We start from the raw sequence: 56,692 nt of genomic DNA, 5'->3' as shown, positions 1-56,692 counted from the left end.
TAGTTAAAAATTCAGAATACATGCCCGTACTTATTCTTTTAGATATTATGATGCCACGTAAAAATGGATTAGAGGTTTGCACTGAGATAAGAAAGAGTTCAACTGTACCTATAATAATGATTACCGCAAGAAGTGATGATGGGGATAAGATAATGGCTTTAGACACTGGAGCAGATGATTATATAGTAAAACCTTTTAGTCCAGGGGAAGTTGTTGCAAGAGTTAAAGCTGTCCTTAGAAGAATTGTCACAAGTGAGACTGAGAAGCAAACTGTAATTAAATATAATTCACTTAAAATTGACATAGGAAATTATTCTGTGAAAATAAACGATAATACTATTAATCTAACAAAAAAAGAGATAGAAGTATTATGGATGCTTGCAAATTCACCCAACAAAATCCTTTCAAGGGATGTGCTACTGGATAGTATCTGGGGAACTGAGTATTTTGGAGATCCAAGGACTGTTGATACTCATATTAAAAGGCTTAGGGCAAAGCTTAAACTAGAGAATCAATATAACTGGAATATTAAAACTGTATGGTCGCTTGGATATAAATTTGAGGTTAATTATGATTAAAAGAAGTATAACTACTAAACTAACAATAGGTTTTGTATTAATAATAATAATATCTACCCTATGTATAGGTATAATTGGAATAAACATATTTAGAAATAATATATTTGAGATGAAAGAAAAAAATATAACTCTACATGCTCAGAAATTGGAAAGTGTACTAGAACCTTACATTGAAAATGGTATGGATTCAAAGGAGTATAAAGATATCGTAAAGGGAGTTAGTTCATTTGATAACACAAAAGTATGGATGATTAACTTAAAAGGTGAGATTAGAACAATTTATGAAAATGAAGATAAAGTTTTAAAGAAAAACCCAGACCCTCAAGGGGTCTACTCAGAAATTATTACAAGTGCATTAGGTGGTAAATTAAAATCGATGCAAGGATACAATGCTTATTACGACGAGAATATGATGAGTGTTGCAGTACCAATTGTAAAAGGTGATAAAAGCATAATTGGAGTTATCATTGTGCATTCTTCAACGATAGATTTATCAAATTCTATGAATGAATTTTTTATTTATTTGATTGCTGCAGTTTTGGGTGAAGTTATAATTGCGGGTTTATTAGGTTTTTATTTTTCTAAAAATATAACAAAACCTATTAAAATAATTAATGAAGCAGCTATGCAAATGACTGAAGGAAACTTTAAACTTAAGACCAATATATATCAAAAAGATGAGATTGGAGAGTTATCAACTTCTTTTGATATATTATCATCAAGGCTGGAATATAACATAAGGCAACAAGAGAAACTGGAGCAGATGAGAAAAGATTTTGTAGCAAATGTATCTCATGAATTTAGAACACCTTTAACTATAATAAGAGGCAATCTTGAAGGGCTATATGATGGAGTAATACCAATGGAAGAGCATCATGATAATTATTATACATTAATTAAAGAAACCAAAAGACTTGAGGTCATGGTATCAGATTTGCTTAGTCTAAGTAAATTAGAATCTGGTAAAGTAGAGCTAAATTTACAAAAGCTTGATCTTAAAGAAATACTACGAGATATAACACGGGTATTAAAACCAATAACAAAAGCAAAAAACATAGAATTAGAATTAATTGATGATGGTAATTTGTCACCGGTTTGGAGTGATTATGATAAACTTAAGCAACTATTAATAATTTTTATAGACAATGCAATTAAGTTTTCACATGTAAATAGCAAAATAAAGTTAGCTATAATTTTAGAGAACATAAATCAAAAGGACACTCTTTCAATAACAATAACCGATTATGGTATAGGAATTAGTAAGGAAGATATTCCTTTTATAGGGGAAAGATTTTATAAAGCAGATAAGGCTAGAAAATACTCTGGTAATAGTACTGGGCTAGGTATTTCTATTGCTAAGCATCTAATAGAGATTTTAAATTGTAAACTTGAAATAAAAAGTCAAATAAATGTAGGAACACAAATTAAAATAGAATTTTTAAAGTTTGAAGATGAAATCCACTTATAAATTAGGTGGATTTATTTTTTTCGTTTTGTCACAATTAGTCCACAGTTTAATCTTTTGTAAATGCTATTATTATGGAAAGTAAACAAGGAAGGAGTGATTTTATGAGGCACGGACGTTATATGGGATATGGATTTTATGGCTCCTACATATTATCGATTTTAGTTATTTTGATAATAGCATCACTAATAGTATTTCTTTTATATAAAAGGCAGAAAAATTATTCTTTTGAAAAAAGCATGGAAATATTAAAAGAAAGGTATGTTAGGGAGGAGGTAAATGCTAATGAGTTTAGAGAAAAAAGAACCGTAATACAAGGATTAGAAGGGTTAAATTCAGCAGTAATAATTTTAGTTGATAGGTACGTAAAAGGTGAAATTAATTCAGAAGAATTTTCTGTAATGTTAGAAGAAATAAAATAATATGTTGAAAAAATAGTATGAAAAGTAATAAATATAGTGGTACATGGATAATTTCGTGTATCATTTTCTATTAAGTGGTTAAAAAAATATTTAAGTAAATTTCTATTGCTTTTTATTTTGAATGTGTTATTATATTATTATATCGTAATATTAAGATATAATAATATGAACTAAATTTTAAGGAGGCATAAATTATGTTTAATTCAGGAGTTAAAAATGTTAGTGCAGAAGAGGCATATAAGCTTATAAATGAAGATAAAGAATTTATTATAATAGATGTAAGAACTAAAGAAGAATATGATAATGGACACATTCCAGGAGCGAAACTTGTTCCAGTGCAGATTCTTCCTATGAAACTTAATGAACTGGGTGTTTATAAAGATAAGCCATTACTTGTTTATTGTGCATCTGGTGGAAGAAGCCCAAGAGCAGTGGAAATTTTGGCAAACAATGATTTTAAAAATATTTACCATCTAAGTCGTGGAATAGGTTCTTGGAGATATAGTTTATCTAGATAATGTCTAGATTGGAATTTAGGAAAGAGGATGGGTTATGGATACAGATTACATGAGATACATTGAAATTACGGATATCCTGAAAGTATTAGCGCATCCTATTAGGATGTGTTTAGTAAAAAGCATATTAGATCAAGGGCAATGTAATGTTTCCCATATGCAGACTTGTCTAAAGGTTCCTCAATCGACTGTATCACAACATCTACAGAAGCTAAGATATGCTGGTGTAATAGAGGGTCATCGAAATGGTCTTGAGGTTAACTATAAAATTAGAGATGAAAGAATAAAGAAGTTAATAAATTCGATTTTACTATTAAGCTAATAAATAAATTACGAGAATACGAGGAGGAAAATAATTATGATAAAAAAAACATTAATCGTAGGTGGCGTTGCAGGTGGAGCTTCAACGGCAGCTAGACTTAGAAGGCTTGATGAAAACGCAGAGATAATTATGTTTGAAAGAGATGAATATATTTCTTTTGCAAATTGTGGACTGCCTTATTACATCGGTGACGTAATAAAAGATAGAGATAAGCTTTTAGTGCAAACACCTGAGAGTATGAATGCAAGGTTTAATATAGATGTTAGAAACAACAGTGAAGTAGTTGCAATTGACACCAGTAAAAAGGTTGTAACAGTTAATAGTAAAACTCGCGGTACCTACGAGGAAAGTTATGATTATTTAGTGTTATCACCAGGTGCAAAAGCAATTAAACCTAATATAGAGGGTATAAATAGTAAAAGAATATTTACCTTAAGAAATATACCAGACACTGATAATATAAAAAAATATGTAGATACATTGGGGATTAACAGTGCTGTAGTTATTGGTGGAGGATATGTTGGGGTTGAAATGGCTGAAAACTTAAAAGAAAGAGGACTTAACGTTACTTTAGTAGAAGCGGCACCTCATATATTGGCTCCTTTTGATACTGATATTGTTCTAAGCGTTGAAAAAGAAATTTCAGATAACGGTGTGGAAATAATTTTAAATGATGGAGTGAAAGCCTTTAAAGATACTGAAAATGGTGTTGAAATAACATTAAGCAGTGGTTCAAAATTAAGCGCTGATATGATAATACTTGCAATAGGAGTATTTCCTGATACTAAATTCGCAAAAGAAGCTGGTATTAAATTAGGCGTCAAGGGTCATATTTTGGTAAATGATAAAATGGAAACTAGTGCAGAGGGAGTATTTGCAGTAGGTGACGCTATAGAAGTTATAGATTTTGTAAATAAGACCAATACGGCAATACCACTCGCTGGACCTGCAAATAAGCAAGGAAGAATTGCAGCCGATAATATAGCAGGTTTAAACTCTAAGTATAACGGGACTCAAGGCACTGCAATTTTAAAGGTTTTTGGACTTACAGCAGCAAGTACAGGTAATAATGAGCGAACTTTAACTAGACTTAATATACCTTACAAAGTTATATTTGTTCATCCTGTTTCACATGCGTCTTACTATCCAGCTGCTCTTCCTATGACTTTAAAACTTATTTTTAATAGTGAAGGCAAAATACTTGGAGCTCAAGGTGTTGGTTATGATGGCGTTGATAAGAGAATAGATGTGCTCGCCACAGTTATACGCCTTGGAGGAACAGTTGATGATTTAACAGAGCTTGAGCTTTCCTATGCACCACCTTTTTCATCAGCTAAGGATCCAGTAAATATGGCAGGATTTGTTGCTCAAAATGTGCTCGCAGGAAGAATGGAAGTACTCACTACAGATGAATTTATGGCTTATGATAGAGAAAAGGCTGTAGTATTAGATGTTCGTACAGAAATAGAATATAACAATGGACATGTTGAGGGTGCTATAAATATTCCAGTAGATAACCTTCGCGAAAGAATTGGTGAACTTGACAAAAACAAAGAGATTATTGAATATTGTCAGGTAGGGTTAAGAGGATACGTAGCTTCTAGGATTTTAGCTCAAAAGGAATTTAAGGTTAAAAATTTGACTGGAGGATATAAATCAGTTTTAAGTTCAAATTTTAAACCCAATAAAATGTCAGACTTAGATAAAATAAAAAGGCAGAAAATAGACCCTGATACTCAAGTTATAAAAGATGAAGTGGCTATAGAAAATGATAATTATGATAAACTCCTCGATGCATGTGGATTATGTTGCCCAGGCCCATTAATTCAAGTTAAGGCTAGTATAGATGAGCTAAATGATGGTCAAATATTAAAAGTAACAGCATCAGACCCTGGTTTTTATGAGGACATTAGAGCTTGGTGTACTAAAACAAATAATGAATTACTAGATTTAAGAAAAGAAAAAGGTATGGTTTATGCCTTTATAAAAAAAAAAGATAATAAGGTAGCCTCGAAAAATAGGTCTTTTCCATCAGAGGTAAGTGAAAAAAACAATAAAACCATGGTAGTTTTTAGTGGTGATTTAGATAAAGCCATTGCAGCCTTTATTATTGCAAATGGCGCGGTTGCAATGGGTAGTAAAGTTACTATATTATTTACATTCTGGGGTCTTAACATTATAAGAAAACCTGAAAAAGTATCTGTTAAAAAAGGAATAGTTGATTCAATGTTTGGATTTATGATGCCAAGAGGAAGCAGAAAACTTAAACTTTCTCAAATGAACATGATGGGAATCGGAGCTAAAATGATTAGATCAGTAATGAAAAACAAAAATATAGATTCTCTTGAAGATTTAATAAAGTCAGCAATTGATAGTGGAGTTGAAGTGGTTGCTTGCTCAATGTCCATGGATGTTATGGGGATTACAAAGGAAGAGCTTATTGACGGAGTGAAAATTGGCGGAGTTGGTTATTACCTAGGTCAAACTGAAGACTCAAATGTAAATCTATTTATATAATAAGAAAAGGGAGAGGTTAAAATGATAAAAGAAATAAGTGATAAAAGCTTTCATAGTGAAGTATATAGTTCTGATAGGGCTGTAGTTGTAGATTTTTGGGCACCATGGTGTGGACCTTGTAAAATGTTGGGACCTGTTATGGAACAACTTGATAAGGAATATGATGGTAAAATAAAATTTGTAAAGATTGATGTAGATGAAAATCCTGAAATATCATCAAAGTATAGTATCTCAAGCATACCTACAATAATGGTATTCAAGAATAAAGTAGTAGAAGATAAACTTGTAGGCTTCTCTCCTAAAAATGTGTTAGAGGATAAGCTTAAGAAATATGTATAGATACTAGTAATATTAAAGTATATAAAAAATTGAAATGACTCCAATTACGTGGAGATTTCGTTTAAAATACCACACTCCTATAATTGTTATAGAAGTGTGGTATTTTATTGCTTTTGTCTTAGATTATAAAAAAATCACATAATTATTCTGTGCATAGTTTTAAAAATTCTATAGATGAAGAGGTTAAAAATTTATTTTTATGATAAATAATATAAAATTTGCGTTTTAAATTAATATCCACTACATTTAGTTTGCTAATAGTGCCCTTTTTTATAAAATTCTGAACTAAGCGTAAAGGAAGTATTGCGATGCCTAGTCCATTAGATACACCATTTATAATAGCTTCTGTACTTATGCTTTCCCATATTGGAATAGCAGAAAAGCCATGAAGTAGTAAGACAGAATCAGCAAGTTCGCGTGTGCCACTATTTTTTTCTCTCATTAAAAACTTTTGAGTTTCCAAATCTTTAACCGAAATAACTTCTTTTTTTAAAAGAGGATTATTTAAACTACATATAACTACAAGTTCATCATTTAAAAAACTTTTAGAAATGAGATTCTTGGAGTGAATTACTCCTTCAATAAGAGCAAAATCTAATTTATTGTCTAATACCAAATTTTCTATTATATCAGAATTGTTTATAGTTACAAAGGTTTGAATATTGGGGTATTTAGATGAAAATTGCTTTATATAGTTTGGCATTAAATGAGTACCGATAGTAATACTAGAACCGATTCTAAGGGCCCCAATTGTATCTGAATTTCGAATAGTTGTTTCTAATTCATCAAATAGAGATGTTATGTGAAGAGCATAACTTAATACCATTTTTCCAACTTCGGTTAGATAAAGCTTTTTAGATAGACGGTCAAATAGTTTAACACCATAATAATTTTCCATTTCTTTTATTGCGGTACTGATCGCAGGTTGGGAAATATACATTTTCTTGGCAGCTAGTGTAATACTACTATTTTGACAAACAGCAACAAATATTTTCATATGTCTTAAGTTCATATTAATTATCCTCCCCATATACATAACCGTTTGGTTATGTATATTATTATATAATAGTATTTTACGTATAGTTTTGCAAGAGTTATAATTGTCATTGGAGGTGGAACTAAATGAAAAAAGATGCGAAATTCTATTTAAAGTTATTTACCTCAACCTTATATTTAAGTTCATTTACCTTTGGTGGAGGCTTTGTTATTATTCCTTTAATGAAAAAGAAATTTGTGGATGAATATAAATGGATTGAAGAAAAAGAAATGTTTGATTTAGCAGCTATTGCACAATCAGCACCAGGTGCAATAGCAGTAAATGCAGCAATAATAGTAGGTTATCGTTTGGCAGGAGTATTAGGTGCTATGATAACAATAATAGGCACAGTATTACCGCCATTAATTATATTATCAATCATATCGGTAGCATACACAGCATTTAGGGATAGTTTAATTGTTAAATATATACTGCGTGGAATGCAAGCAGGAGTTGCAGCAGTTATTATTGATGTAGTAATTAGTATGGCTAGTTCTCTTTTTAAAGAAAAAAAATTATTACCTATTATGATTATGATAGGTGCTTTTATAGCTACGTTTATTCTAAATATTAATGTTATTATAATAATTTTAACAAGCGGTATAATGGGAGCTATTTCTATTTATTATTCAAAGTACATAGAAAAGGTCGGTGATTTAAAATGATATACCTAAAAATATTTTGGAGCTTTTTTCAAATTGGATTATTTAGTGTTGGTGGTGGTTATGCTGCTATGCCATTAATACAAAATCAGGTTGTTACTATACACAGTTGGCTATCAGTGAATGAATTTGCAGATGTTATAACAATATCTCAGATGACACCTGGGCCAATAGCTATTAACTGTGCTACATTTGTAGGTACACGAATCGCAGGAATGCCAGGTGCAATCGTGGCAACGATAGGATGCGTTTTCCCATCTTGTGTTATTGTTCTTTTCCTGGCATATCTATATTACAAATATAAAAGTTTATCCATAGTTCAAGGGGTTTTGAATGGACTAAGACCGGCTGTTATAGCAATGATAGGCTCCGCAGGTTTAATTTTGTTAATATTAGCATTCTGGAATGGGAAGGGTATATCAAGTAACCCTGAAAATATAGATGCTATATCGGTAGGACTATTTACTATTGCAATTATTATTCTTAGAAGGTGGAAGGTAAATCCCATTTTTATAATGATTGGGACAGGTGTTGTTGGTTTGTGTATTTATTCAATAGGTTACTCCTCTCTATAAAAAATATGCTATCAATAAAGGTTGCATATTTTTAAATTAAATTATATTAATTTGAATTTTAGCCCATAATGGTCCATATTTATAAATACATCCTCAAGATGTGCAAAATTAGCGCTAGCACAGATTTTATCATTTCTTCTTTTGATATCCTATCATTGTTATTTGACATTGATGTTAATCAGTTGTAAAATTTTATATAGCATATGCCACTGAAAATAGTATTTGAAAAGTGAGGATAATATTTATGTCAAGACCAGTGAAAAATAGACGTGTAGAGAACTTACCCGAGTATACATACTTTGTACCAGCAGGAAGACGAAAATGTGAAATTGAAGAAATACTCATAAAGGTTGAAGAGTTTGAAGCCATGAGGCTTAAGGACGTTGAAGATTTAAATCAGGAAGAATGTGCAAAGAAAATGCTTGTTTCAAGACAAACTTTTCAGAACATAATTGATAGTGCAAGGAAGAAGATTGCCATAGCTCTAATAGAGGGGAAAGCAATAAATATAAGTGGTGGAAACTATACAAGAAATGTATGTAAATTTAAATGTTTATCTTGCGAGAATACTTACGAAATAAAATATGAAGAAGATAGAAAAATATGTCCAGCATGTGGATCTGAGCAAGTGACTTGTAATAAACGAAGTAGTTTTTGTCAGAGACAATGTAATAAAAACACTACTTCTGATAAATAGTTTTATTATTTGTTTAAACAAGGCTACAATTATTGGCATTTGACAATAATGAACAAAAGTATTACAATATAAATGGCATATGACAAATAAGAGAAAGAGGCGATTATGTATGGCTGAGTGTGAAAGTTGTCCATCAAATGGTGAATGTGATAATAAAGACACGTGTGGTATAGAAAATAATCCATTAAACAAAGTTAAAAATATTATAGGCGTTATGAGTGGAAAAGGTGGGGTAGGTAAATCAACAATATCCGTTCTTATTGCACAGGAACTTAATAAAAAAGGATATAAAGTTGGTCTTATGGACTCAGATATTACTGGCCCAAGTATACCAAGATTATTAGGTATTAAAGATGTTAAACCTTTTATGAATGAATCGGGTATTATACCGGTTAAAACTACTGAGGGTATTGATGTTATTTCAATGAATTTTTTAGTGGAAAATGAAGATGATCCAGTGATCTTCCGGGGACCTGCAGTTTCTGGTGTTGTTAAGCAGTTTTGGACTGATGTTATATGGGGAGAGCTTGATTATTTAATTATAGACATGCCTCCTGGTACAGGTGATGTTGCGTTAACAGTAATGCAATCAATACCAGTTACAGGTATAGTAATGATTTCAACACCACAGGACTTAGTATCTATGATTGTTGGGAAAGCAGTAAATATGGCACACAAGTTAGACATCGATATAATAGGATTAATAGAGAACATGAGTTATATTATTTGTCCAGGATGCACGGAGAAAATAAAAATGTTTGATTCAGATAACATAGATGAATTCTTAAATAAAAATGATTTAGATTTGCTTGGAGAAATTCCAATGTGTAGGGAAATAGTTAATATTTCTAATAAAGGCGAATACAAGCTAAATGATGAATTAACAGAAATAACTGAAAATATTATTAATAAAATTATTAAAAAGACAAAAAAATAAAAAGTGGAGGTAATATTTTATGAAAATAGCAATACCTAATAATGGTAGTATGGTGAATCAACATTTTGGAATGAGCAAAAGTTTTGTAATTGTTACTATAGAAGATAAAAAAGTTATAAGTACTGAAGAAATATCAGCAGCTGAGCTTCAACATGAGCATCAAGGATTAGCAGATTTACTCAAAAATCAAGGAGCGACAGTAGTTATTACTGGTGGAATTGGTGGAGGAGCAATCAGCGGGTTAGAACAGAATGGTCTTGAGGTAATAAAAGGAGCATCTGGTGAATATTCAAAGGTAATTGAAGAATATATTAATGGAACATTAGAAAATAAAGATGTAGTTTGCAATCATCATGGAGAACATCATCATCAATAAATAACAAAAGGAGCACAATTGTGCTCCTTTTGTTATAAAATTATAAATATTTTTTAATTTCATCGGGTGATGGAACTCTTCCCATAATTTTCACTTTTTCATCGACTACTAGAGCAGGCGTTTTCATAACTCCATAAGCCATTATTTCTTTAAAATCAGTAACCTTTTCTATAGTTGCTACAATACCTAACTCGTCTATTGCCTTTCTAGTATTTTCCTCTAGTTTTTTGCAATTAGAACATCCTGAACCTAAAATTTTAATTATCATAATATTTCTCCCCTATAATTTATTATTTCTTAAACAAATAAGAATGAAAATGCATTGAATAAATATCCTATTATAACTATACCCGTTGCAACTATAGCTACAAATATAGTCAATAATTTAGGTTTTACAACTTTACTAAGCATAATTATTGATGGAAGTGAAAGTGCGGTTACTGCCATCATAAAGGATAACACTGTACCAATCCCTACCCCTTTTTGAAATAATGCTTCTGCTATTGGTAATGTGCCAAATATATCAGCATACATTGGGATACCTACAGCGGTTGCGAGTAGCACTGCAAAAGGATTGTTATTTCCAACTACAGTTTCGATTATTGATTGAGGTATCCAATTGTGTATCGCAGCACCAATACCAACACCTATTAATACGTATAGCCAAACTTTATGAACTGTATCTTTAACCTGCTGTTTTGAATAAGATATTCGCTCAGATCTTGTCATTTCAATTACTTCAACATCAACATCTTTTATTTCTTTTACATAACCTTCTACATACTTTTCAAGGTGTAAATTATCAATAATAGTTCCACCAATAACTGCTAAAATCAAGCCTACAACAACATACGTTATAGCAATCTTAGCGCCAAAGAAGGACATTAAGATTAATAAAGATGCTAAATCTACGAGTGGTGAAGATATAAGGAAGGAAAAAGTTATTCCAAGTGGAAGTCCTGCTGAGTTAAATCCTATAAATATTGGGATACTAGAGCAACTACAAAATGGTGTGATGGTTCCAAGTAAGGCTCCTAATATATTTCCCTTTATGCCCTTAATATTTCCAAGAATTTTTTTTGTTCTTTCTGGTGGGAAATAACTTTGAATATAGGATATAAGGAAAATCAACACTGATAATAGTATAAATATTTTTATAGTATCATAGATAAAAAAGTGTACGCTTCCACCAAGTCTTTCTTTAATAGATAGGCCAAATACGTTTTGTACAAAGCTTTGAATAAGATTTGAGAGCCAAGTCATTTTTAAAATCTCATTATTTAGCCAAGTAAATATTTGCGATATTACATTCATTATTATCACCTACCTGCATAATATTTTGGATTATTGATATAAAATTAGTTATTAGTATTACATTTAGTTTTAAAAATTTCAATGTATTGATCACCCTTATCAAGTTTTTTTAGATCCTTTTGAATCGTTGCGTAATTTTCTGAATTTGAAATTATTTTTTCTAATAATTCATTTAGAAGTTCATTATCTTTGTTAATATAATAATATATAAACTGTTCTTGCCTTTCATCTTTTACAAATCCCATATCTCTAAGTTTAGCTAAGTGTTTTGAAATTTTAGGCTGAGATTCTTCTAATATTCCTTGCATTTGGCATACACAGAGTTTTTTATGATATAACATGACTAAAATTCTAAGCCTTGTTTCATCTGATAAAACTTTAAATAAGTTCATTAATTTTTCCATTGCTTTCACATCCTTTAAATTAATTACAACGACATTATGCTTATATGCCCATGTGAGTATATAAGCATATTATTCCTTATGAACTTATTTGTCAAGTAATTATTGGAGAATGTTTAGTGAGAGAAACCATAGATTTATTACCCTAGATACCTAATTAAAATATTTAATAAGAATATGTAACTTATGTCGAAAAAAAGATAAACATTAATGTTGCAATATACAACTGTTGTGTTATACAATATATTAGAGGTGAAGATTATGAATAACGTAAAGAGCAGTGATTTAAGGGAGATTGTAAGAATATTGGTTAGAAATCTTGGTTTACTTGAGAGAAACAAGTCTTGTTGTTGCGGTGTAACACTTGCTCAGTGTCATGCAATAGTAGAAATCGGAAGAGCGAAGGAAATAAATTTAAATAGTCTGGCAGAATTACTTAATTTAGAGAAAAGTACTATGAGCAGAACTATTAATAACCTTGTAAATGAAAGTTTAGTACTTAGAGAAATTCACACTGAGAATAGAAGATATATAAAAATAAAGTTAACTGAAAAAGGAGAAGAAATCTTTAGAGAAATCGAGAAAACTATGGAAGATTATTATACTGATGTAATTTCTTTAGTTCCTGCGGATAAGAGGGAGCAAGTTTTGGAGAGCCTACAAATATTAGTTGATGTAGTTAATGTAAATAAATGTTGTAATGAAAAGGAGAGTAAAAGACTATGAGTGATATAAAAGGAGAAGTTAAAAAATACTATGGAGGAATCGCCAGCAGAGTTAATCAAGAGGCAAAAGGTAATTGCAAATGTTCTTCATCTTGTTGTAGTAACAATAATTCTGATATTTATGACTTAGACTACTTGGATAATTTACCACAAGAAGCTATTAATGCTTCTTTAGGATGTGCTAATCCTTTAGTATTTGGTGAACTAAAGAATGGTGAAACTGTCTTAGATCTAGGTAGTGGAGGAGGAATTGATGTTCTTATTGCTTCAAAATATGTGGGCTCCACTGGTAAAGTATATGGACTTGATATGACGGATGAAATGCTCAGGTTAGCAAATACTAACAAACAAAAGATGGGAGTGGAAAATGTTGAATTTCTCAAAGGATATATCGAAGATATTCCAATAGACAATAACAAAATTGATGTTATATTATCTAATTGTGTAATTAATCTTTGTGAAGACAAAGAAAAGGCACTTAGTGAAGCCTATAGGGTTTTAAAGCCAGGTGGAAGATTGGCAATTGCAGATATAGTTATTTTAAAAGATATATCAGAAAAAATTAAGAATGATGCGCAGATGTGGGTTGGATGTATTGCTGGAGCGCTACCAATTGAAGAATATAGAAATGTTTTATTAAAGGTTGGATTTAAGAATGTTGAAATCAATCCTATTAATATTTATACCAAAGATACTATTGAGTCTATTATAAAAAGCAAAAATTTACAGGATAAATATAATAGCTCTGATATAGAAATGGCTGACAGTGCTTTCGCTGGAGCATTGGTAAAAGGAATAAAATAGGAAGGAGAATAGTATGGATTACGAGATTGATAAAATGTTATCATCAGATTGGAAGCAGGTGTCAAAGATTTATCTTGAAGGTATTAATACAGGTAAAGCAACATTTCAAACTGAAGTGCCTACCTTTGAAGACTGGAATAATGGACATGTTAAGACATGCAGATTAGTAGCTCGATTAGGTAATGATGTTTTAGGGTGGGGCGCACTAAGTAAAGCTTCAAGTAGATGTGTTTATAAGGGTGTAGCAGAAGTAAGTATATATATTGGACAAAATCATAGAGGTAAAGGAATAGGGAGAAATCTTTTAAAAAGTTTGATTGAATTATCAGAAGAAAATGGGTTTTGGACTTTGCAGTCCGGAATTATAAGAGAAAATATTTCAAGTATAAAATTACATGAAAAATGTGGGTTTAGGGAAATTGGAAGGAGAGAAAAAGTTGCTAAAATAGAAAATGGTGATTGGCACGATGTAGTTTTTATGGAACGTAGAAGCACTGTAATTGGAATAGATTAATCTTCATCATAATAATTGTTTATAACCTGAGGTATAAGGCAAACCATATTATCTAATATGATTTGCCTTTTATAATTATAGTATTAGATTTTTTGAATGTCTAGGTTATTTTAGAAAAATTATGGGAACACTTAATGAGGTAATGAATAAAATGTATATATAGAAGAATGTAAATATAATAGTAAGTGTATAACCAATATATACATTAGTATATTGACACAACATAGATGGAGGTGTATATTATATATAGATGAACGTGAATGTAAGGGGTGATAAAGTGAAAAATAATTATGATGCTAATGCAAAAATTATTAAAGCACTTTCAGATGCTAGTAGACTTAAGATAATTGACCTTTTGTCTTGTGGGGAAAAGTGTGCTTGTGATATATTAGAGCATTTTGAATTTACACAGCCAACACTTTCTCATCACATGAAGGTATTAGTTGATAATGGAATTGTAAAATGCAGAAAAGAGAAACTATGGAGTTACTACTCACTAAACAATAATAACTGTAATAAACTTATATTATTTTTTATGAATCTTGTTACAGATAAAGATGAATGTATATGTAATGATAAGACTAAATGTGAATGCAAATAATAATAAATATAAAGGAGTGTTTTATATGAAAAAAATGATAATATTTGAACCAGCTATGTGTTGCTCAACAGGAGTTTGTGGACCAGGAGTTGATAGACAACTATTAAGAGTTTCTTCGATAATAAATAACTTGAAAAATAATGGTATTTTAGTTGAAAGATATAACTTGTCTAGTAACCCACAGATGTTCGTTGATAATAAAACGATAAATAAAATATTAAATGAATCCGGAGTAGAGGTACTTCCAGTAACAATGGTGGATGATGTTGTTGTAAAAACAAAGATATATCCAACGGACGAAGAGTTTTCAAGTTTATTAGATGTGCCAGTAAGTTTACTAAAATCAGTTATAAAAAAACCATCTATAAAAAGGCCATCAAAAGGTTGCGGTTGTGATGGTGGATGTTGCTAATATTAAAATTTAAGGAAAATAAAATACAGAAATAGATTAATAATAAAACGGGAGGTGTTTAATAACATGGAAATTTTTAATCCTTTAAATATTAAACTTACAAAATATTTATTTTATACAGGTAAAGGCGGCGTAGGAAAAACTTCAACAGCTTGTGCTACAGCAGTTAACCTCGCTGATAGAGGAAAAAAAGTGCTTCTTATAAGTACTGACCCTGCATCAAATTTACAGGATGTGTTTAACACAGAACTTACAAATAAGGGTGTTCCAATTAAGGAAGTACCAAATCTTATTGTTGCTAACCTTGATCCAATTAAGGCCGCTGCTGAGCACAGAGAAAGTGTAATTGCACCTTATCGTGGCAAATTACCTGATGTTGTTCTTAAAAATATGGAAGAACAGCTTTCTGGTTCATGTACTGTTGAAATTGCCGCATTTAATGAATTTTCAAAATTTATAACAGATGAAAAACTCCAAAAGGATTATGACCATATTATATTTGATACTGCACCAACTGGTCATACACTTAGAATGCTTCAATTACCATCAGCATGGAGCAGCTTTATTAGCGAAAGCACACATGGTGCCTCATGTTTAGGCCAGCTTTCAGGACTTGAGAGCAAAAAAGAAATATATAAAAAGGCAGTAGAAACCTTAGCAGATGGAGATTTAACAACACTTGTGCTTATTTCTAGGCCAGAAATGACACCCCTTAAAGAAGCGGAAAGAGCATCAAAAGAATTATCTGAAATCGGCGTTAATAATCAAACAATGATAATAAATGGTGTAATGAGTTCTTTCGATGATAGTGTATCTGAAAGTCTTTATCAAAAACAACAAAAATCTTTAATCGAGATGCCAGAAGGTTTAAAAAAAATTAGGACTTATATGGTACCACTAAGAGCTTACAATATAACAGGAATGGATAATGTTAGATCACTTCTTACCAAAGACAATTATAGTTTACGTCGTGAGAAAATAAATGCAAAAACCATTCCAACTCTAAAAGATGTTATTGAAGACTTATGTAAAGGCAATAAAAAAGTGATATTTACTATGGGTAAGGGTGGTGTAGGTAAAACTACAATTGCAGCAGCTATTGCTTTAGGATTGTCAGCAAAGGGGAAAAAGGTACACCTTACTACAACTGACCCTGCAGCCCATCTTAAATATGTTATTAAAGAAAACAGTAACATTACTATGAGTCACATTGATGAGCACGCTGAGCTTAAAAAATATCAAGATGAGGTCTTATCAAAAGCTAGAGAAACCATGGCAGAGGAAGATATTGCATATGTTAAGGAGGATCTTAGATCTCCATGTACTCAGGAAATTGCAGTGTTTAGAGCTTTTGCCGAAATAGTTGATAAAGCAGAAGATCAAATTGTTGTCATTGATACTGCTCCAACAGGGCATACTTTATTGTTACTTGATTCAACACAAAGTTATAACCAAGAAATTAAACGCTCACAAGGTGATATACCAGAGTCCGTTAAAAAATTATTACCAAGACTCAAAAATGCAGATGAAACCGAAGTTATAATAGTGACACTTGCTGAAGCCACGCCGGTATATGAAGCATTGCGTTTAGAAGAAGATTTAATACGTGCAAAGATTATGGCTAAATGGTGGGTTATTAATTCATCTTTATACAAGTCGAGTTCAACCAATAAGTTACTAGCCGCAAAAGCAAGTAATGAAATTGAGTGGATTAACAAAGTTGATGCACATGCAGAGGGAAAATTTGCAGTTATTCCTTGGAGCCCTGATGAAATTAAGGGTGATAAGTTAAATGAATTATTAGAATAAAAGGGGGGATTAATATGGATCAAAAACCAAGACTAGCATTACTTGATAGGTTCTTAACCTTATGGATATTCCTTGCAATGGCAGTGGGTATTTTATTAGGTTGGGCAGTGCCGGGAGCATCAGTTATTTTATCAAAACTATCAGTGGGTAACACATCAATACCTATTGCAATTGGACTAATAGTAATGTTATATCCACCACTTGCAAAGGTTAATTACAAACAACTTGGAAAAGTATTTAAAAGTCCGAAAATTTTAACTTTGTCATTAGTTCAAAACTGGATTATTGGACCAATATTAATGTTTATTCTTGCAATAGTTTTCTTAAGGTCAGATCCGGGTTTGATGACAGGACTTATATTAATAGGTGTTGCAAGGTGTATTGCTATGGTAATAGTCTGGAACCATTTAGCAGGTGGAGATAGTGAATACGCTGCTGCATTAGTGGCTTTTAATTCAATATTTCAAATAATATTCTATTCAGTATTTGCATATGTTTTTGTAACAGTATTACCACCACTATTTGGACTTACTGGGTATAAAGTTAATATATCAATGGGATCGGTAGCCTCATCAGTTGCAATTTATTTAGGAATCCCATTTGCACTCGGATTTCTCACAAGAGCAGTTCTAGAACCTAAAATGGGAACTGAGTGGTACACAAAGAAGTTTGTTCCAAAGATTAGTCCATTCGCTTTAATTGCATTGCTATTTACAATAGTAGTTATGTTTACTTATAAAGGACAATATATTGTACAACTTCCTTTAGACGTAATTAAAGTAGCTATTCCACTCCTAATTTATTTTGTTATTATGTTTTCAGTGTCATTCTATATTAGTTATAAACAAGGAATTGATTATAAAAGAACAGTAACACTTGCTTTTACAGCTGCAAGTAATAATTTTGAACTTGCTATCGCAGTTGCAGTAGCCGTATTTGGAATACAATCCCAGGAAGCTTTTGCAGCAGTTATTGGACCACTTGTTGAGGTTCCGGTAATGATAGGTCTAGTTAATGTAGCATTACATTGGAAAAAGAAGTATTTTCCAAAAGAGAAAGCTTAATTTTAGTATATTAATCAAATGAATTTATCTTCCCTCAGGCTAATTAAAATAGCTCTGGGGGAAATTATAAATTACTACATATTTATATAAAGGAGAATTATATTATGAAACCAAAGGTAGCATTTATATGTGTTCACAATTCTTGTAGATCTCAAATGGCAGAGGCTCTTGGAAAAAAGTTTGGGTCATCTGTGTTTGAATCATATTCTGCAGGAACGGAGACTAAACCTCAAATTAATCAAGATGCAGTTAGAATAATAAATGATTTATATAAAGTAGACATGAATGCGACTCATTCTTCAAAATTAATTGATGATATACCAGAGGCCGATATTGTAATAAAAATGGGTTGTAATGTAGTTTGTCCAATTGTTGCACATAGGTATGAGGAAGATTGGGGATTAGACGACCCTACTGGGAAATCTGACGAGGAATTCATAAAAATAGCTAAGAAAATTGAAGAGAAAGTTAAGGATTTAAAGAAAAGAATAGAGAACAATGAAATTAATTTAGATGCTGAAATGTCGTTATAGTAATTTCTAAATTAAGTGGTAATTAACTTTTATTCAGCTTATTATAAATATTTATAAATAACATCGATTTAATATCGGTGTTATTTTTTTTGTTCTTTTAGAAGACTAAAGAAAAATTAATTTGTAAGGTTGAATCTATTTTCACAAAAGCAATTCCGAATGATTCTAAGCGTATTAACTCATTGGTACAAAATGGATATCAACCAATTAACAAGAAATTTATGGTGTATGATGCTATTTTGTAAATAAGAGAAATAAGTAAACTTGAATAATTCATATATTAAAAGTTAATACTTCTAATAAGGTGCATAAAAATAGTCGAGGATATGGATTTGCTATTTATTTAGATGCACCTAAGGTGGGGGTAGGTATGAAAAAAGTGTTATGTGTAATTTTAATTTTTATGATAATGTTTACTAGTGGATGTGTTCAAAAAAAAGTGATAACTTCCATATCTAGAAAATATATAGTTTACAACTTAGGAGAATTGCCATCAGATTTGTTAATGGTAGATAATGATAATATTCGAGAAAAAGACTTGTTATTAGTTTTATTTGAAGGATTAGTAAGAGAAGATAAAGATGGCAAAATAGTGCCAGGAATGGCAGAAAAATATGAGATTTCAAAAGATAAAATAGGTTATACATTTAAATTAAGAAAGGATCTCCATTACAGTAATGGAACAGATATAAAAGCTACAGATTTTGTAAGATTTTTTCATGATATTTTGTTGAAAAAAGGAAACAATTTTTCAGAGCAACTATATTGTATATTTGGAGCTAAAGACTTTAGTATGGGAAAAGTAGCGTTTGATAAAGTTGGGATAGTAGCATCGAAAGATAATTTAAGTCTAGAGATAAGGTTAAATAGCCCAAAGGATAACTTTATTAATATCCTTAGTAATCCGGTTTTTACTTTAAGAGATGATAGTATGAATATGAAAAATTGGCAAGACAACTATAAGCAAATTGAGTATAGCGGTCCATTTATTATAAAAAACATAAATAAAGATGGCGAAATAACATTACTAAAAAATCAAAGGTATTGGAGGGCAAATAAAATTGTTAGCAGTGAAATGTTGTTCACTTCAGTAATTGGAGATGAGAAAGCACTTGCTGACTTTGAAACTAATGGAGATAGTGCAAACTCAAAAATTGATGTCTTTGTAAGCCCACCAACAAGTGAAATAAGTACTCTCAGTGATGAAAAGAAAACTGAGGTTAGACCTACACAAAGTAGGTATTATCTGAATTTTAATTTAAAAGATAAAGGACTAGCAGACCAAAACTTTAGAAATGCAATAAATGAAATAATAAATAGAAAATTAATAATAGAAACTTTATCAGAAGACTTGGCGGTTCCGACAATGAATTATACTACCTATACTAGTCTTAATGATAATAGTGATAAATTAATTTTTGATGAATCTCGAAATAAAAGCAAAGGTCAAGAATTTTTGAAAAATAGTACTTATGATAAAGAACAAAAATTAGTTATGGTGTATGAAAATAAAAATTTTGATACCAAGATAAGTGGGGAGCTAGCTAAAAGTATCAAAAAATATTTAAATATAGATGTAGTTTGTACTGGTTATAAAAAAGATGATCTTAAAAAAGTAATAACTTCTGGGAATTACAACATAGAATTTACAGGAAATGATGAAGAATACGGAGACAGTTATAAATTCTTTTCTAAGTGGATAGCTAATTCAAAAGATAATATATATGGATATAAGAATGCAAATTATGATAAAACTGTAGACAAGGCGTTGATGGAAAACAATAATAACAAAAAAATAACAATTTATAATCAGGCACAAGAAATACTAGCAAAAGATTTACCATGTATACCTGTGTATATAGCAAACACAGTGATATGTAAAAAAGAAAACATTAAAGATATCTATACAACTAAAGGTGGAAATCTAAAATTTGATTATGCTTATAAGGAGAATGTGACAGCTGCAAAATAATAAGCAATAATCTTATGAACTTAATCAAAATGTGATAATTTTGAATTTTAGAATCTTTTTATACTTTGGTTTTAGATAACTAAAATTTTTTTCTCGGATTATGCTAATAAAAGTATATATTGCGTAGAATGCATTTGAACAAACCTTAGTAATTCTTAATTTATTTAATTTGCAGTTGCGTAAGAAAGTCGCATGTTTGAGCGGAGCGAGTTTGCGAGTTTTAGCAGATGCAAATTAAATGAATTTTAGAATTACAAGGTGAAGTGAAAGCATTCCAGCAATATATACCTTTAGTTATAGCATAATATGAGAAAAACTATTTATAGTATCATTGATTATGAAAGAATATTGTTAAGAAAAATATAAACATATTTTTGCTACTATCAAAAGATGATTTACTTTGTTTAAAGTTTTCTTTACGTTTGTTGTATACTATATTTTTGATGAATATTGATGCTAATTCATTATTTTCAGGTGTTGGAGCCTCTGGCACTCTGAAATTATCGTCTTGGATCAAATCTTCAGACTTAAGAGAGAAATTTCTGTAATGTTCTGAATCATCGAGTGATGGAGAATCAGGCCAACTTAAGACTATGCCGGAGTCCAAAATTTGGTGCTTAAAAATATCTTGAAGCATGTTTGAGTTATCATCTATAGTATTAGAATCAGAATATAACATAAAGCTATAAATGTAGAGCATTATCTCATCGGAGGTAAAAGTTACTTCTTTTTCGGAGCTTTCTTTTAGTAATAAACCTTTTTCACCATCATATAATTTTGTGAGCTTTTCATATAAATCATCACTAGTATCCTTAAATTTATGCATGGAAGTACAATTATACATAAGTATACAATTTATAAAAAGCATGCAGGAGTAATCTAATTTAGCATTAATAATTAAAGACGGTTTAGTATTATATTGATCGATAAGTAAATCAAGAAAATCTATTAGTAAATTTTCGCATTTCTCGAGGCCGGAGTACTTGTAAAAAATGTTTAGGGCTAAGCATATTTTGTTGAGTTCTTCAAATGAAACATTGTAAATTTCTTCTTTATACAAAGTGAACATATCAAGGATGTCTAAAGCAAATTTTTCATATTCTTGTTCATCATTGTCAAAAGAATAGTATTTGTAGTAAGCAGCCATCATAAAAGCTTGATCAGAAAACTTGAATTTGGCGTTTTTATCTTCAAAAGTAAAGTCTTCCTGCATAGGATCTGTTATATCTTTTTTATCTACAAAAAGTCCATCTTTATTTCGAAAATTAGAAGCATAAAATTCAAGTTGTTCTTTGCATAATTTAAGATAAAGTGAGCTTAGGTCATATTTCGTATCATCTATTTTCTTAAAGCTACGATAATATTCTACGAGTTCTAATAATGATAAAGTCATGAACGCATTGCTATTAATGGTTATTTCTTTTTTAACCTTGCTTTCATTCCAAGTTAATGTTCCTTCTTTCATTTTTAATTTAGCATCTGCTTTTTTGTAAACACATAAAAGTGGAGAATTTAAATTAATTGTGTTAATATCAATCTTAGAAAAAGATTTAGATCTTAAATCTCGTGCCGGAATATATACACCACATTTGGAGTCGAAAACTATATCTTTTAATGATTCTTTTGATAAGTAGAAAAATTGATTTCTTATGTTATTTTTGTTCAATGTATTGACTCTTAAAAAAGGTCCTAGAAAATTCATTATATCACCACCATATATTAGTCCTTATATAGATAATATGATTACATTTACTAAAATGTGCTAGTTTTATTAAATTAGAAGGAAGAATTTAAATGAGGCTTCAAAATTAAATTGGGATGACTTAAAACAAATTATAGATAATAATAAAAGAGAACTATAGGTAGTATAGATAAAGGAGATAAGTATGAAGAAAATAATAATTGCCAGTAATAATGATCATAAAATTGGAGAGATAAAGGAGATTTTATCAGAGTTTGATTTTGAAATATTATCTTTAAAAGAAGCTAATATCAATATAGATGTAGACGAAACAGGAAGTACATTTATTGACAATGCATACATAAAGGCTAGTGAAATTTACAAGATAGCTGACGGGAACATGGTACTCGCGGATGATTCAGGCTTAGCTGTGGAATCGTTAAATGGAGCACCAGGAGTTTTTTCAGCTAGGTTTGCGGGTGTTCATGGAGACGATCTAGCAAATAATGAAAAATTATTATATCTTCTAGATGGTGCAAGTGAGCATGAGCGGAAGGCTAAATTTATTTGTGTAATGGTACTTATAGTTAATGTAGATAAAATAATAAAAGTGCAGGGCGAAGTGGATGGAGTAATCACATCTGAATTTATAGGTGAGGAAGGGTTTGGGTACGACCCATTATTTTATGTAAAAGAATACAAAAAAACATTTGCTCAGATGAACGCTGATGAAAAAAATGCTATTAGTCATAGGGGAAGGGCATTAAATAAATTAAAGATTGAACTTAAAGATTTAGTATAGTAAATATAATTATCATAAGCATAAAAAAGAATAGGACAAAGTAAGATTTATTAGTGAAGAGGGTGATTCAAAATGCAAATAGGTGTTATAAGTGATACACATATGGTTATTAGTAGCATAGAGAGGCTAGAGAAGGAAATAAAGGGAGTAGATGTATTAATCCACTTAGGCGATAATGTAGACGACATAGCTGCTATAAAAAAGTATTATAAGGGCGATATAATAAATGTAAAAGGAAATTGTGATTTTTCTGGAAGTGTACCAAGTGATAGGCTTTTAGAAGTTGGTGGGAAAAAGATTTTTTTAACACATGGGCATAAATATGGCGTAAAAGAAAATTTGTCTGGACTTAGATATAAAGCATTAGAAACAGGGGCTGACATAGTTTTATATGGACACACACATATTGCAAAAATGGATTTTGAAGAAGGAATATGGTATATAAATCCTGGTAGCGCATCACTTCCAAGAGATGGGGATAGGAGTTACGCTATTATAAGTATTAATAAGGGAACTATAAAACCGAAGGTGATAAGATTTTAACTTAATAATTTAGAAGAGTATTTACACGTGAACTTAGTATGAAATGTAACATTTATTTGCATAATAATACTGTTTTCTTATTAAAATATATAAAAGTTATAAAAAAGGTATTGACGTATTAATATATATGGTGTAAAATAATCCATGTCGTCGGAAAAATTCATTAAATACAATGAATAAGACGAGAAAGTTAATTTAGAACATTAAATGATTTTATGGATGTTTAATGAATATCGGGGTGTAGCGCAGCTGGGAGCGCGCGTGGTTTGGGACCATGAGGTCGCAGGTTCAATCCCTGTCACCCCGACCATTTAAATTAATAAGCGGGTATAACTCAATGGTAGAGTGTTAGCCTTCCAAGCTAATTACGAGGGTTCGATTCCCTCTACCCGCTCCAAATATGCGTCTTTAGCTCAGTTGGATAGAGCAACGCCCTTCTAAGGCGTGGGCCGGGGGTTCGAATCCCTTAAGACGCACCATATGGTGGACGTAGTTCAGTTGGTAGAGCGCCAGTTTGTGGTACTGGTTGTCGTGGGTTCGAGCCCCATCGTCCACCCCATTTACACATTGGGATATCGCCAAGCGGTAAGGCACCACACTTTGACTGTGGCATTCGTAGGTTCAAATCCTGCTATCCCAGCCATTATGGTTTACTAGCTCAGTTGGTAGAGCACATGACTTTTAATCATGGTGTCCGGAGTTCGATTCTCCGGTAAGCCACCAAAATAGTAATAATATGCAGGTGTGGCGGAATTGGCAGACGCACTAGACTTAGGATCTAGCGCCTTCGGGTGTATGGGTTCAACTCCCTTCACCTGCACCATTACTATTTGAAATTAAATTAATATTTAAATCATACAAGCGGAAGTAGCTCAGTGGTAGAGTGCCACCTTGCCAAGGTGGACGTCGCGAGTTCGAATCTCGTCTTCCGCTCCAAGTATGTTATTACATATTAAAGATTCAAGCATATTTGCTCAGTTTGATAGAGCAACGTTTTAGGCATAAAGGATTAAATCCTTTAAGATTCACCAAAATATGTGTCATTAGCTCAGTTGGTAGAGCACCTGACTCTTAATCAGGGTGTCCGGGGTTCAAGACCCCGATGGCGCACCATTTAAATTTTGCCGGGGTGTAGCGCAGCTGGGAGCGCGCGTGGTTTGGGACCATGAGGTCGCAGGTTCAATCCCTGTCACCCCGACCATTTAAATTAACAAGCGGGTATAACTCAGTGGTAGAGTGTTAGCCTTCCAAGCTAATTATGAGGGTTCGATTCCCTCTACCCGCTCCATTTTTACTTAATATGCGTCTTTAGCTCAGTTGGATAGAGCAACGCCCTTCTAAGGCGTGGGCCGGGGGTTCGAATCCCTTAAGACGCACCATATGGTGGACGTAGTTCAGTTGGTAGAGCGCCAGTTTGTGGTACTGGTTGTCGTGGGTTCGAGTCCCATCGTCCACCCCATTTTCAAATTTATGTTTGCTATAAATTAATATGGTTTACTAGCTCAGTTGGTAGAGCACATGACTTTTAATCATGGTGTCCGGAGTTCGATTCTCCGGTAAGCCACCAAAATAGTAATAATATGCAGGTGTGGCGGAATTGGCAGACGCACTAGACTTAGGATCTAGCGCCTTCGGGTGTATGGGTTCAACTCCCTTCACCTGCACCATTACTATTTATAAGGCAGTCATTATTTAGAAATTATACATGCGGAAGTAGCTCAGTGGTAGAGTGCCACCTTGCCAAGGTGGACGTCGCGAGTTCGAATCTCGTCTTCCGCTCCAAAATACGCGGGTATAACTCAGTGGTAGAGTGTTAGCCTTCCAAGCTAATTATGAGGGTTCGATTCCCTCTACCCGCTCCAAAAAAAGTCTTTAGTATTTATACTAAGGACTTTTTAAAAATTAATTTATTATGCGCCCATAGCTCAGATGGATAGAGTTGCAGACTTCGAATCTGAAGGTCGTGGGTTCGACTCCCTCTGGGCGCACCATAAACTATGATATAGCAAGCTTTACAGAAATGTAGAACTTGCTGTTTTTTTTGTATTTCTTCATATAAAATTGATTGCAATTTACATAAAATAAAAAACAATACTGCACTTAGGGGGAACCTAGTGCAGTATTGTTTTAATCAGTTTATTAAGTTTTTTAATCAAATAATAGGTTGGTCTATTTAGATTATAGACAATTTATCAGATTCTAATCACTTAATAGATTAAATAGTAAAATATAAATAATTTTAAGATATATAAATCCACATAAAGTTTACATGTTTATTTGATAATTTTGCAATAATTAACTGCTACTATAAATATATAGAAACTTATTAAATATTTTATTATAAACACGAAAAAAATAATAAACTAAAATGGATGGTGCAAAAATGAAAAACGCTAAAAAAATAACATCGATATTAATAGCTGCGTCTATAACTATGGCAATGTTTGTTGGATGTGGTTCAAAAACAACAGCTGCGACTACGACATCAACAGCTTCAACTGCAACTACAGAAACATCAAAACCTGATTCATCGACAATGAAAACGACGTACACAACTGTTCTTAAAGCGTTAGTTACAGATAAAACAATAACACAATCTCAGTCTGACAAAGTTCTTGCTGTAGTCGCAAAAGCTATGCCAAGTGGCGAAAAACCAAGTGGTACAGCTAAAGAGGGTGGCGAAAAACCAACTGGTAGTGCACCTGCTAAGGGTGAAAAACCAAGTGGTACAAAACCAACAGAAGGATCAAATTCTAAAAATAATCAATTAGCATCATTAGTTACTAGCAAAGTGATTACACAAGTGCAAGCTAATACAATAAACACAAAGGTGCAGGCAGCTATGAAGAGCACACAAGCTTCTAAGTAAAATTAAAAATCTTTGAACATAAATGCAAAATGTTAAGGCGACGATAATATAAAATTATTCTTGCCTTAACATTTTTGGGACATATTCAAACTTTAAAATAAATAGTCTGAATATTTGGAGGAATGCTCACTCATTTGTAGAAGATATAAGGTATGATTAACTTTATAATGAATGGAGGAGAATATAAATGAAAAAATTAATTAATAACCCAGAATCTGTTGTTGAAGAGATGTTAGAAGGTATGGTAATGGCACATCCAACTTATATTAGAAAACTTGAAAATGCGAACGTAATTGTTAGAAAAGTTTCACCAATATCCGGGAAAGTTGCTTTAGTTAGTGGAGGGGGAAGTGGTCATGAGCCAGCACATGCAGGTTATGTAGGACATGGAATGCTAAATGCAGCGGTTTTAGGGCCGGTATTTACGTCACCTGCTCCAGATCCAATATATGAAGCTATAAAAGCCGTTAATGGAGGAGCAGGAGTTCTTTTGGTTGTTAAAAACTATACAGGAGATGTAATGAATTTTGAAATGGCAAGTGAAATGGCACAAATGGAAGATATAAAAGTTGCAAGTGTCGTTGTTAATGACGATGTAGCAGTTGAGAATAGTCTTTTTACAGCAGGAAGACGTGGGGTAGCTGGAACTGTATTTGTGCATAAAATAGCTGGTGCAAAAGCAGAAACAGGAGCGAGTTTAGAAGAAGTTAAGGCGGTAGCACAAAAGGTAATTGATAATGTACGAAGTATGGGAATTGCACTAACACCTTGCATAGTCCCTGCACTTGGAAAACCTAACTTTACACTAGCTGAGGATGAAATTGAAATTGGTATCGGTATTCATGGAGAGCCAGGCACTCATAGACAAACAATTAAACCTGTTGATGAACTAGTAGATAATATGGTAGGAAAAATATTAACTGATATGACACTTACGGGCGGAGATGAGGTTGCTGTTATGGTCAATGGACTTGCATCAACTCCACTAATGGAGTTATATATCGTCAATAGAAAAGTTTATAAGATGTTAGAAGAAAAGGGGATAAAAGTTTATAAAACTTTTGTTGGTGAGTTTATGACTTCTCTTGAAATGACAGGATGTTCTGTTACGCTTTTAAAACTAGATGATGAATTAAAAGTTCTTTTGGATGCACAGGCAGATACACCAGCATTAAAAGTGTTATAGTAACATAACAAATTAAGATATCTAAAATGAAAACGCTTAAATATAAGGAAGGATGTGAGAAAATGAGCATTACAGGATTACAAGTAATATTAATTTTAAATAAAATTGCAGAAGTACTTGAAAAAAACAAGCTTTATTTAAGTGAGCTTGATGCAGCTATAGGTGATGGGGATCATGGAATAAACATGAATAAAGGGTTTAATGCAGTTGTAACAAAATTAAAGGATGATGATGGACTTGATATCGGAGTTATTCTTAAGAAAACAGGTATGGCACTAGTATCGAATGTCGGAGGAGCAGCAGGGCCATTATATGGCACAGCATTTATGAAAGCGTCGGCCGCCATTAATGGTAAATCGGATATTGATATTAAAGATTATATTAAGATACTCGAAGCTGCCCTTGGCGGAGTTATGATGCGTGGAAAAGCTCAAAGGGGAGAAAAAACAATGATTGATGCCTTGGCGCCAGCAATTGTTGCTATGAAAAAAGCAGAGAATGCAGGACAAACAGCACTTGGGATTCTAAAAGCTTCTAAAGATGGTGCAATGCAAGGCGTTGAATATACAAAAACTATAATTGCTACTAAAGGAAGAGCTAGTTATCTTGGCGAAAGAAGTATAGGTCATCAAGATGCAGGTGCAACTTCAAGTTATTTAATATTAAATACTATTTTTGAAGAAGTAAAAAACATAAATGAAAGTAAGGTGTAATAAATGGTAGGAATTGTGATAGTTTCACATAGTAGTAAGGTAGCGGAAGGGGTAAAAGAATTAGCGCTTCAAATGGCAAAAAATGTACCTATTGCATCCGCTGGAGGGACTAGCGATAATGAACTTGGAACGGATTTAGAAAAAATAATTGTAGCAATAAAACAAGTGTACTCAGAGGACGGGGTTGTTGTGTTATTTGACCTTGGTAGTGCATGCATGAATGCTCAAATGGCGATTGAATCATTAACAGATGAGATGCAGAAAAATGTGAAGGTTTTAGACGTTGCACTAGTTGAAGGAGCAATTACCATAGCCGTAGACAGTAGTATTGGTAAAGGTTTACACCGAATTGAAGAGGCAGTTAAGAAATTATGTCTTCATAAAATGTCATAAATATTATACGATAAGCATTTATATAATGAAGACATTATCACCAAATAGATTAGATTCATGGATCAATTGAAGTGGCTCCGTTTTGTTTCTTTAGTCTTAATAAGATATCAACTTTCATTCTAGCAGCTAATAGCTGCATTATTGCAATGGCAACAAACTCAGGATCTGCATATTTAAAGTTTTGTTCAGCTTGTTGTAATTCTGCAATAGATTGAGTAATCCCAGTATCCATAGTCATATCCCCCTATTTATAGATTATTTATACTGTATAAATGTATTAAAACATGCTCAATCGGTTAAAGTATATTTTCAATTATGCTTATTTATTTTGGCTTGTCTATATCTGAATTGTTCTTAATTAGATTGTATGTGTGAATGATATATTTTAGAACAGTATGTTCAAATAGTTGGTGACTAAATGTAATAATATAATTTATATGCTAGACACAAAAGTTAATACAGCTGCATTGCAAATTATGTTGACAAAGACTAAATTATATAGTAATATAAGACAAAAGCATAGATAAAAAATTACCTTTAATTTGGTCCGAGAGATCGAGAAGGAAGTAGATATTTAAAGTGTTATTACTACGCCTTCTCATAACAGAGATGGCGTTTTTTGTTTATAAAAAAGTCATAAAATGAACACAATATTAAGAGTGCTAATGTACCTTTAAATTTAGTCCGAGAGACTGAGAAGGAGAGGATATAATATGTTAAAAGGAAGAAATTTGATTGACCCAATGGATTTATCACTACTAGAACTAGAGGAGATTTTTGATTATGCAGATGAAATAATTAAAAATCCTAAGGATTATTCTCACATATGTGATGGAAAGATTTTGGCAACATTGTTTTATGAACCAAGCACACGTACAAGATTAAGTTTTGAAGCAGCAATGTTAAGACTTGGAGGCGAGGTGTTAGGTTTTTCTGAGGCACAATCTAGTTCGGCATCAAAGGGAGAAAGTGTAGCTGATACTATACGAACTGTAGAGTGTTATGCTGATATCGCAGCAATGAGACATCCTAAAGAAGGAGCAGCTAAGGTTGCAGCTATGAATTCTCAAATGCCAGTAATAAATGCAGGTGATGGTGGTCATCAACATCCAACTCAAACATTAACAGATCTTTTAACCATAAGAAATATTAAAGGAACATTATCAAACTTAACAATAGGAGTTTGTGGTGATTTAAAGTTTGGTAGAACAGTTCATTCATTAATAAAAGCCATGTCAAGATACGAAAATGTTAAGTTTATATTAATAGCTCCAAATGAATTAAAAATTCCTAAATATATTAAAGAAGAAGTACTTGAGAAAAATAACATAGAATTTGAAGAGGTTGAAAAATTAGAAGATGTAATCGGAGATCTTGATATATTGTATATGACTAGGGTTCAAAAAGAAAGATTCTTTAATGAGGAAGATTATATAAGGCTTAAAGATATTTATATATTAAACAAAGAAAAAATGCTAAAAGCTAAGAAAGATATGATAATACTTCACCCACTTCCTAGAGTTAATGAAATAGCTGTGGAATTAGATACTGATCCAAGGGCATGTTACTTTAGACAAGCAAAGTATGGTATGTATGTAAGAATGGCACTTATTGCTAAACTTTTGGGGGCTGATAAATAATGGTAAGTATAAATAGTATAAAAAGAGGAATAGTAATAGATCATATTAAAGCTGGTGTAGGACTTAAAATATTCAACTACTTAGGTTTAGATAAAGCCGAATTTACTGTGGCGCTCATTATGAATGCACCTAGTGGTAAACTTGGGAGAAAAGATATAATTAAAATAGAAAACGAGATTGATATAGATTATACAGTTTTAGGATTTATAGATCCTAACATAACAATAGATATAATAACTGGAGAAAAAATTGAAAGTAAAATTAAATTAAAATTACCTGACAATGTTGAAAACATAATAAAATGCATTAATCCAAGATGTATTACATCTACAGAACAAGAAATTCAACATAGTTTTTATCTATCGAATAGAGAAAAAGGCGAATATAGATGTATGTATTGTGATGAGATTAATAACCCAAATAATATATCATAATAAACACGTAATTTGAATTAAAAGGTATGTTCAGTTTAAATAAAGCGTGAAAGGATGATAAACTAATGGAATTATTAATAAAAAACGCAAGAGTAGTTGATTCATCACAAGATTCTATTTTCGATGTGTATATAAATAAAGGGATAATATATGAAATAGGAAAAGATTTGCAAAAAGACTGTGAGGTACTAGATGGAGAGGGATATGTTTTATCACCCTCTTTCATAGATCTTCACAGTCATTTTAGAGAACCTGGATATACGTATAAAGAAGACTTGTTATCAGGAAGTAGAGCAGCAGTTCGGGGTGGTTATACTGCAATAAATTTAATGGCAAATACAAAGCCAGTATGTAGCTCAATGGACGTAATAGATAAGGTTCTTGAAAAAGCGAGCGAAATAGATCTTGTTGATATTCATCAATGTGCATCAATTACAGAGGATTTACTTGGAAAATCTATAGATCATTTATATCAGCTAACACCGAAAGTGAGATTTATATCCGATGATGGTAAGGGTGTTTCTAATAGTCGTATAATGCTTGAGGCGATGGTTGCAGCTAAAGAGAAGAATTTAACAATAATATCTCATGCTGAAAATGAAGAATTAGTAGATATTGATACGAGGCTCGCAGAAAATATGATGACTTGGAGAGATATCGCTCTTTCAAAATTCACTGGTTGCAAGCTTCACTTAGCTCATGTTAGTACGAAAGAAGCTATGAAGGATGTTATAGATGGTAAAAAACAGGGGGCACGAGTTACCTGCGAGGTTACACCACATCATATAGCATTAACAGAGGAAACGCAGTATAGAGTAAATCCACCTATGAGAAAAATGGAGGATGTAAACTTTATAATTAAGGCGATGCAAGATGGCTTTGTGGATGTTATAGCAACGGATCACGCACCACACAGCGTCCAAGACAAAATAAATGGAGCACCTGGTATATCAGGGCTAGAAACCTCCTTTCCAGTATGTTACACTAAGCTGGTAGAAGAAGGTCACATTACTATAAATAAACTTTCTGAGTTGATGTCCAAAAACCCAGCTAAAATTATGATGCTAAATAAGGGTGAAATTAAAATTGGATTTGATGGAGACTTGGTTCTCTTAGACATTAAATCTAAGTACAATATTGATTGCTCACAATTTTTATCAAAAGGACATAATTCTCCTTTTGATGGTAAGAGTGTAGTAGGTAAAGTGATGTGTACTATTAAAGCAGGAAGAATAATTTACAAAGCTAAAGTGGGACAAAACGAAGAGTGGATAAGCAAATAAGATAGCAAAGGTGGAATAATGATTGATTATAGATAGATTATTTGAAAGCGTAGAAAAAAAAGGTAATGTGTGTGTAGGTCTTGACACTGATTTGGAGTATTTACCAGTAGAGTTTAGAAATAAATTTATGCATGATGAACACGCATTATATAGATTTAATCAAATGATAATTGATGCTACATATGACATCGCCGCATGTTATAAGGTACAAATAGCATATTATGAAGCACTTGGCTTAAATGGTCTAAAAGTATATAAGGACACTTTAACTTATATAAAAAGCAAAGGATGTTTAGCAATTGCAGATATTAAAAGAGGGGACATTGCTAAAACTGCTCAAATGTATGCTAAAGCACATTTTGAAGGAGACTTTGAAAGTGATTTTATAACTGTTAATCCATATATGGGGATGGACAGTATTCAGCCATATCTACCTTATGTAAAAAACAATGAAAAAGGATTATTTTCTCTAGTAAGAACCTCGAATAAAGGTGCAGAAGATATAGAATATATAGAGAATAAAGAGAATAAAAAAGTTTATGATATAGTTGGAGAAAAATTATTAAAGATCGGTAGTGAATTTATGGGAGAATGTGGTTACAGCTCTGTAGGTGGGGTTGTTGGATGTACTCATATAGATGAAGGACTAAAGATGAGAAAAGACCTTGGAAAAATGTTTTTCTTAATACCAGGTTATGGAGCACAAGGTGGAGCCGCAAATGACGTAGCTATTTATTTGAAAAACGGAAATGGCGGAGTTGTGAATGCATCTAGAAGTATATTGCTTGCTTATAAAAAAGTTGAAAATGGTGGAAGTCATTTTGAGCAGTGTGCTAGGGCAGAAGCTATAAAAATGAGAGATGCTATACGAAAAGCAGCTAATAAATAATATATGATTTTTATTAAGCACTGGAGGGGTTTATTTGAAATACTCAGTCGAGAAGACATATGAGAATGTTTTAATAAGTGAGGGTGTGTATAAGCTTTCTATAAAAGGGAAATTTAACATTAAACCAGGACAATTTTTTATGTTAAAAACGGGTCAACTTGAACCACTATTACCAAGACCTATAAGTGTATATAATGTAGATGATGAGAAAATAAGTTTTTTATATCAAATAGTAGGGCAAGGAACAAAACATCTTAGTAAACTTAAGGAAAATGATGAACTTCAGATAATGGGACCACTGGGAAATGGATTTGAGGTAGATAAGATTAAAGGGAAAATTGCTGTTGTATCTGGTGGAATTGGTATAGCACCACTTGTTTATTTGATCAAAAAGCTTACTGGTTGTGAAATAGATTTGTATTCTGGGTTTAAAACTGTGGATTATTCTGTGGATTCTGTGGAAAAATATGTAAATAAAATAAACTTATCCACAGAAAGCGGTAAAATTGGTCATAAAGGATACATAACAGACATACTAAATCCAAAAGATTATAGAACAGTTATTTGTTGTGGACCAGAAATTATGATGAGAAAAGTTATAACTATGTGTAATGATGCATACGTTCCAGTATATGTGTCTATGGAAAATCATATGGCCTGTGGAATAGGTGCATGTCTTGTTTGCACTTGTAAAACCAAGGGTGGAAATAAGAGGACATGTAAAGATGGCCCAGTGTTTAACGGAAAGGATTTGATCTTTAATGACTAAAGTAGAATTATGTGGAGTAGTTTTAAAAAATCCTGTTATAGCTGCATCTGGAACTTTTGGATTTGGTGAGGAATATAAAGATTATTACGATGTAGGAAGACTTGGTGGTATATCTGGCAAGGGTCTTACGCTACATAGTAAACAAGGAAATGATGGAATAAGAATTTATGAATCCCGTGGTGGAATGTTAAATAGTGTAGGGCTTCAAAATCCAGGTATTGAAAAGTTTATAACTAAAGAACTTCCATTGATGCTAGAATACAATACAGCTATAATCGCAAATGTTGGTGGTAGTAGCGTTGAGGAATATATGGCTGCAATAGAAAGATTAAATAACGAGGCCGTAGACATAATTGAGTTAAATATATCTTGTCCTAATGTATTATGTGGAGGTATGGCTTTTGGAATTAAATCAAAGGTAGCATATGATGTGGTACGCCAGGTTAAAAGTGTATGCAAAAAACCTCTTATGGTTAAGTTATCACCAAATGCTGAGGATATAGTAGATATGGCATATAAATGCTGCGAAGCTGGAGCGGACGCATTATCTTTAGTGAATACTTTTAAAGGTATGGCAGTAGATATACATAATAGGCGTGCAATATTTAATAATATATATGCAGGGGTATCAGGACCGGCAATAAAACCTATGGCACTTAGAATGGTGCATGAAGTATGCAAAGCCGTAGACGTTCCAGTTGTGGGAATGGGTGGTATATCCACATTCGAAGATGCTATAGAATTTATAATGGTGGGAGCACAGGCCGTTAGCGTTGGAACTGCGAATTTTATAAAACCTGATGTTTGTATAGATATAATAGAGGGAATTGAGAAGTATATGATCAAAGAAGGTATCAAAGATTTAAGTGAAATTAGAGGAATTATATAAGGAAACTTAGGCGCCATGTACTTAAAATAGGAGGAGATTATATGAATATAAATGTTTTAGATATATTAAAAGAATCAGGAGCACTACTTGAGGGACATTTTCTGTTATCATCAGGAAGACACAGCAATAGATATTGCCAATGTGCAAAACTTCTTCAATATCCTGATAAATCTGCAAAAGTACTTAGCATAGTTGCTGACAAAATAAAAGATATAGAGTTTGATATAGTAGTAGGACCTGCAATGGGAGGAATAGTAGTAGCTTATGAAGTAGGTAGACAAACTGGAAAACCTGCTATATTTACTGAAAGAGTAAATGGCACTTTCGAACTTAGGCGTGGATTTGAAATTAAAAAGGGACAAAAAGTTTTAATTACAGAGGATGTAGTGACTACCGGTAAATCTTCTTTAGAAACAATAGAAGTATTAAAAGGACTTGGAGCTGAAGTAGTTGGTATATGTTGTATAGTAGATAGAGGAAGTAGCACTATTGATTATCCTATATACAGCGCTATAAAACTTGATATTGAAAGTTACGATCCAGCAGATTGCCCACTTTGTAAAAGTGGATCACCATACATAAAGCCTGGAAGCCGCAACATAAAATAAAAGGTATCCATTTTCTTCGCCAATGCTATAACTAAAAGTATATATTGCTTAAATGCGCTCACGTTATCGTGTAATTCTAAAATTTCTTTTATTTCCATTTGCTAAAAAATGCAAACTCACTGCGTTCAAACATGCATTTTTCTTTACGCAATTGGAAATAAAATAAATTAAGAATTACTACGATTTGTTCGAACGCATTTTGCGCAATATATATACTTTTGTTAGCATTGACGAAGAAAACTAATTAGTTCGGTGAAAGGGCGGTGAGTATCCTTTGAGTAATATGTGTGAAGGTAAGTCCCAAATGGGGGGCTTACCTTATTAAAATTATTAATATTATAGCTCCTCAGGAGATGATTTAATAAAGTATCGCTTCGCTGAAAATATAAGAGATAGTCCTAAAATGGAAGATATCCAGCCTTGATTATAAGATGATGGTCCGGTAAGTTTTAATAAATAAATAATAGATAATATTAGAAAAAACATATTGTAGGTTATCATTAGCCAATAACCCCATTTTTTAAGCCTTAATAATCCATAAGATATTGTTAATAGAATTAAAAGGAATAAGGCTTTAATTGTAACATTAGAAAAAGTAGGTGTTGCCGTAACAATTCCAAATTGTTCAGTAAACTTTGGGAATAATGATATTATCAGTAAAAAAACATTTAAAAAATTTAAATCAACAATATAAGTTACTAATACAGGCCTTTTTTCTTTCATACATATTACTCCTTTTAATTTATAAGTCACAATTTAATGATCGGATTATGTAGGAATTTATCAGCGTAGATAATGGGCTATCATAATACGTTTATTACCACATCTAATGATTGCGCTCATTTTTCAAATATACTTTGTTTATTTAGTTGTAGTTGACTTGATGTCAGCTGAATAACTAATTCCTCAATTGCTGATATGCTTGCTACAGCACAAAGTATATACATCAACACAGTTGTATGGATATAAGGAAGAAGTATTGGAAATATGAATAAAACTATGCCGGTGATTTTATTCCCGTAAGTGTGAAGACTTGCAAAGGTTTTATATTTTTTTAGGGCTACAAGCATTGATGCTAATCTGATAATAGCAATTGAAATAATCCAAAGTATGATTTCAGTTGAAGGATTTACGATTGGATAAAGTATAGATAATAATACAATTATCATTATCATGTCAGCTATGGAATCAATCTTTGCACCAAGTGTGCTTGTTGTTTTTGTCTTTCTTGCGATAAATCCATCCGCAATATCACTGAATCCACAAATAATATATATTACATAAAAGGTCATGCTTAATGGCTTAACAAAAATCAAGATCAGAGAAAAAACTATTCTACTAAAAGATATACAATTTGGTATTGTTTTTATCTCATCAACTCCTCCAGTATATTTTTGAAAGTTTTCTATTTATATACCCAATAATTTGCTATTGTGTTCATATTTAATTATACAAGATAGTAGTGTTATTATTCAAATATTTAACATGGATAAGTATAAATTATTTCCTTAAGTTTAAAAGTTCCTGATGAGATACAATAAAATTATAAGAATGTTTTTAGAAGTTGAATAATATATTGCCTATGTTATACTTAATAAGTGAAATTTATTAAAGTTTTACAATTATGAGGTGAATAAATATGATATATCCATATAAAAATAAGTATGATCAAGAATTATCTGGAAATAACAAAGAATTTGTATCTTCTATTGACGCGAGTCTCGATAATTTGAGAGTTGACTGTAAAAAATGTTTTGGATTGTGCTGCGTTGCATTGTACTTTTCAGCGTCTGAAGGCTTTCCAATCGACAAAGATGCTGGTAGGCCTTGCATAAACCTACAATCGGACTTTAATTGCTCTGTTCACAAAAATTTAAGGGATAAGGGTCTTAAGGGTTGCACTGCGTATGATTGTTTTGGTGCAGGTCAAAAGGTAGCTCAAGTTACATATAGTGGACACGATTGGAGGCTGGTTCCAGAATCTGCAAAACAAATGTTTGAGGTATTTCTAATAATGAGGCAACTTCATGAAATGTTATGGTATCTGAAAGAGGCAAGCAGATTACAAGTGGCTCATTCTGAAAAAGAGAAGCTCAATTCTATAATAAATGAGACTATACGTCTTACTAATCTTAGTCCAGATTCTCTTATAGGACTGGATGTAGAATCACACAGGGACAATGTTAATGTTCTACTTTTTAAAACTAGCGAACTTGTTCGAGCTAAAGCATGTAGGGGACAGAAGAACCCTTCAAAGCATCAGAAAACAAAGGCTCAAGGTGCAGATCTTATTGGTTCAGACCTTAGAAAAACTAATCTAAGAGGTGCAAACTTAAGAGGAGCATGCCTTATTGCAGCAAATCTTAAAGGAGTCGATCTTAGTGGTGCTGACCTTATAGGGGCTGATTTAAGAGATACCGATCTGAGTGGAGCTAATCTTACAGACAGTATATTTCTTACTCAATCCCAAATCAACACAGCTAAGGGAGATTGGAATACAAAGTTACCAATATTACTAACTCGCCCAACGTATTGGTTAAAATAATTAACTATGTAACATGCTCAGTTCACTCATGACAAAGTATAACACCTAACTGTATTAATATTATGAAAACAATAATATTAATACAGTTATTATAATAACTGAAAGAATTATAGATACAGAATTAATACATGCAGATAACTCTGTATTACCTCCTAATTTTTGTGTATAAACAGTTGCTAGGCTTGTAATTGGTGAAAATAATAAAATAACAATTGTTTGTCGCATTTCTAAAGAAATTGGAGACATAAAGAAAATAAACAATGCTAATAATCCACAAATACTATAACGTACTATTATGTGCTTCCATATTAGAGCGATAATTTTCTTATTAAAATGTACTTCAATGGCGATCCCGATCATAAGCATAGATAAAAATGTATTTGCTGATCCTATGGTTTGTGCAAATATGATTAAGTTTGATGGAATGAGTATATTACATATAGATAATACTATCATAAACATGTAAGTACACACAGGTACTGAGGATACTACTTTCTTAAATACAATTTTATAATCAAATTTATTCGATGAATCCTGTATTGCTGAAGCAAATCCATATGTCATGCCTAAACACATAATAGAATTTCCTGCATCAAACATACAAGTTGCAAGTACACTGGTCGAAGAAAAAACACCGCTTACAAATGGTAAAGTAAAGTTGCCGATATTAAATCCTGATAAGTTCAGCATAGAAAAGCTTTTATCTGTTTTGTTTTTTCTCATAAAATATCCAGCTATCACTAGAAAAATATTAAAACCAAATCCAATGATAATAATAAACAGCATTTCAAAACTTAGTTTTGTTCCATTTAAATTTGCAATAATTGCACATGGCAATGTTAGCTTTAAAACAATACTGGAAATTACTTCAAAATCTTGTTTTTTTAATATGTTTACCTTCTTAAATATATATCCAATTAGTATAATTGCCATCAAGGTTAGTGCTTTTGCTATTATAGCATTCATTTTTATCAACCTTTCTTTTATCAAATAAAACACAATGAAAAGACATTATATACGCTTAATATTAAGGCATACAATGTCTTTTCATTTTGTTATTTATATTATTTCCCTAGATATCCTCCATCTACTGGAATAATTGCACCTGTGATATAAGAAGATGCTTCACTAGAAAGAAATACAGATAATCCTTTAAGATCCTCCGCTTGTCCCCAGCGATGTTTTGGAATTCTTCCAGTAATCTCTTCATATTGTTTTGGATTTTTTTCTTTCATATCTGCCGTTAATTTTGTTACCATGTATCCTGGGGCAATTGCATTTACATTTACCCCTTTTGATGACCATTCATTGGAAAGTGCTTTAGTTAATTGCGCAATTCCACCTTTACTTGCCGCATACGCAGGTATCAGTTCACTCCCGAAAAACGAGGTCATAGAAGCAATATTAATAATTCTTCCTGAACTTTGTTTTAACATTGTTTTTCCAGCCAATTGACACATAATAAATACAGAACGAAGATTAATACTCATAACCTCATCCCATTCCTCGATGGGGAAATCTTCTGCTCTGTGTCTTCTTTGAATGCCGGCTGCTGTTACTAGAATATCCAAGTCACCATTCAGTGCTGCTAAGCAATCATCAAATGCTCGATAATTATCTTGTGTGTTTCTTAAATCTGCTTTTACACCATGGCATTTATAACCTTGTTCAACAAAAGCTGCTGCTGTCGACTTTGTTTTATCAGAAGAACCAATAATTGCCACTTCACAACCAGCTTCTAATAATCCTTCTGCCATTCCATAACCAAGACCTTTAGTACCACCCGTTACAATAGCTTTTTTTCCTTTTAAACTAAACTTTTCTAAGAAATCTTTCATTTTCTCTCCTTTATAATTGATTTACAAATTCAAATATTAGATATTGGATTCATAAAAAGTAACTTGCAATGGATTTCTATCTACTAACCTTGGATAACTATATTTTGGGTATCCAACCATAACGGCACCTGTTATTTTTTTGCCTTTAGGAATATTAAGTAATTTAAGCATAGGCGAATTATCTTTAAGTGCAATCTTTTCAAATACTCCAGCCCAACACGATCCCAATCCAAGTGTTGGGGCATATAGTTCCATATATGCTAATGAAAAAATAGAATTTTCTCTTCCTCGTGGAAAATCTACGTCAGCGGTTGCTAGAACAAGGCAAGGTGCCCCTCTCAAAATAGCATCAATTCCTTCATTACGAAAAGATTTAATATAGCTATCATATATCTCACTTAATAATTTATCATGTTCAAATTCCTTAGCAATAAGTTCAACAGCTTTATCAAGTATATTTCTATCATCTATGATCATATAAGATATACCTTGCAAATTATGTCCAGTAGGAGCGAAATGTGCGATATTAACCAGATCCGTTAATTTTTCTCTTGGGACAGGAGTTTCTTTATAAGATCGAATAGCACGTCTTGAACGAAGAAAGTTTTCTGCTTCTTCAGGACTTAATTTTGGAAATTCTTTTGCATTTTTTTGATTGACTAATGGCGATTTTACATTATTAATAGCTTTTTTAGGACAAACAGCTACACAATGTCCACAGGCAATACATTTTTCGGAAATAGCTTCTGGACCATTTTCTCCAATTCTTAATATCTGTTCAGGACATTCATTTGCACAAATTCCACATTTGATACATTTCTCTTGATCTACAGTTATTAAATTCATTTTTTTATTCCTCCTTGCATAATATCTGATAAAATTTAGTGAATATTTTTCCTTCTTATATTTAACTTTTTATTTAAACTAATAAAGTAGTTCGAATAAAACCGAACGTGTTCTATAATTATATAGTATACTAAACGTTCCTAATGAGCAAGGAAGGAAATGTATTTAATGAAATAATAGAAGAAGGATAATCTGATCCAAAGGTAGCTGAGGCATATCGTACAGTATATTTTAAGCCTCGCCGAAATATTTCAAAACAAATTTTAGAACGTGGAATTTCAAGAGGAGAATTGAGAAAAGATCTGAATATAGAGGTAAACATTGATTTAATTTGGGGACCTGTATTCTATAGATTAATGATAACTGGAGAAGTAATAGATAGTACCTTTGTAGAAACCTTGATAAATTATGTACTTGAAGGATTTAAGTCTAGTATATATTCATAAATATAGTTATTTTAAATTACTGACTTTATGTGTTCCTTTTGACCATTTTATAACTTCATTTAATGCATTCACTAAATTTAAGCCATTTGGAGTTAATGAATATTCCACATGTGGAGGAATTTCATTATATTGAACCCTTTTAACTATATCTTCTTTTACTAGTTCTTTTAAAATTTTAGATAACATCATATCTGTAATACCATTTAATTGCCGTTTTAATTGATTAAATCTAACATAGTCTGCTTCGTATAATTCCCATATAAGTCTTATTTTCCATTTTCCACCCATAATATTAGTTGCATATTCAAGTGGACAATCTGGAAGTAAGAATTTGTCTTCGCTCAATCTAATCAACTCCCCTTTAATATATAATTTTGATACCTATTATAATACAGATAAATACACAATACTATATTTTATTATAGTATCTATAATTTTATTGCGTACTTGTTAGATATGAATATATGTATATAATTTAATTTGCAAGTAAGATTTAACTCGAGTTAATATTAATAGATGTACATTTATAAAAAAAATATTTAATCGAAAGTGGTGTTTATAAATGAAAATAGAAATATGGTCAGATTATGCATGTCCATACTGTTATATCGGAAAACATAGGTTAGAAAAGGCTTTAGAAAATTTTCGGGATAGAAAAGATATAGAGATTAGTTTTAAAAGTTTTGAACTAGACCCAAGTGCCAGCTATAAAATAACAACAAATACGAGAGAAAGAATTTCAGCAAAATATCGTATGAGTAGTGAAAAAGCACAGCAGATGATAGATAGTATAACTGAATATGCTAAAAGCGTTGGACTAGATTTTAATTATGATACAGTACAGTATACAAATACATTTGATGCTCATCGTATTGCAAAATATGCAGAAACTAAAGGAAAAGGAATAGAAATTTCAGAAAAATTATTACATGCATATTTTACTGAAAATAAACAAATGAGTGATCATAAGGTATTAACTGATATTGCTATTGAATTTGGTTTAGATAAATTAGAAGTAGAAGATATATTAAATGGTAAAAAGTTTGCACAGGATGTTCGTAATGACGAATATGAAGCTGGTAAACTTGGAATACAAGCAGTTCCATTCTTTTTGATTAACGAAAAATATTCAATTTCAGGTGCCCAATCATCAATAGTATTTAAAAAGGCTATTGAAAAAGCATTACAAGAAGAAAAAACATTGGAAAATGTAGAAGATGATAATTTAGACGGTAGGGTTTGTAATAGTGACGGCTGTAGTATTCCAAATAATAAATAGTACTTATCTATTACTGTTATTTTTAATAATAAAGCTCATAATCTATGATTTATAAGGAGCATATAAATGATTATAGAATTACCAGTAACAGGTGTTTTTACAACAAATTCATATTTTTTAATAGATAGTGAAAGTAATCATGGATTTCTAATTGATCCAGGTGCAGAAGCTAGTAAATTATTAAATTATATAAGAGAAAATAATTTAATAATTGAAAAAATTCTTATAACACATGGCCATTTTGATCACATTGGTGCAGTAAAAGAAATAAGTGAGGCGCTAAATATACCAGTTTATGTACATGAAGATGGTAAAAAATATATCCAAAACACAATATGGAATTTATCATCTAGTTGTGGACAAAATATTACTATAGAAGCAACAAATTACATGAAAAATAATGAGTTAATTAAATTAGAAGCTAATTCTGAAATAGTATTAAGAGTTATTTATGTGGCAGGACATACTTTAGATGGGGTAGTTTTTTATAGTGAAAATGAAAAAGCAGCATTTGTAGGAGATAGTATTTATAATGGTGAGATAGGTATAAGCGATTATTATGGTGGAGATTTAGTTACATTGATTAGTGAAGTTAAACATAAAATTTTAACGATGCCGGAAGACACTGTACTTTATCCAGGACATGGTAAGACAACAACAGTAAGACGTTTGAAAAATACAAAATATGATTGAAGTTACATGGTATTATAATAGCTTTATGTCCTAATAAATTTGTTTTGATATAAAGCTATTTTGTGACACAGGAGATGATTTAATATAGTATTTAAATGAATTTTAAAGCTTTAAAAACTACATATTCTGAATTAGGGATATAGGCTAAAGGATGCTTCCTTTAGCTTTTTACTTTATAAATGAATAAAAGTGATATGATGCACAAATAGATTATATAAGGCTTATGAGATCTATACAGTAAGTGGTTAATAAAAACTTCTCAGTACTATTAGAATATGTTCTAATATATTGACAATATATAATATTACTAATACGATATTATTAGAACACGTTCGAAAAAATAAAAATAAGGAGGCTAAAACATGTTTAAACATTTACTTGAACCAGGTAAGATCGGTAATATGACACTTCGTAATCATGTCATCATGGGGCCAACAGAAACGCATTTTGCTACTTCTGATGGCCAAGTTACTCAGCGTGAAATTGATTATTATGTCAGAAGGGCAAAAGGTGGAGTAGGCCTTATCGTTACGCATCAGATAGCGGGAAATACAAAGCTTGACCCTATTGATCCATATCCAAGATCACTACGTCTTGACGACAATGCCTACATTCCAATGCTTTGCGAGTTGACAGAAGCTGTACATCTAGAAGGAGCCAAGATTGCTCCATTAGTTTCACCGGGCGGTGGTGCACAGGCTCTTGGGACACCATATGATAGTGGCTCAGAGGGTGTCTATGATATCCCTAATGTAGGTCCAAGTGAGATTCAGTGTCCTGTAGCACAGAAAAAAGTAAGAAAGCTGACTGTAGATGAAATTAAGAAGTCTGTCGAGGTCTTTGGTTTATGTGCAAGACGTGCCAAGATTGCCGGCTTTGATGCATTCTATATTCATGCACATTGCGGTTATCTGATAGCTGAATTCCTTTCACCATATTTTAATAACAGGGATGATGAATACGGCGGAAGCTTGGAGAATAGCGCTCGTTTTCTTCTTGAACTGGTTGCTTCATGTAAGAAGAATGTTGGAGATGATTTTCCGATTGTTGTAAGAATGGCAATTGATGAATATATCGGTGAAGCTGGTAGAGGAGTGGAAGAGACCGTCGAACTTGCAAAGATGCTTGAGAAGGCAGGAGTAGCGGCTATCGATTGCGGAGCAGGTTTGTTCATGACCATGCCACTTATCTGTCCGACCATATATCATGAAAAAGGTTGTTTAGTACCTCTGGCAGAAGCCATTAAGAATGCAGTGAGTATTCCTGTAATCGCTCAAGGTAGACTGCAGGATCCTGAACTTGCTGAGCAGGTGCTTGCAGATGGAAAGGCAGATTTTGTTTCCTTGTCCCGTGCATGGATTGCTGAACCGGATTGGGTAAATAAGATAAAAGCTGGCGATCAGGAAGGTATTAGAAGATGTGTTTCATGTAACCATTGTATCGGAAACCGTATCTTCAACAATCTGACGATTCGCTGTACATTGAATCCGACAGTAGGTCGAGAATTAAAATATGGCGATGGCATTCCAATGGCAGCAAAGAAGAAACATGTTGTTGTTATTGGTGCAGGCCCTGCAGGACTGGAGGTTTCATACATGCTTGCAATGCGCGGCCATTGTGTTGATTTATATGAAAAGTCAGGAGAATTATGCGGAGGCCAGATCAAGGCTGCTATGTGTCCTCCTGGAAAGAGCGTATTAGCGAATATTCAACGCTTCTACAATGCACAGTTCTCTAAAATAGAAAATTTAACAATTCATTTTAATTATAAGATGACAGAAGAGAAAATTGCATCTCTTCAGGCAGATGCAGTTGTTCTTGCTACTGGAGGCCAACCGGTGATTCCGAAAATTCCGGGTCTTTCCCTAAGAGAGAATATAGTGACTGCTGACGATGTACTTATTGGAAAATCTGAAGCTACAGGCAGGGTACTGGTCGCAGGTGGCGGTCAGATAGGTATAGAAACTGCCCATTACCTTAGAGAGAAAGGGATGGAAGTAGGCGTCGTAGAACTGCTTCCAGAACTGGCAATGAATGAGGAACCTCTGACGCGACTTACGATCCTTCCTATTATTGCAAAGTCCGGAATCGAAGTTTACACCAGTCACAAGATTCAGAAAGTAGAAAATAATAAGCTTACGGCTTTGGATATTAACAATAACGAGACTAAGGAATTATCTTTTGATACTTTAGTGCTAGCATTTGGAACAAAACCAGTACGCTATCTGGAGGACAGTCTGAAAGCGAAATTCCAGGAATACTATATGGTAGGTGATGCCGTTTCAACGGCCAACATTCAGAAAGCAATAGAGTCAGGATTCTTTACGGCACTGAAAATCTGACACTCAAAAATAAACAACAATATTTATTATGAGGTGATGCCACAATACTTTGATATATACGGTTGAAGAAATCAGAAAATGACTGTATAATATAAAATTATAAAGCACTTATGGAGATGGAATATGGCTAATGAAAGAATCATAAAGCAGAAATTAAACAGAATAGAGAATAAATCAAAAATATTGGAAGCTACCGTTCAACTTCTAAAAGAAAAAGGTGTTGAAATGGTTACTGTGCGGAATGTGTGCGCGAAAGCGGGCATTGCAGTCGGGACTTTCTATTATTATTTTCAGAACAAGGATGATCTTATGTTTTGTTTCGTATCTGAAGGCTTTTATGATGCGGACCTTAGGTCACCTGAAAACAATATTACTGGCAGAATCATCGAGCTTTATATGACCTTGATCAATCATTATCGGGAACTTGGGCTTCCATTTATGAAGAGCTTCTATTCCAATAATAACTTGGCATTGTCTGCGTACATGACAGAAACTGATGGAAAGTTCCAGATGAATTCCATCCTGGCAAAAAGCGAAGATGAAATGGAGAAGGCTTACAAGCTGGAACTGATAGTGGAGGGAACAGATCTACATATGGTCTGTAAAGACTTGTGTACAATCATCAAAGGATCTGTCTTTGAGTGGTGTCTTTGCAATGGCTCTATGGATATAGAGTCCGTAGTATCAAGAATCATAACTAGATATCTTGATGGTTATCTAGTAAAAAAAGTTGGTTAAAGCATCTTAAAATTTTAGAACGTTTCCTAGGATTTTCTTCTAGGAGTTTAATAACTAATAAATTTTCATAATCATTAGTGTTTTGGATAATTGAGGTAGCATCCATTTTACTAGTGAAACCATAGTTGATAAATATAAATTTAAGCACAAATAGCATACAATATAACAAAGGTTATAGTTGAACCGAAGAAAAGGCATATCCAAAAATGATTATAAAATCATCTTGGGACATGCCTTTCTTCTTTTGTAAGAGGTTGATCGTAGAAATATTTTAATGTAAATGTGATATAGTATGAATTTTCTCCAGAAGTGGCTTGTAACAAGAAGAGCATAAACATTGAAAGTTGATTTAGTAATTCTTCTTTTGTAAGAGGTTGATTTTAAAAATATTTCAGTTCAAATATATAACAATATGAACTTTCACCGGAAGTGACCGGAAATAAGAAGAGCAGAAACAATTGAAAATTCATTTAGAAATTCTTCTTTTGCAAATATAAAATTCTCGTAAGACTTCCTGAAAGGAAGTCTAAGCGAACTGGCTGTAAGCCGAATGTGAGCTGTTAGAGAATTTCATATGAGCAAAAGATTAGAATACCTTAATGAATTTTCATGTTTCAAACTCTTATTTCAGGTCACGCAGGAGAGAAGTTTCATATGGATGCACCCTATTATTTGATATTAAGCAAACTATCAATTAATATTTGGAGTTTTTTAGTTTTATCTTTATCCATTGCATCTACCCCTTTAAGTTTATAAGGTATAGATAACTCTTCGTATTTACTAACTCCTAAAACATGATATGAAAGAAGTTCTACTTTATCTAAATTAGGTACTTCTTCATTAATAATTTTAGCAAGTTTTGTTATATGTTCCTCTGAATCGGTAATACCAGGAACAACAACGTGTCTTACCCAAACTCTTGATTTTGATTTTCGAAGAGATTCTAAAAATATATTAACATCTGTAGCATCTTTTCCAGTTAGTGCAACATAACCTTTACCTGTTGTTTGTTTTATATCTAAAAGTACTAAATCTGTGTACTTTAATATTTCGTCGTAATTACCATCACCAAAACCAGCAGTATCGAGAGCTGTATGAATGCCATTTATCTTACATAATTTTAAACACTCTAGTAGAAATTCGCTTTGAAGCAGTGGATCGCCACCAGAGAAAGTAACCCCGCCGCAAGATCTGTTAAAGTATGGTTTGAAACGAACTATTTTTTTAACAATTTCATCAGGCGTCATTTCTGTACCACCACTCAACTGCCAAGTGTCGGGATTATGGCAGTAGGCACATCTCAATTTACAACCTTGAAAGAAAACTACAACTCTTATTCCAGGACCATCAACTAGTCCCATAGTTTCTATAGAATGAATTTTACCTTTTACCATATAAATTCCTCCTTAGCCTTGAATGAAACAATTTTATGTATAGATTATTTGTGTTCATTTCATATTAAAACAAAAACTGAAAGCCTTTTTGCTTTAATATAAAATGAAGTTAAATTTTTATATAAAGTGAGAAGTACTTATAATAAGTACCTCTCATATTATACAATATTTTAAAATTAACTAGATTTTTTTATGGAAAGTTCTGCTTATAACTTCAAGTTGTTGTTCTTTAGATAATCTGTTGAAATGAACAGCGTATCCTGAAACTCTTATTGTTAATGTTGGATATTTGTCTGGATTTTCCATAGCATCTATTAAAACTTCTCTATTTAATACATTTACATTTAGATGATGTGCAGCTTGTGCAAAATAACCATCTAAAAGGAAAACTAAATTATTTATTCTTGTAGGTTCGTCTATTCCAAGTGCAGCAGGTACAATTGAAAAAGTATTTGAAACTCCATCTTGGCAATAGGTTCTATAAGGAATCTTAGCAACTGAATTTAATGATGCAAGTGCTCCATTTTCATCGTTACCTTGTGTTGGGTTTGCTCCGGGCGCAAGTGGTACGCCTTGTTTTCTGCCATCAGGAGTTGTACCTGTCTTTTTACCATAAACTACATTTGATGTAATGGTAAGTGCTGACAAGGTGTGTTCTGCTCCCTTATATGCAGGATGTTTCTTTAGAGCATTGCTGAATTCCTTGATAAGTTCAACAGCTAAATCATCAACTCTATCATCATCATTACCGTATTTAGGGAAATCTCCTTCAGTTTTAAAATCAATGGTTATGCCATCAGCATTTCTTATTGGAGATACCTTAGCGAACTTTATAGCACTTAATGAATCGGCTGCAATTGAAAGTCCTGCTACTCCAAATGCCATGAAGTATTTAAGGTCAGTATCATGAAGAGCAAGTTGGCCAGCTTCATAAGCATATTTATCATGCATATAATGTATTGTGTTCATTGTGTCTACATACATGTTAGCGACATATTCCAAAACCTTTGAATACATTTTTCTAACTTTTTCGTAATCAAGAACTTCATCAGTTATTTTTTCAATTCCAGGTACTACAAGTTTACCTTTTAATTCATCAACTCCACCATTAAGTGATAGTAATAATGATTTTGCAAGGTTAGCTCTTGCTCCAAAGAACTGCATTCTCTTTCCTATTTCCATAGCAGAAACGCAGCAAGCAATGCCGTAATCATCTCCGTAAATAGGTCTCATTATATCATCATTTTCATACTGAAGTGCATCAGTTTCAATAGACATTTTAGCACAATACTTCTTGAAAGTTTCTGGTAACTTTTCTGACCAAAGCACTGTCATATTAGGTTCTGGTGCTGATCCTAGATTTGTTAATGTATGAAGGAATCTAAAAGAATTCTTTGTTACCATTGGAGTACCGTTGAGTGCAACTCCGCCAATAGATTCTGTTACCCAATTAGGGTCTCCACCAAATAAATCATTATACTCAGGGGTTCTTAGATGTCTTGCCATTCTAAGTTTAATTACGAATTGATCGATGATTTCTTGAGCTTCATCTTCTGTTATTAATCTAGCTTTTAGATCTCTTTCAAAATAAATATCTAAGAAAGTAGTAGTTCTTCCTAGGGACATTGCGGCACCATTATTTTCTTTTATTCCTGCAAGATATCCAAGGTAAACTGCTTGAACAGCGTCGCAAGCTGTAGTAGATGGTGTCGATAGATCAACACCATATTTTAGAGCCATGCTTTTTATTTGACCAAGTGCTCTTATTTGCATACTTACTTCTTCTCTATGTCTTATTAAATCATCTGACGCATGTCCTGTAAGTTCTTTTAAATCCTTTTGCTTCTGCTGTACTAAGAAATCTAATCCATAAAGAGCAATTCTTCTATAATCTCCAATTACTCTTCCACGCCCATATGCATCTGGAAGTCCAGTTAATAACCCTACATTTCTTGCAACTTTAGTAGCATCGGTGTAGGCATCAAAAACTCCTTCATTATGAGTTTTTCTGTATTTTGGAAAAAATTCTTTTATATCCTTGTTTAATTTGTAGCCATATTCCTCAAGTGATTGTTCTACCATTCTAAAGCCACCAAATGGATTTACTATTCTTTTGAGTGGTGCATCCGTTTGTAATCCAACAATTACTTCATTTTCTTTATCAATATATCCAGGTTTAAAGTTATCTATTCCTGAAATTTCATTAGTTTCAACATCTATAATACCTTTTTTGATTTCTTCTAATATAAGGGAATTAGCTTTGTCCCAAACTTTATTGGTCTTATCAGTTTTTCCTACTAAAAAACTATCATCACCTTCGTATAAGGTATAGTTTTTTTGAATAAAGTCTTTCACATCTATTTTATTTTTCCATGAATCTCCTTTGAAACCATTCCATTGTTTAGTCATTGTTTTTCCTCCCTATAATATACTGTTTTTAAAATGTTGTTATATATGATCATTTTGTTATGTAATTAAACAATCATGCAATCAACAATAAATATTGTTTAACAATAAGTATTATATGAATGTATTATACAATACTTTGTTATGTTTGTTAATACTTAGTCATAAAATAAATAATAAAGTTAACATTTAATATTTATTTGTGTAAATGGATCTTGTTGATATACATATTGTAATATTAAAAGTGAAACAGTTCAAGTGGTTTATTAATATTTAAATATTAAAAATATTTAGATAATCTTATAAGCGTTGTAATATAAGGGTTTTATAATGAAAAATAATTAATGAAATAAATAGTAACAGGAGTAATTTAAAGTGAAACAACTGCAAATTGTAATTTTATGCCAGAGGAGATATTGAATTATTCAAAAAATAATAAATTATATTAGTTTGAATGCTAAAGTGATTTTGTGATTAGTTTATACTGAAATACACAATATGGATATAGTGAAATGCAAATCGGTTACCTATAAAAGGATAACGTACCATTAAAGAAAACAATATTATTTTCATTTGTAATGAGGTATAATAGAAAGTGTATAGTTATTGATTAAAAACTATGTACGCAGAATATATGAGCGATAACAGCGTATCAATTATAATGGAGGTAAATCATATGAAGAAACCTAGTATATTTAGTAAGGATTATGATAGAAAAATAAAAAAACGAAAAAAGGTAATATTATCACTAATTATTATACCTATAATAGGGCTAATCATATTTTTAAATATAGATTTTAAAGGTTTAATAAATAAAGGTACAACTACTACCTCATCAAAAGATGATAAAGTTCAGAAAAAATCAGAAGAAGTTTCGCAGAAACAGACAAATGCGCAGAAGGATAAGATTACGCAAGCAGCAATTGCCGCAAAAACTGCAAAAGCAGCAAAAGCAAGTGCAGACAAGTCATCTTTTATAGCTACAATGCCTGATGGTCAAAAGGTAACTATTGAATATAATGGAGCATCAGCAAATAAGATTATAAAAGGAATATCAAATGCTAAGGATGTATCATATGATATAAGTCCAAGCAAGAAGCTGATTGTTATACAGAGTACAAAAAATCAAGATATAATATATGTTGACATAAATAAAGCTAGCAAAGATATAACAAGGAAAATATATACATCTAGTAACAATCAAAATTATTCAAAAGAAGACCAACTTAAAAACAATCCGGATTATATATGGTCAATTACACCAAAGTTCATTGATGAAGATAATATTGCGTATGTTAGTGAGTTACCTTGGATGAATGAAAAAAAAGTACAATATATATGGAAGTTGAATTTAAAAGACAATGTACATATGCAGGTACAACCAGCATCGGGCATGAAAATTACTTTTGGAGATTCAACAGCTAAGGGGCTAGAGGCAAACATAGATGGAGATGTAGTTTATGTAACTGCATCAGGTGAAGTAACAAAATAGCGAAAAGAGGCTAAACATGAATATAGGATTATCTTCAGCATGTTTTTATCCTAAATTGAATACAGAGCATAGTATGCAAACGATGAAAGAGTTAGGATTTAATTTTGGCGAAATATTTTTAAATACGCAAAGTGAGTATAAAGAGGAATTTATAAGAGTGCTATTGGAAAAAAAAGAGCTATATGAATTCAATGTAAATTCAGTTCATGCATTTTCAGCTTCTTTTGAACCATATCTTTTTGATAAATATGACAGAAGACGTAAAGATGTGTTAAAACAATTCAAAGAAGTTGTTAGGGCAGCAAAGATTTTAGGCGCAAGCTGCTATACATTTCATGGTATGAGGTATGCTGATTTTAATGAACTTGATACTGAATTTATTGTAGATATATATAATGAACTTTCGTATATAACTCTAGAGGCAGGAATTAAATTGGCACAGGAAAATGTCTCATGGTGCATGTCATCAGATTTAAAATTCTTAACTCTTTTGTCACAAAAATGTAAATATCCAACATATTACACTCTGGATTTGAAACAAGCATGCAAAGCTAATATTCCTATAGAAAAGTATATTAAAGTTATGGGAAGTAACATTGTGAATCTTCATATTAATGATAGAGATGATAATTCACCTTGTCTTTTACCTGGAAAAGGAAATTTAGACTATGATGACATTGCAAGAAATCTTAAAAATGTTAACTATAGTGGAAAAGGAATTATAGAAGTGTATAGTAACAATTTTTCAAGTTACGAGGAACTTACAAAGGTGAAGGACTTTGTTTCGAAAAAGTTTAGCGATGTTGCAGCGACCTAGAAGACCATTAAACGATAAATGTTTTATATCATTTAAAGCAATTATTAAATAAAATTATCTTGTAAATTATTTAAAATTTGGGTATAATCATAATATTAGACTATTTGAGCAAATATGCTTAATAGTATTTGTAAATACGTTAAAAGTTATGTTATAATATATATAGAAATAAGCATTTGTGAGTGATTAGGAGGAGTAATATAATGAACATTAAAATGGAAAAATTAGAAAAAAATATTATTAAATTAGAAATAACGGTAGAAGCAGAAAGATTTAATAAATCTTTAAAGAAATCTAGTGCAAAAAATTCAAAATCAATGAATATACCAGGATTCAGAAAAGGTAAAGCTCCAATGAATATAATAAAGAAAATGTATGGCGAAAATGTCTTCTTTGAAGATGCTATAAATTTTTGCTGTGATGATACATATCCAGAGGCTTTAAAAGAACATGATATAAATCCTTTGGACTATCCTAAAATTGATATTATTCAAATAGGGGAAGGAAAAGAGTTTATATACACAGCTTCAGTCGAAGTAGCACCTGAGGTTAAACTTGGAGAATATAAAGGACTAGAGGCTAAGAAAGTTGAATATAATGTATCAGATGATGAAATTGAAAGTCAACTAAAAGGCATGCAAGAAAAAAATGCTAGAATAGAAGATAAACTAGATGGCACAGTTGCAATGGGCGACATAGCAATTATAGATTTCAAAGGATTTATTGAAGAAACAGCTTTTGAAGGTGGAGAAGGAAAAGATTTTGAACTAGAAATTGGTTCAGGATCATTTATTGATACTTTTGAAGAACAATTAGTTGGTTTAAAAGCTGGAGATGCTAAAGAAGTTAAAGTTAACTTCCCAGAAGCATATGGAAGAGAAGACTTAAATGGTAAACAAGCAACTTTTAATGTGACTGTTAAAAGCATGAAAGCAAAAGAATTACCAGCTATTGATGATGAATTTGCTAAAGAAATATCAGAATTTGATACTTTAGAAGAATTAAGAAATGACATTAAAAATGCACTTGAAAAATCAGGTAAAGATAGAGAAAAGAAAGAATTTGAAGAAGCAGTAATAGATGCAGCTTGCTCTAATGTTGAAATGGACATTCCAGAAATTATGGTAAAAAGAGAAACTGATGTAATGCTTAAAGATTTAGAAATGAAATTAAAACAACAAGGATTAGATCTTGAATCATATTATCAGTATACAAACAATACTGAAGAAAAAGTTAGAGCGTTTATGAAAGAATCAGCTGAAAAGCGAGTTAAGACTGATTTAGTTATAACCGAAATAGCGAAAAAAGAAAAGGTTGAAGCAAGCGATGAAGAAATGCTTGCAAAAGCTAAAGAAGTTGCAAAACAATACGGAGACAAAGATATAGACAAAACTGCAGATTTAATTATGAAAGCACAAAAACAATATCTAAAAATTGATGTTTTAAATGAAAAAGTGATAAAAATGTTAGTTGAAAATGCTAAAGTGATAGCATAATATAGATTTAAATTAATTGCCAGATATTTATCTGGCAATTAATTTTAAATATAGGATAAAACTAAATGATTAAAAAGCTAATATTTAGGATATAATTAAGGAAAAGGTTACCTGTTAAGGCAGTAATATTATTAGAGCAAAGGAGTGAGTTATATGAGTTTAGTACCAATGGTTGTTGAACAAACTAATAGAGGTGAAAGATCTTATGATATCTATTCAAGATTATTAAAAGATAGAATAATTTTTCTAGGAGAAGAGGTAAATGATGTAACTGCTAGTTTAATCGTTGCTCAGTTATTGTTTTTAGAATCTGAAGACCCTGATAAAGATATTTATTTATATATAAATAGTCCAGGTGGATCAATTACATCCGGAATGGCTATATATGACACAATGCAATATATCAAACCACAAGTTTCAACTATTTGTATAGGTATGGCAGCATCTATGGGATCTTTTTTATTAAATGCTGGAGAAAAAGGAAAAAGATTTGCATTGCCTAATAGTGAGATTTTAATACATCAACCTTTAGGAGGATTTCAAGGTCAGGCAACTGATATTGATATTCATGCAAAACGAATCATGAAAACTAAGGATACATTAAATAGAATATACAGTGAAAGAACCGGACAACCAATAGAAAAAATTCAACATGATGTTGAAAGAGATTATTTTATGAGTGCACAAGAAGCTATGGATTATGGTCTAATAGATGAAGTTATAACTAAAAAGAAATAAGGTTAGTAGAGGTGAAAATATGACAAAATTTGATGAAAAAAAACAACTTAAATGTTCTTTTTGTGGTAAAACCCAGGAACAAGTTAGAAGATTAATTGCGGGACCAGGAGTATATATTTGTGATGAATGTATAGAATTGTGTTCTGAAATAATTGTAGATGAATTCCAGGGTGATGTTGAATTAGATTTAGGAGCACTTCCAAAACCTGCAGAAATAAAAAACTATATAGATGATTATGTAATTGGACAAAATACAGCTAAAAAATCATTAGCAGTAGCTGTTTATAATCATTATAAAAGAATAAACTCAAATGTTAATGAGAGTGATGTTGAACTTCAAAAAAGTAATATTCTATTACTTGGACCTACAGGCTGTGGTAAAACTTTGCTTGCTCAAACATTAGCAAAATTTTTAAATGTACCTTTTGCTATAGCGGATGCAACTACGCTTACTGAAGCAGGGTATGTAGGAGAAGATGTTGAAAATATTCTTCTTAAATTAATACAAAATGCTGATTATGATGTAGAAAAAGCAGAAAAAGGTATTATATATATAGATGAAATAGATAAGATAGCAAGAAAATCTGAGAATCCGTCTATTACTCGTGATGTATCTGGAGAAGGAGTTCAACAGGCATTACTTAAAATATTAGAAGGAACAACAGCATCAGTTCCACCACAAGGTGGAAGAAAACATCCTCACCAAGAGTTTATTCAGATAAATACTGCTAATATTTTATTTATCTGTGGAGGAGCATTTGATGGCCTTGATAAAATCATAGAAAAAAGGACTAGAACTACATCAGTTGGGTTTGGAGCTGAAATAAGATCTAAACATGAAGCAAATGTAGGAGAGTTACTTAAGTCTATAATGCCTGGGGATTTATTGAAATTTGGACTAATTCCAGAATTTGTAGGTAGACTTCCAATAGTTGTTACACTTGAAGCATTGGACGAAGAGGCATTAGTTAAAATTCTTAGTGAACCTAAAAACGCATTAGTAAAACAATATAAAAAATTGTTTGAGATGGATAATGTGGAATTAGAGTTTAAAGAAGAAGCTTTAAAGGCTATTGCAAAAGAGGCTATTAAAAGAGAAACTGGAGCTCGTGGACTTAGATCTATTATAGAAGACACGATGAAGGAAGTTATGTTTGATATTCCATCAAATGAAGAAGTAGCTAAAGTTATAATTAATGCGGATACTATTCAAACTAGAAATCCAGAACTAGTTTTAGCTGAAGGTGGAAAAAGAGAAAAAATAAAAATTACAAAACAAATTAAAAGTAAAAAAGGACCAGAATCAGCATAAATGAATCTTTGCAAAACACAAAAAGACGGATATTATATCCGTCTTTTTGTGTTTTGTTTAATTATAAAAATACAAATTTAAAAGCAAAATATTATATTAATTAATAATATTATATGGAAGAAAGTGAATACATTTAATCCTACTTGAGCATAATATCAAAAGATGCAATATTTACTAAAATATGCAAATTTAATATGCGAAAGGAGGATTAGTTTAATAGCTTCATCATTAAACTTTAATTAATATGACAACTAAAATTCTCATGGCAGTACAATTCTTTTTTACGGTGGTTATTGGGTTATATTTTTTTAATGCATTAAAAGCTCAGAAAAGTGGTAAGGTGGTCGTTAGTAAGGAAAATAGAAAAGAAATGGAAAACTTAAGAAAAATGAAAAACATAAGCCTTACGGAGCCACTTACGGAAAAAAGCAGACCAACAAAATTTGAAGAGGTTATAGGCCAAGAAGAGGGAATTAAGGCATTACAGGCAGCGATATGTGGACCTAATCCTCAACATGTCATAATTTATGGCCCGCCTGGAATAGGGAAAACAGCAGCTGCTAGATTAGTGCTTGCAGATGCTAAAAAAAGAGCAAGATCTCCTTTTAAGGAAGATTCGAAGTTTATTGAAATAGATGGTACTACTGTTAGGTTTGATGAACGAGGTATAGCAGATCCACTTATAGGATCAGTTCATGATCCTATCTACCAAGGAGCAGGGCCACTCGGAGTAGCCGGAGTACCTCAACCTAAGCCTGGTGCCGTTACAAAAGCACATGGTGGCATCCTATTTATTGATGAAATTGGGGAATTGCATCCTATAGAAATGAATAAACTTCTTAAGGTATTAGAAGATAGAAAAGTCTTTTTAGATAGTGCTTATTATAATGAAGAGGATCCTAATATGCCTCTTTATATTAAGGAAGTGTTTGATGAAGGACTGCCAGCTGATTTTAGGTTAATTGGTGCAACTACACGTAATCCAGAAGAAATAATGCCTGCTATAAGATCAAGGTGTATA

General features: G+C 31.9%; 59 protein-coding genes, 18 tRNA genes and 1 pseudogene (2 of these 78 only partly in view). 64 read left to right on the top strand and 14 right to left on the bottom strand.

Annotated features, from left to right (window positions below):
- The 7 genes from KPL44_RS00900 to trxA form a co-directional block, all read left to right on the top strand.
- Nucleotides 1–578, top strand: the 3' portion of a protein-coding gene (locus KPL44_RS00900) for a response regulator transcription factor (protein ID WP_216246522.1). Its footprint begins 115 nt before the window's first position; 578 of the gene's 693 nt are visible here — the last part of the coding sequence; its start codon lies beyond the left edge, outside the window; it ends in the stop codon at nucleotides 576–578.
- Nucleotides 571–2,046 (top strand): sensor histidine kinase, encoded by a 1,476-nt coding sequence (locus KPL44_RS00895; RefSeq protein WP_216246521.1) that lies wholly within the window; start codon nucleotides 571–573, stop codon nucleotides 2,044–2,046. The genes KPL44_RS00900 and KPL44_RS00895 overlap by 8 nt, the downstream gene beginning before the upstream one ends.
- 71 nt (nucleotides 2,047–2,117) lie before the next feature.
- Nucleotides 2,118–2,465, top strand: coding sequence for an SHOCT domain-containing protein (locus KPL44_RS00890; protein ID WP_216246520.1), 348 nt, complete (start codon nucleotides 2,118–2,120; stop codon nucleotides 2,463–2,465).
- A 194-nt stretch (nucleotides 2,466–2,659) separates the two neighbouring features.
- A complete protein-coding gene (locus KPL44_RS00885; RefSeq protein ID WP_216246519.1) occupies nucleotides 2,660–2,983 on the top strand; it encodes a rhodanese-like domain-containing protein in 324 nt (107 codons plus the stop codon).
- A 34-nt stretch (nucleotides 2,984–3,017) separates the two neighbouring features.
- Nucleotides 3,018–3,302 (top strand): ArsR/SmtB family transcription factor, encoded by a 285-nt coding sequence (locus KPL44_RS00880; RefSeq protein ID WP_216246517.1) that lies wholly within the window; start codon nucleotides 3,018–3,020, stop codon nucleotides 3,300–3,302.
- A 36-nt stretch (nucleotides 3,303–3,338) separates the two neighbouring features.
- Complete coding sequence (locus tag KPL44_RS00875; RefSeq protein WP_216246516.1) at nucleotides 3,339–5,819, top strand: CoA-disulfide reductase; 2,481 nt, start codon at nucleotides 3,339–3,341, stop codon at nucleotides 5,817–5,819.
- Nucleotides 5,820–5,840: 21 nt separating this feature from the next.
- Nucleotides 5,841–6,158: a thioredoxin gene (gene trxA / locus KPL44_RS00870; RefSeq protein ID WP_216246515.1), complete on the top strand. Its 318-nt coding sequence runs from the start codon at nucleotides 5,841–5,843 to the stop codon at nucleotides 6,156–6,158.
- A gap of 142 nt (nucleotides 6,159–6,300) precedes the next feature.
- Here the strand turns inward: trxA and KPL44_RS00865 are convergent, their stop codons facing one another.
- A complete protein-coding gene (locus KPL44_RS00865) occupies nucleotides 6,301–7,170 on the bottom strand; it encodes a LysR family transcriptional regulator (protein ID WP_216246514.1) in 870 nt (289 codons plus the stop codon).
- 110 nt (nucleotides 7,171–7,280) lie between these two features.
- On the opposite strand from KPL44_RS00865, the gene KPL44_RS00860 reads away from it, so the two are divergent.
- The 5 genes from KPL44_RS00860 to KPL44_RS00840 all read left to right on the top strand — a co-directional run bounded on the left by KPL44_RS00860 (nucleotide 7,281) and on the right by KPL44_RS00840 (nucleotide 10,441).
- Nucleotides 7,281–7,859, top strand: coding sequence for a chromate transporter (locus tag KPL44_RS00860; protein ID WP_216246513.1), 579 nt, complete (start codon nucleotides 7,281–7,283; stop codon nucleotides 7,857–7,859).
- Nucleotides 7,856–8,431, top strand: a complete 576-nt coding sequence (locus KPL44_RS00855; RefSeq protein ID WP_216246512.1) for a chromate transporter — start codon at nucleotides 7,856–7,858, stop codon at nucleotides 8,429–8,431. The genes KPL44_RS00860 and KPL44_RS00855 overlap by 4 nt, the downstream gene beginning before the upstream one ends.
- A gap of 244 nt (nucleotides 8,432–8,675) precedes the next feature.
- On the top strand, nucleotides 8,676–9,128 hold the full coding sequence (locus KPL44_RS00850) for a DUF134 domain-containing protein (RefSeq protein ID WP_216246511.1): 453 nt from the start codon (nucleotides 8,676–8,678) through the stop codon (nucleotides 9,126–9,128).
- Between the two features lie 109 nt (nucleotides 9,129–9,237).
- Entirely contained in the window at nucleotides 9,238–10,065 is an 828-nt protein-coding gene (locus KPL44_RS00845; RefSeq protein ID WP_216246510.1) for an Mrp/NBP35 family ATP-binding protein, read from the top strand.
- A gap of 19 nt (nucleotides 10,066–10,084) precedes the next feature.
- Nucleotides 10,085–10,441, top strand: a complete 357-nt coding sequence (locus KPL44_RS00840; RefSeq protein ID WP_216120876.1) for a NifB/NifX family molybdenum-iron cluster-binding protein — start codon at nucleotides 10,085–10,087, stop codon at nucleotides 10,439–10,441.
- A 40-nt stretch (nucleotides 10,442–10,481) separates the two neighbouring features.
- Here KPL44_RS00840 and KPL44_RS00835 read toward each other — a convergent pair whose 3' ends face one another.
- Genes KPL44_RS00835 through KPL44_RS00825 form a run of 3 tightly spaced genes read right to left on the bottom strand, consistent with a single transcriptional unit; the run spans nucleotide 10,482 to nucleotide 12,159 of the window.
- Nucleotides 10,482–10,709, bottom strand: a complete 228-nt coding sequence (locus KPL44_RS00835; protein WP_216169778.1) for a thioredoxin family protein — start codon at nucleotides 10,707–10,709, stop codon at nucleotides 10,482–10,484.
- A gap of 29 nt (nucleotides 10,710–10,738) precedes the next feature.
- On the bottom strand, nucleotides 10,739–11,755 hold the full coding sequence (locus KPL44_RS00830) for a permease (protein WP_216246509.1): 1,017 nt from the start codon (nucleotides 11,753–11,755) through the stop codon (nucleotides 10,739–10,741).
- A 44-nt stretch (nucleotides 11,756–11,799) separates the two neighbouring features.
- Nucleotides 11,800–12,159, bottom strand: coding sequence for an ArsR/SmtB family transcription factor (locus tag KPL44_RS00825; protein WP_216246507.1), 360 nt, complete (start codon nucleotides 12,157–12,159; stop codon nucleotides 11,800–11,802).
- A 258-nt stretch (nucleotides 12,160–12,417) separates the two neighbouring features.
- Here KPL44_RS00825 and KPL44_RS00820 point away from each other — a divergent pair, with 258 nt between their 5' ends.
- The 9 genes from KPL44_RS00820 to KPL44_RS00780 all read left to right on the top strand — a co-directional run bounded on the left by KPL44_RS00820 (nucleotide 12,418) and on the right by KPL44_RS00780 (nucleotide 20,590).
- A complete protein-coding gene (locus KPL44_RS00820; RefSeq protein WP_216246505.1) occupies nucleotides 12,418–12,882 on the top strand; it encodes a MarR family winged helix-turn-helix transcriptional regulator in 465 nt (154 codons plus the stop codon).
- The gene (arsM, locus tag KPL44_RS00815) at nucleotides 12,879–13,685 is read left to right on the top strand and encodes an arsenite methyltransferase (protein ID WP_216246504.1); all 807 of its coding nucleotides are present in this window, start codon (nucleotides 12,879–12,881) and stop codon (nucleotides 13,683–13,685) included. Before KPL44_RS00820 ends, arsM begins: the two co-directional genes overlap by 4 nt.
- Nucleotides 13,686–13,698: 13 nt before the next feature.
- Nucleotides 13,699–14,199, top strand: a complete 501-nt coding sequence (locus KPL44_RS00810; protein ID WP_216246503.1) for a GNAT family N-acetyltransferase — start codon at nucleotides 13,699–13,701, stop codon at nucleotides 14,197–14,199.
- Nucleotides 14,200–14,476: 277 nt separating this feature from the next.
- On the top strand, nucleotides 14,477–14,800 hold the full coding sequence (locus KPL44_RS00805) for an ArsR/SmtB family transcription factor (RefSeq protein WP_331701868.1): 324 nt from the start codon (nucleotides 14,477–14,479) through the stop codon (nucleotides 14,798–14,800).
- A 25-nt stretch (nucleotides 14,801–14,825) separates the two neighbouring features.
- On the top strand, nucleotides 14,826–15,212 hold the full coding sequence (gene arsD, locus KPL44_RS00800; protein ID WP_216246501.1) for an arsenite efflux transporter metallochaperone ArsD: 387 nt from the start codon (nucleotides 14,826–14,828) through the stop codon (nucleotides 15,210–15,212).
- Nucleotides 15,213–15,278: 66 nt separating this feature from the next.
- On the top strand, nucleotides 15,279–17,021 hold the full coding sequence (arsA, locus tag KPL44_RS00795; RefSeq protein WP_216246500.1) for an arsenical pump-driving ATPase: 1,743 nt from the start codon (nucleotides 15,279–15,281) through the stop codon (nucleotides 17,019–17,021).
- 14 nt (nucleotides 17,022–17,035) lie between these two features.
- Complete coding sequence (arsB, locus tag KPL44_RS00790; protein ID WP_216246499.1) at nucleotides 17,036–18,085, top strand: ACR3 family arsenite efflux transporter; 1,050 nt, start codon at nucleotides 17,036–17,038, stop codon at nucleotides 18,083–18,085.
- A 104-nt stretch (nucleotides 18,086–18,189) separates the two neighbouring features.
- The gene (locus tag KPL44_RS00785) at nucleotides 18,190–18,618 is read left to right on the top strand and encodes an arsenate reductase/protein-tyrosine-phosphatase family protein (RefSeq protein ID WP_216246497.1); all 429 of its coding nucleotides are present in this window, start codon (nucleotides 18,190–18,192) and stop codon (nucleotides 18,616–18,618) included.
- Nucleotides 18,619–18,988: 370 nt separating this feature from the next.
- Nucleotides 18,989–20,590 (top strand): peptide ABC transporter substrate-binding protein, encoded by a 1,602-nt coding sequence (locus KPL44_RS00780; RefSeq protein WP_216246495.1) that lies wholly within the window; start codon nucleotides 18,989–18,991, stop codon nucleotides 20,588–20,590.
- A 328-nt stretch (nucleotides 20,591–20,918) separates the two neighbouring features.
- Here KPL44_RS00780 and KPL44_RS00775 read toward each other — a convergent pair whose 3' ends face one another.
- Entirely contained in the window at nucleotides 20,919–22,292 is a 1,374-nt protein-coding gene (locus tag KPL44_RS00775) for a hypothetical protein (RefSeq protein WP_216246493.1), read from the bottom strand.
- 184 nt (nucleotides 22,293–22,476) lie between these two features.
- Here KPL44_RS00775 and KPL44_RS00770 point away from each other — a divergent pair, with 184 nt between their 5' ends.
- The 24 genes from KPL44_RS00770 (at nucleotide 22,477) to dhaM (ending at nucleotide 28,777) form a co-directional block, all read left to right on the top strand.
- On the top strand, nucleotides 22,477–23,073 hold the full coding sequence (locus KPL44_RS00770; protein WP_216246491.1) for an XTP/dITP diphosphatase: 597 nt from the start codon (nucleotides 22,477–22,479) through the stop codon (nucleotides 23,071–23,073).
- 72 nt (nucleotides 23,074–23,145) lie between these two features.
- Nucleotides 23,146–23,616 (top strand): metallophosphoesterase, encoded by a 471-nt coding sequence (locus KPL44_RS00765; RefSeq protein WP_216246490.1) that lies wholly within the window; start codon nucleotides 23,146–23,148, stop codon nucleotides 23,614–23,616.
- Between the two features lie 234 nt (nucleotides 23,617–23,850).
- Nucleotides 23,851–23,926: transfer RNA gene (locus tag KPL44_RS00760), tRNA-Pro, on the top strand.
- 13 nt (nucleotides 23,927–23,939) lie between these two features.
- Nucleotides 23,940–24,013: transfer RNA gene (locus tag KPL44_RS00755), tRNA-Gly, on the top strand.
- Nucleotides 24,014–24,018: 5 nt separating this feature from the next.
- Nucleotides 24,019–24,095: transfer RNA gene (locus KPL44_RS00750), tRNA-Arg, on the top strand.
- Between the two features lie 4 nt (nucleotides 24,096–24,099).
- A tRNA-His gene (locus tag KPL44_RS00745) sits at nucleotides 24,100–24,175 on the top strand.
- 9 nt (nucleotides 24,176–24,184) lie between these two features.
- A tRNA-Gln gene (locus tag KPL44_RS00740) sits at nucleotides 24,185–24,259 on the top strand.
- 4 nt (nucleotides 24,260–24,263) lie between these two features.
- Nucleotides 24,264–24,339: transfer RNA gene (locus tag KPL44_RS00735), tRNA-Lys, on the top strand.
- A 15-nt stretch (nucleotides 24,340–24,354) separates the two neighbouring features.
- Nucleotides 24,355–24,439 (top strand) — tRNA-Leu (locus KPL44_RS00730).
- Between the two features lie 38 nt (nucleotides 24,440–24,477).
- Nucleotides 24,478–24,552: transfer RNA gene (locus KPL44_RS00725), tRNA-Gly, on the top strand.
- 101 nt (nucleotides 24,553–24,653) lie between these two features.
- Nucleotides 24,654–24,729, top strand: a tRNA-Lys gene (locus KPL44_RS00720).
- A 12-nt stretch (nucleotides 24,730–24,741) separates the two neighbouring features.
- Nucleotides 24,742–24,817 (top strand) — tRNA-Pro (locus KPL44_RS00715).
- 13 nt (nucleotides 24,818–24,830) lie between these two features.
- A tRNA-Gly gene (locus KPL44_RS00710) sits at nucleotides 24,831–24,904 on the top strand.
- 14 nt (nucleotides 24,905–24,918) lie between these two features.
- Nucleotides 24,919–24,995, top strand: a tRNA-Arg gene (locus KPL44_RS00705).
- Between the two features lie 4 nt (nucleotides 24,996–24,999).
- A tRNA-His gene (locus KPL44_RS00700) sits at nucleotides 25,000–25,075 on the top strand.
- Between the two features lie 32 nt (nucleotides 25,076–25,107).
- A tRNA-Lys gene (locus KPL44_RS00695) sits at nucleotides 25,108–25,183 on the top strand.
- A 15-nt stretch (nucleotides 25,184–25,198) separates the two neighbouring features.
- Nucleotides 25,199–25,283 (top strand) — tRNA-Leu (locus tag KPL44_RS00690).
- A gap of 40 nt (nucleotides 25,284–25,323) precedes the next feature.
- Nucleotides 25,324–25,398, top strand: a tRNA-Gly gene (locus KPL44_RS00685).
- A gap of 6 nt (nucleotides 25,399–25,404) precedes the next feature.
- A tRNA-Gly gene (locus KPL44_RS00680) sits at nucleotides 25,405–25,478 on the top strand.
- A 52-nt stretch (nucleotides 25,479–25,530) separates the two neighbouring features.
- Nucleotides 25,531–25,607 (top strand) — tRNA-Arg (locus KPL44_RS00675).
- Nucleotides 25,608–25,999: 392 nt separating this feature from the next.
- Complete coding sequence (locus KPL44_RS00670) at nucleotides 26,000–26,485, top strand: hypothetical protein (protein ID WP_216246489.1); 486 nt, start codon at nucleotides 26,000–26,002, stop codon at nucleotides 26,483–26,485.
- Nucleotides 26,486–26,672: 187 nt separating this feature from the next.
- Nucleotides 26,673–27,671 carry a dihydroxyacetone kinase subunit DhaK gene (gene dhaK, locus KPL44_RS00665; protein WP_216246488.1) on the top strand — a complete coding sequence of 333 codons (999 nt, stop codon included), beginning with the start codon at nucleotides 26,673–26,675 and terminating at the stop codon, nucleotides 27,669–27,671.
- A 62-nt stretch (nucleotides 27,672–27,733) separates the two neighbouring features.
- Entirely contained in the window at nucleotides 27,734–28,384 is a 651-nt protein-coding gene (gene dhaL, locus KPL44_RS00660) for a dihydroxyacetone kinase subunit DhaL (protein ID WP_216247097.1), read from the top strand.
- 3 nt (nucleotides 28,385–28,387) lie between these two features.
- Entirely contained in the window at nucleotides 28,388–28,777 is a 390-nt protein-coding gene (gene dhaM, locus KPL44_RS00655) for a dihydroxyacetone kinase phosphoryl donor subunit DhaM (RefSeq protein WP_216246487.1), read from the top strand.
- A gap of 55 nt (nucleotides 28,778–28,832) precedes the next feature.
- Here dhaM and KPL44_RS00650 read toward each other — a convergent pair whose 3' ends face one another.
- Nucleotides 28,833–29,009, bottom strand: a complete 177-nt coding sequence (locus tag KPL44_RS00650; protein ID WP_216246486.1) for a hypothetical protein — start codon at nucleotides 29,007–29,009, stop codon at nucleotides 28,833–28,835.
- 481 nt (nucleotides 29,010–29,490) lie between these two features.
- Here KPL44_RS00650 and pyrB point away from each other — a divergent pair, with 481 nt between their 5' ends.
- The 7 genes from pyrB (at nucleotide 29,491) to pyrE (ending at nucleotide 35,289) form a co-directional block, all read left to right on the top strand.
- Nucleotides 29,491–30,417, top strand: a complete 927-nt coding sequence (pyrB, locus tag KPL44_RS00645; protein WP_216246485.1) for an aspartate carbamoyltransferase — start codon at nucleotides 29,491–29,493, stop codon at nucleotides 30,415–30,417.
- Nucleotides 30,417–30,851, top strand: coding sequence for an aspartate carbamoyltransferase regulatory subunit (locus KPL44_RS00640; RefSeq protein ID WP_071614337.1), 435 nt, complete (start codon nucleotides 30,417–30,419; stop codon nucleotides 30,849–30,851). The genes pyrB and KPL44_RS00640 overlap by 1 nt, the downstream gene beginning before the upstream one ends.
- A 65-nt stretch (nucleotides 30,852–30,916) precedes the next feature.
- The gene (locus KPL44_RS00635; RefSeq protein WP_216246484.1) at nucleotides 30,917–32,134 is read left to right on the top strand and encodes a dihydroorotase; all 1,218 of its coding nucleotides are present in this window, start codon (nucleotides 30,917–30,919) and stop codon (nucleotides 32,132–32,134) included.
- Nucleotides 32,135–32,156: 22 nt separating this feature from the next.
- Nucleotides 32,157–33,023 (top strand): orotidine-5'-phosphate decarboxylase, encoded by an 867-nt coding sequence (gene pyrF, locus KPL44_RS00630; protein WP_216246483.1) that lies wholly within the window; start codon nucleotides 32,157–32,159, stop codon nucleotides 33,021–33,023.
- A gap of 34 nt (nucleotides 33,024–33,057) precedes the next feature.
- Nucleotides 33,058–33,792 (top strand): dihydroorotate dehydrogenase electron transfer subunit, encoded by a 735-nt coding sequence (locus KPL44_RS00625; RefSeq protein WP_216246480.1) that lies wholly within the window; start codon nucleotides 33,058–33,060, stop codon nucleotides 33,790–33,792.
- Nucleotides 33,785–34,681 (top strand): dihydroorotate dehydrogenase, encoded by an 897-nt coding sequence (locus KPL44_RS00620; RefSeq protein ID WP_216246478.1) that lies wholly within the window; start codon nucleotides 33,785–33,787, stop codon nucleotides 34,679–34,681. The genes KPL44_RS00625 and KPL44_RS00620 overlap by 8 nt, the downstream gene beginning before the upstream one ends.
- A 41-nt stretch (nucleotides 34,682–34,722) precedes the next feature.
- Nucleotides 34,723–35,289, top strand: coding sequence for an orotate phosphoribosyltransferase (gene pyrE, locus KPL44_RS00615; RefSeq protein ID WP_216246476.1), 567 nt, complete (start codon nucleotides 34,723–34,725; stop codon nucleotides 35,287–35,289).
- Nucleotides 35,290–35,625: 336 nt separating this feature from the next.
- Here the strand turns inward: pyrE and KPL44_RS00610 are convergent, their stop codons facing one another.
- Together KPL44_RS00610 and KPL44_RS00605 are read right to left on the bottom strand one after the other, a co-directional pair.
- The gene (locus KPL44_RS00610; RefSeq protein ID WP_216246474.1) at nucleotides 35,626–36,012 is read right to left on the bottom strand and encodes a hypothetical protein; all 387 of its coding nucleotides are present in this window, start codon (nucleotides 36,010–36,012) and stop codon (nucleotides 35,626–35,628) included.
- 116 nt (nucleotides 36,013–36,128) lie between these two features.
- Nucleotides 36,129–36,659, bottom strand: a complete 531-nt coding sequence (locus KPL44_RS00605; protein ID WP_216247096.1) for a CDP-alcohol phosphatidyltransferase family protein — start codon at nucleotides 36,657–36,659, stop codon at nucleotides 36,129–36,131.
- A 269-nt stretch (nucleotides 36,660–36,928) separates the two neighbouring features.
- Between KPL44_RS00605 and KPL44_RS00600 the strand changes: the two genes are divergently transcribed.
- On the top strand, nucleotides 36,929–37,834 hold the full coding sequence (locus KPL44_RS00600; RefSeq protein ID WP_216246472.1) for a pentapeptide repeat-containing protein: 906 nt from the start codon (nucleotides 36,929–36,931) through the stop codon (nucleotides 37,832–37,834).
- A gap of 60 nt (nucleotides 37,835–37,894) precedes the next feature.
- On the opposite strand, the gene KPL44_RS00595 is transcribed toward KPL44_RS00600, so the two are convergent.
- From KPL44_RS00595 to KPL44_RS00585, 3 genes are all read right to left on the bottom strand, one after another.
- The gene (locus KPL44_RS00595) at nucleotides 37,895–38,800 is read right to left on the bottom strand and encodes an AEC family transporter (protein WP_216246470.1); all 906 of its coding nucleotides are present in this window, start codon (nucleotides 38,798–38,800) and stop codon (nucleotides 37,895–37,897) included.
- Between the two features lie 98 nt (nucleotides 38,801–38,898).
- Nucleotides 38,899–39,672: an SDR family oxidoreductase gene (locus tag KPL44_RS00590; protein ID WP_216246468.1), complete on the bottom strand. Its 774-nt coding sequence runs from the start codon at nucleotides 39,670–39,672 to the stop codon at nucleotides 38,899–38,901.
- Nucleotides 39,673–39,708: 36 nt separating this feature from the next.
- Nucleotides 39,709–40,518 (bottom strand): nitroreductase family protein, encoded by an 810-nt coding sequence (locus KPL44_RS00585; RefSeq protein ID WP_216246467.1) that lies wholly within the window; start codon nucleotides 40,516–40,518, stop codon nucleotides 39,709–39,711.
- A gap of 137 nt (nucleotides 40,519–40,655) precedes the next feature.
- On the opposite strand from KPL44_RS00585, the pseudogene KPL44_RS00580 reads away from it, so the two are divergent.
- Nucleotides 40,656–40,964, top strand: a pseudogene (locus tag KPL44_RS00580) (TetR-like C-terminal domain-containing protein); the annotation flags it as partial.
- A gap of 6 nt (nucleotides 40,965–40,970) precedes the next feature.
- Here the strand turns inward: KPL44_RS00580 and KPL44_RS00575 are convergent.
- Nucleotides 40,971–41,309, bottom strand: a complete 339-nt coding sequence (locus KPL44_RS00575) for a winged helix-turn-helix transcriptional regulator (protein WP_253201569.1) — start codon at nucleotides 41,307–41,309, stop codon at nucleotides 40,971–40,973.
- A 217-nt stretch (nucleotides 41,310–41,526) separates the two neighbouring features.
- On the opposite strand from KPL44_RS00575, the gene KPL44_RS00570 reads away from it, so the two are divergent.
- From KPL44_RS00570 to KPL44_RS00555, 4 genes are all read left to right on the top strand, one after another.
- Nucleotides 41,527–42,243 carry a DsbA family oxidoreductase gene (locus tag KPL44_RS00570; RefSeq protein ID WP_216246466.1) on the top strand — a complete coding sequence of 239 codons (717 nt, stop codon included), beginning with the start codon at nucleotides 41,527–41,529 and terminating at the stop codon, nucleotides 42,241–42,243.
- 66 nt (nucleotides 42,244–42,309) lie between these two features.
- Nucleotides 42,310–42,936 (top strand): MBL fold metallo-hydrolase, encoded by a 627-nt coding sequence (locus KPL44_RS00565; RefSeq protein WP_216246464.1) that lies wholly within the window; start codon nucleotides 42,310–42,312, stop codon nucleotides 42,934–42,936.
- 362 nt (nucleotides 42,937–43,298) lie between these two features.
- Nucleotides 43,299–45,278 carry an oxidoreductase gene (locus KPL44_RS00560; protein WP_216246461.1) on the top strand — a complete coding sequence of 660 codons (1,980 nt, stop codon included), beginning with the start codon at nucleotides 43,299–43,301 and terminating at the stop codon, nucleotides 45,276–45,278.
- 123 nt (nucleotides 45,279–45,401) lie between these two features.
- Nucleotides 45,402–46,016 carry a TetR/AcrR family transcriptional regulator gene (locus KPL44_RS00555; RefSeq protein WP_216246459.1) on the top strand — a complete coding sequence of 205 codons (615 nt, stop codon included), beginning with the start codon at nucleotides 45,402–45,404 and terminating at the stop codon, nucleotides 46,014–46,016.
- A 668-nt stretch (nucleotides 46,017–46,684) separates the two neighbouring features.
- On the opposite strand, the gene pflA is transcribed toward KPL44_RS00555, so the two are convergent.
- Entirely contained in the window at nucleotides 46,685–47,410 is a 726-nt protein-coding gene (pflA, locus tag KPL44_RS00550; protein WP_216246457.1) for a pyruvate formate-lyase-activating protein, read from the bottom strand.
- A 180-nt stretch (nucleotides 47,411–47,590) separates the two neighbouring features.
- On the bottom strand, nucleotides 47,591–49,819 hold the full coding sequence (gene pflB, locus KPL44_RS00545; protein WP_216246455.1) for a formate C-acetyltransferase: 2,229 nt from the start codon (nucleotides 49,817–49,819) through the stop codon (nucleotides 47,591–47,593).
- A gap of 673 nt (nucleotides 49,820–50,492) precedes the next feature.
- On the opposite strand from pflB, the gene KPL44_RS00540 reads away from it, so the two are divergent.
- The 6 genes from KPL44_RS00540 to lonB form a co-directional block, all read left to right on the top strand.
- The gene (locus KPL44_RS00540; RefSeq protein ID WP_216246453.1) at nucleotides 50,493–51,308 is read left to right on the top strand and encodes a hypothetical protein; all 816 of its coding nucleotides are present in this window, start codon (nucleotides 50,493–50,495) and stop codon (nucleotides 51,306–51,308) included.
- Nucleotides 51,309–51,324: 16 nt separating this feature from the next.
- Nucleotides 51,325–52,125, top strand: a complete 801-nt coding sequence (locus KPL44_RS00535) for a sugar phosphate isomerase/epimerase family protein (protein WP_216246451.1) — start codon at nucleotides 51,325–51,327, stop codon at nucleotides 52,123–52,125.
- A gap of 203 nt (nucleotides 52,126–52,328) precedes the next feature.
- Complete coding sequence (gene tig / locus KPL44_RS00530) at nucleotides 52,329–53,621, top strand: trigger factor (protein ID WP_216246450.1); 1,293 nt, start codon at nucleotides 52,329–52,331, stop codon at nucleotides 53,619–53,621.
- A 153-nt stretch (nucleotides 53,622–53,774) separates the two neighbouring features.
- On the top strand, nucleotides 53,775–54,359 hold the full coding sequence (clpP, locus tag KPL44_RS00525) for an ATP-dependent Clp endopeptidase proteolytic subunit ClpP (RefSeq protein WP_171298053.1): 585 nt from the start codon (nucleotides 53,775–53,777) through the stop codon (nucleotides 54,357–54,359).
- Nucleotides 54,360–54,378: 19 nt separating this feature from the next.
- Nucleotides 54,379–55,671, top strand: coding sequence for an ATP-dependent Clp protease ATP-binding subunit ClpX (gene clpX / locus KPL44_RS00520; RefSeq protein ID WP_216246449.1), 1,293 nt, complete (start codon nucleotides 54,379–54,381; stop codon nucleotides 55,669–55,671).
- Between the two features lie 244 nt (nucleotides 55,672–55,915).
- Nucleotides 55,916–56,692, top strand: the start of a protein-coding gene (lonB, locus tag KPL44_RS00515) for an ATP-dependent protease LonB (RefSeq protein ID WP_216246448.1). Its footprint extends 906 nt past the window's final position; only the first 777 of its 1,683 coding nucleotides appear in the window; it begins with the start codon at nucleotides 55,916–55,918; its stop codon lies off the right edge, out of view.

The sequence above is a fragment of the Clostridium sp. DSM 17811 genome (assembly GCF_018861905.1).
GTDB classification, from domain to species: domain Bacteria; phylum Bacillota; class Clostridia; order Clostridiales; family Clostridiaceae; genus Clostridium_AD; species Clostridium_AD frigoriphilum.
The sequence above is the reverse complement of the archived record's forward strand: the minus strand, read 5'-3'. Positions and strand labels throughout refer to the sequence as shown.

Bases quoted from the DNA above. Each gene is read 5' to 3' on its own strand.
- KPL44_RS00895 (WP_216246521.1), top strand. From the start codon at position 571: ATGATTAAAAGAAGTATAACTACTAAACTAACAATAGGTTTTGTATTA.
- KPL44_RS00890 (WP_216246520.1), top strand. From the start codon at position 2,118: ATGGAAAGTAAACAAGGAAGGAGTGATTTTATGAGGCACGGACGTTAT.
- KPL44_RS00885 (WP_216246519.1), top strand. From the start codon at position 2,660: ATGTTTAATTCAGGAGTTAAAAATGTTAGTGCAGAAGAGGCATATAAG.
- KPL44_RS00880 (WP_216246517.1), top strand. From the start codon at position 3,018: ATGGATACAGATTACATGAGATACATTGAAATTACGGATATCCTGAAA.
- KPL44_RS00875 (WP_216246516.1), top strand. From the start codon at position 3,339: ATGATAAAAAAAACATTAATCGTAGGTGGCGTTGCAGGTGGAGCTTCA.
- trxA (WP_216246515.1), top strand. From the start codon at position 5,841: ATGATAAAAGAAATAAGTGATAAAAGCTTTCATAGTGAAGTATATAGT.
- KPL44_RS00865 (WP_216246514.1), bottom strand. From the start codon at position 7,170: ATGAACTTAAGACATATGAAAATATTTGTTGCTGTTTGTCAAAATAGT.
- KPL44_RS00860 (WP_216246513.1), top strand. From the start codon at position 7,281: ATGAAAAAAGATGCGAAATTCTATTTAAAGTTATTTACCTCAACCTTA.
- KPL44_RS00855 (WP_216246512.1), top strand. From the start codon at position 7,856: ATGATATACCTAAAAATATTTTGGAGCTTTTTTCAAATTGGATTATTT.
- KPL44_RS00850 (WP_216246511.1), top strand. From the start codon at position 8,676: ATGTCAAGACCAGTGAAAAATAGACGTGTAGAGAACTTACCCGAGTAT.
- KPL44_RS00845 (WP_216246510.1), top strand. From the start codon at position 9,238: ATGGCTGAGTGTGAAAGTTGTCCATCAAATGGTGAATGTGATAATAAA.
- KPL44_RS00840 (WP_216120876.1), top strand. From the start codon at position 10,085: ATGAAAATAGCAATACCTAATAATGGTAGTATGGTGAATCAACATTTT.
- KPL44_RS00835 (WP_216169778.1), bottom strand. From the start codon at position 10,709: ATGATAATTAAAATTTTAGGTTCAGGATGTTCTAATTGCAAAAAACTA.
- KPL44_RS00830 (WP_216246509.1), bottom strand. From the start codon at position 11,755: ATGAATGTAATATCGCAAATATTTACTTGGCTAAATAATGAGATTTTA.
- KPL44_RS00825 (WP_216246507.1), bottom strand. From the start codon at position 12,159: ATGGAAAAATTAATGAACTTATTTAAAGTTTTATCAGATGAAACAAGG.
- KPL44_RS00820 (WP_216246505.1), top strand. From the start codon at position 12,418: ATGAATAACGTAAAGAGCAGTGATTTAAGGGAGATTGTAAGAATATTG.
- arsM (WP_216246504.1), top strand. From the start codon at position 12,879: ATGAGTGATATAAAAGGAGAAGTTAAAAAATACTATGGAGGAATCGCC.
- KPL44_RS00810 (WP_216246503.1), top strand. From the start codon at position 13,699: ATGGATTACGAGATTGATAAAATGTTATCATCAGATTGGAAGCAGGTG.
- arsD (WP_216246501.1), top strand. From the start codon at position 14,826: ATGAAAAAAATGATAATATTTGAACCAGCTATGTGTTGCTCAACAGGA.
- arsA (WP_216246500.1), top strand. From the start codon at position 15,279: ATGGAAATTTTTAATCCTTTAAATATTAAACTTACAAAATATTTATTT.
- arsB (WP_216246499.1), top strand. From the start codon at position 17,036: ATGGATCAAAAACCAAGACTAGCATTACTTGATAGGTTCTTAACCTTA.
- KPL44_RS00785 (WP_216246497.1), top strand. From the start codon at position 18,190: ATGAAACCAAAGGTAGCATTTATATGTGTTCACAATTCTTGTAGATCT.
- KPL44_RS00780 (WP_216246495.1), top strand. From the start codon at position 18,989: ATGAAAAAAGTGTTATGTGTAATTTTAATTTTTATGATAATGTTTACT.
- KPL44_RS00775 (WP_216246493.1), bottom strand. From the start codon at position 22,292: ATGAATTTTCTAGGACCTTTTTTAAGAGTCAATACATTGAACAAAAAT.
- KPL44_RS00770 (WP_216246491.1), top strand. From the start codon at position 22,477: ATGAAGAAAATAATAATTGCCAGTAATAATGATCATAAAATTGGAGAG.
- KPL44_RS00765 (WP_216246490.1), top strand. From the start codon at position 23,146: ATGCAAATAGGTGTTATAAGTGATACACATATGGTTATTAGTAGCATA.
- KPL44_RS00670 (WP_216246489.1), top strand. From the start codon at position 26,000: ATGAAAAACGCTAAAAAAATAACATCGATATTAATAGCTGCGTCTATA.
- dhaK (WP_216246488.1), top strand. From the start codon at position 26,673: ATGAAAAAATTAATTAATAACCCAGAATCTGTTGTTGAAGAGATGTTA.
- dhaL (WP_216247097.1), top strand. From the start codon at position 27,734: ATGAGCATTACAGGATTACAAGTAATATTAATTTTAAATAAAATTGCA.
- dhaM (WP_216246487.1), top strand. From the start codon at position 28,388: ATGGTAGGAATTGTGATAGTTTCACATAGTAGTAAGGTAGCGGAAGGG.
- KPL44_RS00650 (WP_216246486.1), bottom strand. From the start codon at position 29,009: ATGGATACTGGGATTACTCAATCTATTGCAGAATTACAACAAGCTGAA.
- pyrB (WP_216246485.1), top strand. From the start codon at position 29,491: ATGTTAAAAGGAAGAAATTTGATTGACCCAATGGATTTATCACTACTA.
- KPL44_RS00640 (WP_071614337.1), top strand. From the start codon at position 30,417: ATGGTAAGTATAAATAGTATAAAAAGAGGAATAGTAATAGATCATATT.
- KPL44_RS00635 (WP_216246484.1), top strand. From the start codon at position 30,917: ATGGAATTATTAATAAAAAACGCAAGAGTAGTTGATTCATCACAAGAT.
- KPL44_RS00620 (WP_216246478.1), top strand. From the start codon at position 33,785: ATGACTAAAGTAGAATTATGTGGAGTAGTTTTAAAAAATCCTGTTATA.
- pyrE (WP_216246476.1), top strand. From the start codon at position 34,723: ATGAATATAAATGTTTTAGATATATTAAAAGAATCAGGAGCACTACTT.
- KPL44_RS00610 (WP_216246474.1), bottom strand. From the start codon at position 36,012: ATGAAAGAAAAAAGGCCTGTATTAGTAACTTATATTGTTGATTTAAAT.
- KPL44_RS00600 (WP_216246472.1), top strand. From the start codon at position 36,929: ATGATATATCCATATAAAAATAAGTATGATCAAGAATTATCTGGAAAT.
- KPL44_RS00595 (WP_216246470.1), bottom strand. From the start codon at position 38,800: ATGAATGCTATAATAGCAAAAGCACTAACCTTGATGGCAATTATACTA.
- KPL44_RS00590 (WP_216246468.1), bottom strand. From the start codon at position 39,672: ATGAAAGATTTCTTAGAAAAGTTTAGTTTAAAAGGAAAAAAAGCTATT.
- KPL44_RS00585 (WP_216246467.1), bottom strand. From the start codon at position 40,518: ATGAATTTAATAACTGTAGATCAAGAGAAATGTATCAAATGTGGAATT.
- KPL44_RS00570 (WP_216246466.1), top strand. From the start codon at position 41,527: ATGAAAATAGAAATATGGTCAGATTATGCATGTCCATACTGTTATATC.
- KPL44_RS00565 (WP_216246464.1), top strand. From the start codon at position 42,310: ATGATTATAGAATTACCAGTAACAGGTGTTTTTACAACAAATTCATAT.
- KPL44_RS00560 (WP_216246461.1), top strand. From the start codon at position 43,299: ATGTTTAAACATTTACTTGAACCAGGTAAGATCGGTAATATGACACTT.
- KPL44_RS00555 (WP_216246459.1), top strand. From the start codon at position 45,402: ATGGCTAATGAAAGAATCATAAAGCAGAAATTAAACAGAATAGAGAAT.
- pflA (WP_216246457.1), bottom strand. From the start codon at position 47,410: ATGGTAAAAGGTAAAATTCATTCTATAGAAACTATGGGACTAGTTGAT.
- pflB (WP_216246455.1), bottom strand. From the start codon at position 49,819: ATGACTAAACAATGGAATGGTTTCAAAGGAGATTCATGGAAAAATAAA.
- KPL44_RS00540 (WP_216246453.1), top strand. From the start codon at position 50,493: ATGAAGAAACCTAGTATATTTAGTAAGGATTATGATAGAAAAATAAAA.
- KPL44_RS00535 (WP_216246451.1), top strand. From the start codon at position 51,325: ATGAATATAGGATTATCTTCAGCATGTTTTTATCCTAAATTGAATACA.
- tig (WP_216246450.1), top strand. From the start codon at position 52,329: ATGAACATTAAAATGGAAAAATTAGAAAAAAATATTATTAAATTAGAA.
- clpP (WP_171298053.1), top strand. From the start codon at position 53,775: ATGAGTTTAGTACCAATGGTTGTTGAACAAACTAATAGAGGTGAAAGA.
- clpX (WP_216246449.1), top strand. From the start codon at position 54,379: ATGACAAAATTTGATGAAAAAAAACAACTTAAATGTTCTTTTTGTGGT.